This window comes from Hyunsoonleella flava, from assembly GCF_004310325.1.
Classification (GTDB): domain Bacteria; phylum Bacteroidota; class Bacteroidia; order Flavobacteriales; family Flavobacteriaceae; genus Jejuia; species Jejuia flava.
In genome coordinates this window covers 692,059-749,729 of record NZ_SIRT01000001.1, presented here as the reverse complement: position 1 = coordinate 749,729, position 57,671 = coordinate 692,059, and the positions used below count along the sequence as shown (strand labels likewise).

Sequence of the window (57,671 nt, the reverse complement as noted above, 5' to 3'; positions counted from 1 at the left end):
CTTTGCATAGTATTGCGAAGCATATCTTTTGCAATAGATTCTTGCGTTTTTTTAATTAAGTCACGATAGGTTACGCCAGTTTCAGACAGTCTTCTTGTTAGTGTTCGGTTGCTCATAGCCGTAAGGTCAGCAATATGATGAATACTAGGAATACCTGTCGGTAGCGCGTCTTTTATTAGGGATTCAACGTCGCGCACAAATTTTGAACCTGGAATTTTAATGCCCTTAGTTTTTTCATCCACTTGTTGTAGTAGATAACTATTAATACTGGCATCTGCTTTGGCTGTTCTTAAATTAAGGTCTTTTGTTTTATAGCTTATCGCATATTGAGGTTGGTTAAATAAGATGGAACAATTAAATGCTTTTTCAAAGCTAGATAAGTCATTTGGTGCACTATGCTTAAAACTGACTTGAGTTGGTAATATTTTCTGCTCAGACATAGCTTGTAATACAACAACGGTTGCAGACAAACTTGCCTCAGTTGATAGTTCCATACCTCTTCTATGTGCCTCCCTATTAAGAATAACATGTGAGATATCATCTTCTATTTGAATTTGCCATACAAAAGTGTTAGATAAAAGTTTGAAAAAACGTTCACTTCGCTCAAAAATTTCACCAACACGAGAACAGGTTCGCCAAGATAAGCCTAACACGCCATAATCTTCAATAATCATTTGCTGTCCAACACGAACACCAAATCCAGGACCTAATATGTCATCTAGTAATTCATGTGCGGTTAAAAACTCCTCAGCTGAAATAACCTCTAATTTTTTGGCTTCCTCTAAAGAAGTTGTCCAATTTGCAAAATCTTCTTGAACCATGCCTTCAGCTATGGCACAATTAAGCATTTTCACATATAGATTTGCAGAGAAGTATTTCATTTTTTTACAAGCGTATTATTTTAGATTCTCTGTTTCTTTTTAATTATTGCCAACGGTTGGGCTATGAGTAGTTGCGTGGTCTAGCAGTTAACTTTGCAGGTAAACACCTAGTTGGAAATTCCGCAGGAATTTTCAAAGTAGGCGAGTAGTAGCAATTACTTATAGCCATTGTTGTAGTGCGTTTTTAATTAATTATTCGTTTTAGTTTTTCAGTGTATTTTTCTGGTTCTATAAAATCAATGAAATGACCGTAAATAGGACTAATCCATTTTTTCTTTTGGTTACTCCAAATTACAATGATATTAAAGGTTTTATTGTAATCAACTTTTTCAATGTCATTCCAATAAATTTCTTCTTTCTGTCCAATCTCGTTATTAATAGTCATTGATTTATCTCCGATTATAATTCTATACTTGAAATAATGTAATGTTAGATAAAGTCCGATTAATGAAAATCCAATTAACATTCCAAGAACGCTCAAAAGTCCGCCATTTTCATATTCTTTAAGTACAAAAAATAGAACGTATATTAATAAGAGGGAAATTGCAAAGCAAAAAAGCCCAAAATATAGAATCAATTTTCCAGGTTTTAAATCCATTTATTTTAATCCAATTTCGTTAATATTTTGGTCAATCCTTTTCCACTTTATTCCTAAAAAGTTTCTTTCATCGTGCGTTTCAGCAAGTACAAAATAGAAATAGTCTGTCAAATAATAGATTTCAGCATTACGTTTGGCATAACCCAAAGCTCCAATGTCTTTCATTTGGAATTCAACTCTATGGTTTTTATAGTTTTCATTTATTAATTCAATAGTTTGAGTTTTCCAAGTTGCTGTATTTAACAGTATTTTCATCGGGTTCAAATATAGAATTCCGATTATAGTCAGGATAGGAATTCCTTTCCGTAAAATGGGTTCTTTCAAATTACGATTTGACTTAAATTCTAATATGAGTAAAGGAATTGGTAAAATCAAAAATCCGTAATAAATAATAGCTTTTAAAAATCCGATTTTCGTTTGAAACAAGTCGAAAATATCCAATAAAAACAGGAACAAAACTATGTAAAATGTTATTCGGATTATTTTAAGCATATCGTTTTTCTCAAATGCACTACAACGTGTTTGTGTATGATTTCGTTGCGTGTTTGAGCAGCTAAATTAGCAAATACACACCGAATAGAAAATCCGCGAGGATTTTCGTAAGTATGCGAGTACTAGCAATGAATTATACACGGTGTTAGCAGCTGCTTTTTAATCAAATTCAATTCGTTCTTTATTCTGTTCAGCCCAGTCAATAATCAATTCCTTTATTCTTGACTTGTCTTCTATATTTAATTCCGATTTGGTAGGCAAGTACCAATGGGTTTCGGCTTCAAACCATAGTCTTATTCCTCCAACTTCTAATTCCCATTCGAACTCTATTAGTTTCCCATTTTCTACAAAATAGATATATCCATTTCTTCCTTTATTCGAGAAATGAATTCCGTCTTTTGTCAGCAGTTTTTCAATTCCGTCTTTTTTTCTTCGTTCCGTTTTCCATTCTCCATTTAGTTTCTCTGAAATATGTACTTGAAAATTATTCTCACTTACTTTATAAGTTGTCCAACCAAAAGGCAATTTATAATCTAAACCTTTTAAAGTTTTTTTCGACTGCTTTTTACAATAAGAAGCTATTTTGTCCATTTCCATTATATTGGCAGATTTAGCTAATTCAGTCCAAAATTCTTCTGAAAAATAATGTTGAGTTTCGTTAGCTAATTCGACAAGACTTTCTAATGCAAGTCCTAATTCATTTTTTTCGTAAAATTCAATACTGTTTTGAAATTGTCTGTGGTTTTTATAGAATTCAGGAATGTAGTCAATCATTCGCTTTATTATCTCTTTAGGCGATGATTCTACTCGTTTTCTCTTTATGAAACTAAATATTCCCAATGTTCGGTTTAAGTTGCTGCTAACTTGTTTATATGCGGAACTTTATTCTTTATATACCTTCCATTTGGGCGGATATGCGGAATTTTTGGTTGTTTTTATCCCAAATTGTTCTTTTTGTAAAAATACTAAAAGTTATCAATTTAACCAATACTTTTCTTACTTATTTCGAAATATTCAAGATGTTTCTGAGTCCGCATTAGGGATAGTAGCGGCATCCTTTTCGCAAGCCTTGAATGACGGGTTTTTAAAGGGGCAGCGGCTTGTTCTAAAATTGATGTGATCCCGAAACAAGTTCGGAACGCTTTGCGAAAAGATATAGTGGATAGCCCGACCCGACCTTAGGAGGGTAACGCCCTAAAAATAATAGCCGTTACAGCCACTTTTTCCGTTTAAAATAGTAGAGTAGGGCGACAAATATAAGTACCATGACGGCCCAAACAGTATGGTAGCCGTATTTGTAGTGTAGCTCTGGCATGTTTTGGAAATTCATGCCGTAAACGCCTGCTATAAAGGTAAGCGGGATGAAGATAGAGGCCATTATAGTGAGTACCTTCATGACTTCGTTCATTTTGTTGCTAATGGAGGTCATGTACATGTCCATTAAACTCCATATCATTTCGCGGTAGATGTCTATGTTTTCTGAGACTTGTATTAGGTGGTCGTAAATATCCCGATAATAGGTGAGGGTTTTGCGCTGTATGAGTGCGGTTTCGTTTTTATCGATACGGTTAAGCATTTCGCGCAGTGGAAAGATGGCACGACGTACACGAAGTATCTCGCGTTTTAACTCTTGAATGTTTCGGCTGGCGTCCTCATTGACGTTGCCTGCAAATATTTCGGTTTCGAAATCTTCTATTTTATCGCCCAGGATTTCTATAACCCCAAAGTAATGGTCTACAATGGCATCAATGAGCGTGTAAAGTAGATAGTCTGACTGCATGTTGCGCACGCGACCTTTGGCATAACGAATGCGGTCTCTTACGGTATCAAACACATCGCCCTCGGCTTCTTGAAAGGACAGCACATAGTTTTTACCCAATACAAAACTCACCTGCTCTGAAACGATATTTTGGCTTTTATCATAATATAGCATTTTGAGTACGATAAACAGGTAGTTTTCGTATTCGTCAATTTTTGGGCGTTGGGCTATGTTTACGATATCTTCTAAAACTAAGGGATGTAGCTCGTAATGCTGCCCTAGTTTTTCAATTTCTGAAACGTAATTGAGTCCGTTAACGTTTATCCAGGTAACCGATGCTGTTTGTTTAAACTCAAAGCTTTCCTCTATGTTTTGGAGTTCTTTTTCCGTGCAGCTCTGTTTGGTATAATCAAAGGCTTCGAGTACTAATTTAGGTTTAGAGCGTTCGCCCGTATACACCACGCTTCCAGGAGCTTGTCCTAGTTTTTTCTTGGATCGATACACTCTTTTTCTGGGCATAGGCTTAATATTTAAACTGCATCTGCGCCATCATCACTATCAGCTTCAATAGCATCTTTTTCTACCAGTGTTACTGCTTTTTGTAGCATAAGGTTGTTTGGATAGGTAACCAAATCGCCATTTTCTAATCGTAAATGTAGCTGAAACGCCCTAATATCCTCAATAATGGCCGTGATAGGAAAATCTTTATCGTGTATTGAAATTTTATCGCCCACTTTATATGGGAAATTAAAGAACATGATGATGCCCGAAGTTACATTGCTTAAAATAGACCAGATGGCAAATAGTGCAATACCAATAATGGCAAATACTGAAGAGAATATGACTGCGATGTCTTCAAATTTGGCACCAAATACAAAGGCTTGGATTAAAATACCGATAATTAATAACGATACTAGCACGTATCTGCGCATCAACCTTATTCTTGCCTCATTAATACCACTTTTGCGTCCAATCTTTTTTATAAGGATGTTAGTGATGAGCGCAATAATGAAAAGAATTCCTATGACAAACCCGGTTTGTATAAGTTCTATGCTGTACGTTTCAAAAAACTCTGCAATCATTCTTAAAAGCCATTAAATATGCAGTAAATATACATTCAAAACTTTTAGATTTTAATTTAATTTGAGTGAATCTCTTAAAACCTCGTGTTTGTTCTGGTTTTTTTGCCAATATGGCGATGTTATGGTGTTGAGTTTGGTGGCCTTTGTTGTCATGGTTTGCGAGCCACTTTGAAACGTTTCTTCCCAACCTAAAATATCATATGGAAACATTGGATTGAATGTGATGATTAATGATCTGTTTAGATTATTGTATTTTAGGGTGTATGTATCCCCTGTTAAGGTCGCATCCGCTTGATATGGCTTAATATCAATATGTTTCATTCTAGTAAATTCCAATGATGGGATTACGGCAATATTTCCCGTTGGTAAGGATTTTGGATTGATGCGTAGCTGTGTCCATAATTCATTTTCCAAAATGGCTTTATCAAGTTTGAAGTTTTGGTCAGCTTCTCCTTCAAAATAGGAGTGGGACATAATTTCAAAATTATCCTTATTGTTTAACTGCGCGTATACATGTCCGCACCATTCTTGCATGGAACTTGACACTTTAATGGCATGTTGGTTGTTTCCCACAGGGTAAAACGTACTTTGCATGATGCTGTATGGATAAATGCCCGTATTGAAATTTTTAGTGGCATTTAGCTTTAAAACAGGAATATTTTTATCACTTTTATGATCTGCCTTCACCTGAATTTCGGGTAGAAAATCTTCAGTTACATAAATTAAAACTGCGGTGCCGTCTCGCATTTCGCCATAGCGTGCTTGTTCAAGTTTATAGGACGAAATTTCGGCTTTTCCGGCGTACCAATAGTCTTTAAACTGTTGGCTTAAAGGTTGTGCTGGTTTTGCGTTTTGGTTAGATGAATTAATTGCTAGCGTATCTTTTTTTGTGGATTCTTCCTTGCATCCAAAGCATGTTATTAATAATCCTAAAATAATAACAGTACATGAACTAATGGCTTTCATAGTATTATGTTTTTTATAAAATTACAAACTTACTTCAGGTCGGCAATGCTATTTAACGTTTTATGCACAAGATGAACGGGCAAGCCCATAACGTTAAAATAGGAGCCTTCAATTTTGGTGACACCAATTTGCCCAATCCAATCTTGAATACCGTAGGCGCCTGCTTTATCAAAAGGCTTATACGTTTTGATGTAGTAGTCTATTTCATCATCTAACAGTGCTTTAAAGGTAACCTTGGTGATGTTGTGCAAGGTTTTTTCATAATCTGTCATTGTGAAACATACCGAGGTGATTACTTCGTGCGTGGTGTCGCTTAATGATTTTAATATTGAAACTGCTTCATCGACATCTTCTGGTTTTCCCAATGCGGTGTTATCGTTCCAAACAATAGTATCGCTGGTAATTAAAATATCATTGGGTTGCAATTCGTCTTTAAACGGAAGTGCCTTTAATTGCGCCAGGTAATTGCTTATTTCAAAATGAGTTAGCCTTGGCGGATATTCTTCTTTAACGGGTTTTAGTCGGATTTCAAAATCTAAACCTAATTCCTTAAAAAAGGCTTGTCGCCTCGGGGATTGAGAGGCTAAAATGATATTGTATTCTTTTAGTTTTTCTTTGAGCACCAGTCTTAAATTGTAAACGCATATAAAAGTAGCGAAAGCATTCCAAATAGCATCACTAGCTTGTACATGTTTGATAGATGCTGAAAATGGTCTTTGGATTTAGCACCGAATAATTTTATGGAAATATAGATTAACGGTGCAATAATGCCTACTAAAAAGTAGATAAGCATTAGCTGTTGTTTGTACAAATTAGTTATTGTGTAGATGATTATAACTACTAGTGGGATACAATTGAGTGCAATTAGCACATTACGCGTACGTTCGCGCCCAATGGCTATGGGTAAGGTGTTGTGGCCTACTTTATGGTCGCCATCTACATCTTCAATATCTTTTGTAATTTCTCGTAGAAAATTAATCATAAAAGCAAATATGGCATAGTCTAAAACGATTCTAAAAAAAGTGATTTGAATTTCTCTGTTATATACTGTTATGGTTGGCGAGAGCTCAAACAGACCAACAATTAAAATACTTGCAGCAACTAAAATTGAAATTATAATATTCCCAACAAGTAATATGCCTTTAAGATACGACGCATAAATATAGAGTAGTGCAGAAATAAGAACAAAAATGGTAAAAAACGGACTTTTGCCTATGCGGTGTGAGAGGTAAAACCCAATGCCAACACCAATAATATTACAAATGATAAAAGCGTTATAGGCTGCCTGTTCTGATATGAATTTGCCAACAATAACTTTATTGGGTTTGTTGATAGCATCCGTGTTTTGATCGTAAATATCGTTTATGATGTTTCCTGCCGCAGCTATACTTGTGGTAGCTAAAATTAATAGAGTAATTCCAAGTCCGTCAAGTGCTGTGTTTACTCCAAAAGGCTCTAGAAGTGCATACTTAATTAAAAGTTGCACAAGGGCAATCATTAATAAATTCTTCCAGCGGATGAGGTTTAAGAAATTCAATATACAATCGGTGTGTTTCTATTATCAATGGTATTAAACAAATAAATCCTCAAAAGAAAAAATAAGATAATAATAACCACAACTGTTACAATAGACGCAATGACAATCTTGCACTTTTCAGCTTTTCTAATTTTACTTTTGATGAGCTCTTTGTCTTCTTTTGATAGTTTTTCATGTTTAAAATCTAGCTTGAAATGATAATGTGATGCCTTATGGAGCCTGTCTTTTGCTGTTGCAAACGGATTATCGTTTTTCTGATTGAAATTACTTTGTTTGTTGCCAAAACCTATGTAACAAAAACCAATACTGATACGTCTGCTTTTGCGCTTCATTCTAATTTATTAAACGAGAACTGAAAACTGAGACTGCAACTGCAAACTGGTATTAATCATACTTAGCGCTAAAATTCCCATTCCATTTCCCTTGGACTTTTAAAACCTGTTCGATAACGTCCCTTACCGCACCTTTACCGCCATTTTTGTGTGATACGTATTTTGATATGGCTTTAATTTCAGGCACTGCATCTTGTGGACAGCAGGGTAATCCAATACCTTTCATTACGGGATAATCGGGAATATCATCGCCCATGTACAGTACGTTTTCAGAAGTTAATTTTTTACGATTAAAATAATCATCCAACTGCTCAATTTTATTGTGAGCACCTAAATAAATATCGGTAATGCCTAAACCTGTTAAACGTTTTTCAACACCTTCATTGCTGCCACCAGAAATGATACAAACGTTATATCCTTGGTCAACAGCGGTTTTAAGGGCGTAGCCATCTTTTATGTTCATCGTGCGCAACATTTCGCCAGATGATGTAATATGTACCGTGCCATCGGTTAGAACGCCGTCAACATCAAAAATAAACGTGGTAATATGGTTTAAATATTCTTTATAACTTTTCTCTTCCATTATTTAGTTTTTTTTGGAGCGCGTTGCACGCGTTGAGGCAACATGGGTGTTTTGGATTGATCTGGTCATTAGTTTATAAATCTCCTGATGCTCTTCGTTTTTTAAAAGTTTTAAGTGATTTTTAATGGTTTTTAGGTCATTACGCCTCGCAGGACCAGTTTGTGCCATGTAAGGTGATAGATCTTGTATTTTGTTAGCAGTTTCTAAGATAAGTGGTTTTAGTAAATCGAACTCTGTTGCTTCAGATTCTGTAATTTCATGAGCAATACGATACATTTGATTTGTAAAATTATTTACAAAAACGGCTGCCAAATGCAAGATTTTGCGTTGGTCGCTATTCACTTTTTTCACAGGTCCACCCAATTTTAAGGCTAAAGACTTCAGGACATGATAATCTGTTTTTTCAAGGGTTTCGATACAAATTGGGATTTCAGAAAAATCCAAATCTGCCGTTTTGGTGAAAGATTGCAAAGGGTAGAATACACCACGTCTGTTTTTTTTATCTAAATCGTGGATGTTAATGCTGCCCGCTGTATGCACCACCAATCTGTTTTCAAAAGGTAATGCTGCTGAAATATCGGCAACAGCTTCGTCGCTCACTGAAATAATGTAAACATCAGCGATTTCCAGATTGCTTAAATCATCTGTAATACTAACATTATTTTTATATTTTGAAATGGAATTTAAACTTCTGTTAAACCATTGTTTTACAGTTATTTGATTGTTTTTATTGAAAGCTTTAAATAAATGCGTTCCAACATTGCCGGCACCAAGAAGCGTTACAGAAATCATGATGCTAAAATAAGCAAGAATTACGATTTAGGATTTAGGATTTACATTTTTTTAATCGCATTATATGATTTAAAAAATTTACTTTTGAGTAATGGCAAAAAAGGATATAGAAAATAGAGCGGATGTTTATCTTTTAGTGAGTTCATTCTATAACAAGATTAGAGAAGACGAAACTTTAGGCCCTTTTTTTAATGAAACTATTAAAGATTGGGATGAACATTTGGAATTACTTACGACGTTTTGGGAATCGAGCTTATTTTTAAAAACCCGCTATTCTGGAGATCCATTGGCAGCACACATTAAGGTTGACAAACAATTTAATCACTCTATTACCGAGATGCACTTTGGTATTTGGCTTAATTTATGGTTTGAAACTATTAACGAGCTGTTTGAAGGCGATTATGCTGAAAACGCCAAACGGCGGGCTAGAAAAATGGGAACGTTTATTTATTTGAAGATTTTTGAGGCTAGGGGTTAGTTGTTGTTTATAGCCCTTCAATATTGCTCGGTATAGTTTCTGCGAAGATTCATAGTAACTATAGGTAGCGTATGTTTTATTGATGCTTCAGTCGGCATCTTCAGAATGATAAAAACCGTTATACAATTGATTTTTCCATCTTATAATCATCCATTACAAAACCATTACCAATATCAATAATGATATCTCCTATGTTTTTAAACCCAACTTTTTCATAGGCTTTCATGGAATTAAGGTTGTTCTTGTTTACTGTTAAGCTAATGGTGTTGCAATCCATGTTTTTAGCTTTGGTTTCAATAAATGCTAGCGCCTGTTTACCAAAACCTTTTTCGCGATGGATTTTTAAGAGATATAATTTGCTTAAAAACAAACTTTTAGATTTCTTTTTGATGCATAGATAGCCGATATTGGATGCGTGGGTTTCCATCAAAAAATAGTGATAGCCATCTTTAATTTGTTGTTTGATAGCACCACGGGATTGAAATTTTTTCAGCATGTAGTCTACTTGTGCTTTTCCAATAATGGGAATGTAATGCTCGTGCCAAACGCTATTGGCTAGTATTTCAATGGTATTAAAGTGATGTTCTTCTATGGCTTCAGTAAACGATATCATATCACATATAAAAATATCATAAAGAAATGAAAAATAGCACCAGCGAGTACAAATATGTGCCAAATGACATGATTGTATGGTATTTTTTCAATCACATAAAAAATGATACCCACGGTATATGAAAGCCCTCCGGCAAATAGTAGCAGAATCCCGTTACTATGCATTACATCGGATAGGGTTGTAAAATCAAAAACTATCAACCAGCCCATAGCGAGATAGAGCAGGGTAGAGAATACTTCATATTTTCCAGTGAAAAACGTTTTTAAAATGACTCCGAATGCCGCAATTCCCCAAACAATGTAAAATAAAGTCCAGCCTAAGCTTTGTTCTAACATGATAAGCAATACGGGTGAGTACGTGCCAGCGATTAAAAGATAAATACTAATATGGTCTATCACTCTAAGAAACCGCTTCTTTCGCTCGTCTTTTGCGGCATGATAGAATGTAGAAGCGCTAAACAATATAATTATTGAAAATCCATAAATAATGATGCTTGTTAAACTGTAATCGGTTTTTCTTGTATCAAAAACAGCCAATAGTATCAGTGCTACAACACCAAAAATAGCACCAATGGCATGACTTGCTGTATTTAGTTTTTCCTCAAAAGCTGATTGTACACGCATTATTCAGGGGTCTCAGATTTGTTATAAACCCATTTATCGGTAAGTTCGTAGAAATCAATGTCCAACTTGGATTTCTGTCGTTCCAAGCGCCCACTCTGAAAATTGCGTTGCAAAATATCTTCAATCAGATAATCTTCCTTATCATTCCATGGGTCGTATTCCTTTTTCAATTTTATATCAAACACGTTGGCGGTTGTATTGTACCAAAAGGCACGCCAGCCATTGCGGAGTTCTTTCACCAAATCAAACGCAGTGCGTCCCGTTTGCCTGTGTATTAGCTTTACTAATATTTGTCCTTCGGTACGCGTTAGTTTCTTCAGCTCATCTGAAAACTCCCCTTCTATATATTTCTGCACCTTTTTGGTGTAGCGTTTCTTTTGTCGCTTTTTTGTAAGCTTCGCTAAATGTTTTGTTAGCGAGTCCAATCGTTCCGCGGCCATTTTGGCATATGGGTATACCTTAATGGTTTTTCGGCGTAAAATCAAATAGCGGATGCGGTCTTTTTTGCTGTCAAATTTTAATTTGTGAAGAAGCATTACTTCATCTAAATCTATGGCAGTTTTTGGTATGGAATCGCCTTCAACCACAATATAGGTCACCTCGGTAGAATCAGTTTCAACCTCACTTGTTTGGGCAGCCATTAGCACTGGAAATAGAAAGGTTATGTATTTTAAATAATTCATGATATTGTCCATGGAGCAATTATGGTTCCAAAATTAAGAATTTACATGCTCTTAAACATTCATTTAACATATATATTGCTATTTTAGTGCAAAATCTTAAACACATGGCGAAACAATCGATTTTAAACAAAAAATCATTAGAATTTCTAGAGAAATATTTAAATAATGCAGCTCCTACAGGTTATGAGTGGGACGGACAAAAACTTTGGATGGACTACCTGAAACCTTATGTTGATGAGTTTATAACCGATACTTACGGTACAGCAGTGGGAGTTATTAATCCAAAAGCAAAATATAAAGTAGTTATTGAAGGGCATGCTGATGAAATTTCGTGGTATGTAAATTATATTTCGGATAATGGCCTAATTTATGTTATTAGAAATGGTGGAAGCGACCACCAAATTGCACCTAGTAAAGTGGTTAACATCCATACCAAAAAGGGTATTGTAAAAGGCGTTTTTGGTTGGCCAGCAATACACACAAGAAATAAGTCTAAAGAAGAGCCGCCAAAACCAGATAATATTTTTATTGATTGCGGTTGTGCTAATAAAGAAGAAGTTGAAAAACTTGGTGTACATGTAGGTTGTGTGATTACCTACCCAGACGAATTTCATGTTTTAAATGGCGATAAATTTGTATGTCGCGCTATTGATAACCGCATGGGAGGTTTTATGATTGCCGAAGTGGCACGTCTTTTAAAAGAAAACAAAAAGGAATTGCCTTTTGGATTATACATTACCAATGCGGTACAGGAAGAAATAGGTTTGCGAGGAGCACAAATGATTACCGAAACTATTCAACCTAATGTTGCTATAGTTACCGATGTAACGCATGACACCACAACGCCAATGATAGAAAAGAAAAAAGAAGGGCATTTAGAAATAGGAAAAGGCCCTGTTGTGGCATACGCACCAGCAGTACAACAGAAACTACGTGATTTAATTATTGATACGGCAGAAGAAAAGGGCATACCATTTCAGCGTTCGGCATTATCACGGGCCACAGGAACAGATACCGATGCCTTTGCTTATAGTAATGGCGGTGTAGCTTCAGCATTGATTTCATTACCATTGCGTTACATGCATACCACGGTAGAAATGGTACATAAAAACGATGTAGAAAATGTAATTAGATTGATTTACGAATCGGTTTTAAAGATTAAGGAAGGTGAAAGTTTTAGCTACTTTGATTAACCTAAAAATTAAGTCAAATTAAAAAACATTTGTCTTGTTTTATAGTGAAGATGTTTTATATTTGCACCGCTTTTAAGCAAAAGATAGCATTTTGATTTAATTCAAAATTTGATGTTTATCTTTCCCATGAAAATGGGATCTTGTTTAAAATGTCAATGGTCGCGTAGCTCAGCTGGATAGAGCATCTGCCTTCTAAGCAGACGGTCACAGGTTCGAATCCTGTCGCGATCACGAATAAATTGTTCAAATAAAAAACGCCAAGTGTACTTGAGCGTTTTTTTGTTTGAACTATTTTCAGCACGGAGTGCTAAGGACATCCAATCCTGTCGCGATCACGAATAAATCAGCATAAGGTTGATAAAAAGCAAGCTCTTTATTTTGAGCTTGCTTTTTTATTTTGAATGCATAAGGAGTTTAGTTTAAGGTTCAATACGCAAAACTTCTAGGATATGAAATGTTGTTGCGGTTAAGATAAACCAAGATAAAGTCGAAAACAATGGAAGCTTAAAACGGTATGGTAAGCCCATTATTTCCGTTTACTTTGCTTATAATGCCTTGGTGATTTCCCCATAAAATTCTTGAAAATTCTAGAGAAATATAGAGGGTCATCAAAACCAACCTTATAACTAATTTCTTTGATGCTCATATCTGTATAATTCAAATATTCGCATGCTTTTTGTATTTTTTTGAGATTAAAAAAAACCATTATAGAATATCCTGTTTCCCTTTTAAACTTAGTGTGTAAGTATGATTTTGAATAGTTGAATTTATCAGCTATGTTAACTAATGTGAAATTATCTCCAAGATTAGAAAGTAAAAAATTCTTTATTTGATCTACCAGTGTATCCTTTTGGTCTGTTTCAGTTCTGGAATCAGAATCATGATAAACGAAAGAACTAATGAACCCCAAACTAAGTAGGTTCGCATATTCTATATGGTTCTCCAAATAATTTCTTTCAAATAAGTCGAATATCTTATTAAACAAGTCAATTTTATCAGTTGAAAATGGTAGATCTATGTAGTTAATATAGTTTGTGGCTTGGTAGCGTTTATAAAGTTCAGGAGCCATTGTACCATTAAAATGAAACCAATAGATACTCCAAGGGTCTATTTTATCTGCTCTATATTCGTGCTTAACATTTTTTGGAATTATAAAAAGCTGGTTAGGTGCTATTTCTGTGGTTGAATTATTTATAGTTATGTCACCTTTTCCTTTTATGCAATAAATAAACACAAATTCATTGGCGCCATTTTCCCTAAATCTATAATGGTTATGCGCCTCGGGGTAATATCCCAAATCGCTTATATAGAATTTTTCAGTAATAGGATTGCTCTTCACAATATCTATGATTGCCTCTGGAAAAGCAATTAGTTTTTGACCCAGAAAACCTTCACGAAGAAATTCACTATCCATTGTAATATGTTTTTAAAGACACCAAGCTAAATTTTTGAAAAACCATTTTATTTAGACGGTTATTAAGTATGTGGAATGCTCAATTTGAATAAGTCAGGAACATTACTCAAATAAATATCTTTTCTGCTTTCTTTTTTCTAAATATATAGTTTGATGTTCTATGTTTAAAAGCTAAATATTGAAAATCTTTATCCATGGTTCGCTTAATCCGACAATCAAAATATAATTCTTATGGTAATGAATAATATTTATAAAGTTACATTCTATATAATGCCTATTCCTATATAGGTAGTACGATTTTTTTTATCAAAGTTGTTGAAATCCATGAAATAATATATCCAATACCACAAGTATAATGAAAATATCATTAAGTTAAGTGTTTTTGTCCATGTTTATGATTTTTTTGTCTATCACTCTGACTATAATCTATTTTATATTTGTATAATGTCTATTGAAGAAATCATAAATTTTTTACACTCAGTTTAGTAAAAGTACTATTATCAACCTTAAATTTTGTTAATTCTGAACGTTTACAAAAAAATATTTGATAGTCTCTACAACTAAAAAACCAACTTAGAAATTATTAAAAATGTCTATATACAAGTATTAAAAAACGATAAACTAAATAGGAAATGATGAAAACAACTAAATTAAAATTGCTAGGAGGCTTGGGCCTAATTTTAGCACTAGTATTGATTGCTGGTTGCGATAACGACGACTCAGTCAGCGTAGATTCTACACCAGAATTCCAAACACTATTGCAAGAAGTATCTTCTCTGCCAGGGGAAGAATTTCTTTTTGAAGGAATAGTAACTGATCCTGCAGGAATCAAAACTGTAAACTTTAAGTATGATTCTTGGTTTTTGGATAAGACCATAGTTAAGGATTCTATGCCTGAAACTTACACAATATCGTATAAGTTTAAAGTGCCAGATGACGCCGAAGAATTTAGTACGCACGTTATACCTGTTACGATTACTAATGCAGGCGATGTTGCCAATACTAGGGATGTTGTGATTACTTTAGATAAAGATATTAGTGCGCCAACCATCACTATTAACAGTCCTGTAGACGGAGCTACCGTACTAATGGGGGCTGGTAATGAAATAGAAATGAACATTGATTTGGCAGATAGGGAATTGGCGGAATTAAAAATTGAAAGCGATATTTTAAATGAAACAATAGCGCTATCAGGTGCATCTTTTAATTACACCAATAGTTTGGATGTTACAAATCCAGGCAGTTATACTTTTAATATTACTGCAACTGATGTAACAGGAAATGAAGCTTCGGCTTCTGTATCTGTTAATGTTGTAACAGATTTACAGTTTGCAGCTATGTTTTTAACAGACGAAACAAATGATGCAGCTTTAAATCAAGATATTTTTGGAATACCTTTTACTACTGAAGGCAGTCAAGCTACGGGTGAAGACGGATATGTTTTTACAGGTAGATATTATTCATCTGCTGCAAATTCAGAGGTGAGGTTTGTTCCGCAAGCAGGATCTTTTCAGCCTTTTACTTTTGGAGCTGATCCAAACACAGCAGGAAAGCTATTGCTAGGGCAAGACGCTACTGTGAACCCTATAGTTCTTCCAGATGTGGGTTATTATGAAATCACCATGGATGTTAGAGACTTAAGTTATACAGTAACACCTTACACACCAATTGATGCTACCTTCGACCAAGTATATATATTAGGTAGAGGTATTTATATCAATGCTACAACATCAACATGTACTAATAACAATGATGGTAGTACACAGTGTTGGCATTTTAATTCTGGGAAACCATTTACTCAGGATGCAAATAATGATTATCTGTGGACTATAGATGTTACACTGCAAGATCAGCCGAACGACAATGGTGCTAATGGTTTTATCCTCAACGCAAACACTTCTGGCTGGGCGCCATTTTGGAGAACAAATCCAGACGAACGTTCTCAGACAATTCCTGGAGGTGGTTCAAATTATGTATTTGATGATAGTGCCTTAAACAAGGATTACACATTCATATTTGATACGCATCTCAACAGAATTATTGCTAAGGAAAGATAGTGGGTTTTCGTAATCAGACAGAAAAAACAACCAAACAAATTAAATAACAAATTAAATGAAACAACTAGTTTTAATTTTGATAAGTACGCTGTGCTTAAGTTTTACGGCAACCTCCCAAAACACAGTTTCTGGGACGATTATAGATGAGCAAGGACAGCCAATACCAGGTGTAAATATCCTTGAAAAAAACACGACCAATGGGTTTGTTTCCGATTTTGATGGAAATTACACGATGTCTGTTGCTGATAACGCCACTTTGGTATTTAGTTACATAGGCTATAAAACACAAGAAGTTCTTGTGAATAACCAAAGTGTTATAAATGTAACGATGGTAGTTGATAACGCGCAACTTGAAGAAGTTGTGGTTATTGGGTATGGTTCTGTAAAGCGAGACAAGATAGCAACTTCTATTTCAACTGTAAAAGGAGAAGAAATTTCTCAACAGGTAGCGAGTAACCCAGCAGAAGCGCTTCAGGGTAGAGCAGCGGGAGTACAGGTGTTGTCCTCAGGAGGTTCACCAGGTGCTTCTCCACAAATTGTTATTCGGGGTATAACCACATTCAATGGTACACAAGCCCCTCTAATCGTAATAGATAATATATTGCAACCAGATGGTACATCATTAAATGCCGTTAATGCGCAGGATATAGAAAGTATTCAAATTTTAAAGGATGCTGCAGCTTCTGCTATTTATGGTTCTAGGGCTTCTAATGGCGTAGTTTTAATCACTACCAAACGTGGTAAGTCTGGTAAGGCGACTGTTAACGTAGACTTAAATTATGGTGTCCAAAATTGGGACAAAATACAAGCAGCAGGTGCTCAGGAGTATATTGAAATAATTAATACACGTAGAGCAAATGATGGTACAGCACCGTTATTCAATCCTGATGATTTTGGCGCAGGTACAGACTGGTGGGATGAAGTAGTAGTAGATTATGCTCCAGTAACTAATGCTAATGTACGAGCTTCTGGTGGAAGTGACAATATTAAATATTCTGGAAGTCTTAGCTTTTTTGATCAACAATCAAATTATGATAAAGGTTGGTATCAGAGAGTAACAGGACGTTTTAACGTTGATTTCAAAATATCTGATAAGATAAGCGTAAGACAAGACCTTAGTCCTAGGGTAGAGCGTTGGGAAAATACTCCAGGTTTGTTGTTTAACGCATTGCGTATAGATCCATTAACCCCAGTTTTTATTCCACAAAGCGAGCGAGATGGACGTAATGAGTTTAGTATCTATGGGCTATCTCAAAATTTAGTGCCAAACCCCGTAGCTGCTATAGCTAGACAGTTTAACGAGAATGATTTCTTTGGTTTTTTCTCAAACACACAATTTGACTATAAGATTACACCTAGCTTTACTTTGAGCTCGCAAATTGGCTTGAACTATTCTTCATACACTTTTCAAAACTTTAATCCAGAGTATTTTATTGGTCCCAACAGACAAAGGGAGATTAATGATGTAAATAAGGGAGTGAATCAAAGTTTTGATTTTGTGATAAACAATACGCTTACTTGGGACAAAACAATATTGGATAAGCATTACTTTAATGTTCTAGTCGGTTTCCTTTACGATTCAGAAAATTTTAGTAACTTAAATGGTTTCAGAGATGGTGTGCCTAGTAATACTAACGAAAACTTAAGAGAGTTAAATGCTGCTAACGGAGAAACCGTTAGAGTTGGTGGTAACAGAGGTACAACAAACATATTATCTGGTGTGTTTAGAACTATATATAGTTTTGACGATAGATACTTTTTTAATGGATCCGTTCGTGTAGACCAATCGTCAAAATTTCCAAGGAAAGGTAGAACGGGTATTTTTTCTAGTGTTTCTTTTGCATGGGACGTAGACTCAGAAGAATTCTTTAATAGTGAGACAATTAACAACTTGCGTTTGAAAGTAGGTATTGGTGAAATAGGTAACGAAGGTGTTAATATTAACTCTCAATTCTTCAGTGTTGGTACTGATAATTTTGTTCTTGGCGGTCAAGCTGTGGTATCTAATTTCTTAAGTAGATTTGGTAATCCTGATTTGAGATGGGAAACATTGAGAGATAAAAACTTTGGATTAGAGATGGGCTTTTTTAACAATGCCTTAACGCTATCTGCGGAATATTATGAAAGGGTATCAGAAAATTTATTGTTCAGTGTGGAGCTTCCAAACTTTACGGGTGTACCTGGTGTAGTGGCTCAAAATGTAGGTAGCTTTGAATCTAAAGGTGTTGATTTGGCCATTGGCTATAATAAACAGTGGAACGAATTTAAGTTAGGTGTAAATTTCAATATTTCCACTAACGAAAGTAGGGCTACAGAATTGGCTCCAGGTAATGATGTACTCTTGGGTCAACGAAGACCTACCTTAGGAAATAGGTTTGTAAAAATTACAGAGCTAGGGCAAACTGTTGGTTTGTTTCAAGGTTATGAAACCGCTGGAATATTTCAAAATCAAACAGAATTAAATTCGCATACCTCTGAAGATGGTACTATTATACAACCTAATGCACAAATTGGAGATTTACGTTTTGTAGACCAAAATGGTGACGGGCAATTAGACGATGAAGACTTAGTAACTATAGGTAACCCTTTTCCAGATTTTTATGGTGGATTAGGTATCAACATGAATTATAAGAAGTTTGACTTATCGATGCAATGGTATGGTACATTCGGTAATGATATTTACAACGGTAATACTGAATATAATCGCGCAGGTACTCAAAACTTAAATGTTTTGGCAGGAACGATAAACGAAGTTTGGTCACCAACAAATACTGGTGCTAGATTTCCACGACTTACTGAGTTAGATCGAAATGGGAATTATCAAAACCCTTCAGATTTATTTATTGAAGACGGTTCCTACTTAAGACTACGGAATGTGCAATTAGGGTACAACTTTAATATTAAAGGTATGCAAAGGTGCAGGCTATATATTGCTGGTCAGAACCTAATTACTTTAACCGACTACTCAGGTTTCGATCCAGAGGTAGCTTCAGGAGGACTCATTAATGGTTACGGTGTTGATTTTGCGAGAAACCCCGTATCAAAAACATATTTACTAGGACTAAATTTAACATTATAAAATTATGAAAAAGATTGTATTATTTTTAATTATGGTTGCAGCCCTAAGTATGGTGAGCTGTAACAAAGAAGAAATTTTAGATCAACCACTGCGTGGTCAAGAAACCTTAGATGATTTCTTTTCTACTGCAGAAAACGCAGAACGATTCGTTAACGGTATTTACAGAAAGGTAAATGGTGAAAGCTGGTGGCAGGTTAATTTTCAACGACAAATTAATGAAATGGCGACTGATGATAATTGGGCAGGTAATACCCGTCAACCAAGACCGGACATTACTGGAATTTCTCAATATAATGTATTCGCTGGATCAAGATATTTTGTCCTGTTTTGGGAAAGCCATTATATTGGTATAACCCGCGCTAATATTTCATTAGATCGTATTCCTGGAGTAGATATTGATAAAGATAAAAAAGAACGCTTATTGGCAGAAGCCAAATTTTTAAGAGCATTTTTCTATTTTGATTTAGTTAGGAATTTTGGAGGTGTACCATTAGTTACTTCGTATAACGAAATTTTACAGCCCACAATTAACGATAAGGAGCGTTCTTCAGTAGAAGAAGTTTATGCTTTTATAGAACAAGATTTGGTGGAGGCCATAAATGATTTACCACTTAAAAGCGAGTATGCAGCTGCAGACTTGGGAAGAGTAACTAAAGGTGCTGCACGTTCTTTATTGGCTAAAGTGTACTTGTATCAAGAAAAGTGGCCCGAGGCACAGGCTATGGCAAAAGTGGTTATGGATTCTGGCGAGTATAGTCTAGAGCCAGACTTTGCAGATCTTTATAAAGTAGGTAATGCTCATGGTGTAGAATCTATATTTGCCATAGAATTTATAAACAACCCTACATTTAGTGAAGTAGGAGGACAATTCTCTATTACCAACGGTAGTCGTGGAGACCGTGGTTGGGGTTGGGGCTCACCAACAAGTGATTTAGAAAATGCATTTTTAAGTGAAGGAGATAATATTAGGTTACGGTCTACAATAATCAAACACGGCGAGCCTGTTTTTGGCGATCCAGATGTCACAGAATTTGATGGCAAACCAGATGAAAATAAATCAGGAAGAACAAATAGAAAATACTATACGCCTGTTGCAGACAGACCAGAGCCATATGCTAGAGGCCAAATTCCCGGACAGTATATGCATATAAGATTAGCAGATGTTATTTTGTTCCATGCAGAAGCAGCATATTTTAATGGAGATGAAACTTCGGCAAGAAATTCTTTAAAACTAGTTAGGGATAGGGTGCAGTTAGACACAAATATGTCTTTATCAGGTGCCGCTTTGAGAGACGCTATTTGGAAAGAAAGACGTTTAGAGTTGGCGTTAGAACAGCACAGACTTTATGATATTAGAAGACAAAAGATAAACGGCGTGCCAAGAATCGCTTCAATATTGGGACCTAACGGATCTTTCGTAAAATATAATACAGAAGAAAGTACGGATCCATTTGAAACAACAAACTTGCTTGAACCGCAGAATAGTGGAATTTTATTTGATCCTAATATTCACACCCTTTGGCCTATTCCGCCAGATGAGATTCAATTATCGAGAGGAAAAATAACGCAGAATCCTGGTTACTAATCTTTTAAGTTGTAAGTATGCTTAAGTTTTTTAAATACGTTTTATCTTTTTTGTGTATTGGTGTGTTGCTCGGGTGTAGTTCAGACAATGCAACAGATCCGAATGATCCTAAATTTGACACACCTGAGGAGGGTATAGCGTTAAACTTAAATAATACATTTCAAGTGATAGATCATTTTGGAGCTTCAGGTGGTTTTCAAGACCAGTGGGTCGGGAAATGGCCTGAAGCTACAAAAAACCAAGTAGCCAAATTATTTTTCAGTACAGAAACAGATGCTCAAGGAAACCCTCAGGGCATAGGTTTGTCTTTATGGAGAACTATAATTGGTGATGGTGCTGCAGATCAGGCAAATAGTGGTTTTTCTGCCTCTAATTGGTTTAGGGAAACGGAATGCTATTTAAGTCCTGATGGAACTTATGATTGGACAAAACAAGCTGGAGAGCAGTGGTTTATGCAAAAGGCTAAAGAGTATGGCGTAAACAAGTTTACGGCTTGGGCTACCGCACCTCCTTATTTTATGTCAAAAAATGGCTATGTGTTTAGCACGCCAGATGTTACAAGTTTTAATTGTGATCCAGACAAATATGATGATTATGCTAATTTTTTAGCTGATGTTGTTAAAAATTATGAAGATAAAGGGTTTAATATGGTAGCAGTCTGTCCTTTTAATGAAACCCAATATGAATGGAATGCAGAGGTTGGAAGCGCACAACAATCAGGAACAAGAGCAACAAATGGTGAAGTAGCAACAGTTACTAAAATAATAGATGGAGTGTTTACTCAAAAGGGGGTAAATGCCAAAATAATGATTCCTGAAGCTGCACAGTTAAAATATCTATTTGAAGGTTCTGGAAATACGGTAAATCAAGTTAGTACATTTTTTAGTCCGTCAAGTCCTAACTATATTGGTGACTTGCCAAACCTTTCTAGCAATATTGCAGGACATAGTTATTTTAGTAATGGCACTACTAATGAATCTTTGAGACAACGCAAATCATTAAAAACATCCATATCTAGTTTTGGTTTACAGTATTGGCAAACGGAATACAGTCTTTTAGGGACTGCTTATCAGCAAGGAAAAGATGTATCTACATTGCAAGAAATAGACTATGCTTTATGGATGAGCCGTATTATTCACACTGATTTAGTTTTTGGAGACGCAACAGGCTGGAGCTTTTGGACGGCGTTAAACAAATCAACATTTGGAGATCATCCGTTTCGTTTCAATCTTGTCCTGTATCAACCAAACTCTAATGGTCCTGCGCACACAGATGGTACTTATGAAGATAATAAATTGCTGTGGGCACTTGGTAATTTTAGCCGATTTGTAAGACCTGGAATGGTAAGGTTTGAGGTTATTGATCCAGATTATGGAGATACGTCATCTGTTGAAAATTTCATGATTTCTGGATATAAGAATACTTCCAATAATGAGGTGGTGATTATATGTATTAATAACACCGACTCTAATAGAGAGCTTTCATTCGAGAATTATGGTGATGGTTTTGAGGTTTTAAATGATTCTTTTGAAGCATACACCACTTCGGTAACAAGCAATCTAAAAAGATCAGTAGTGAATCACGATGCTATCGTTATACGAGGTAAATCTATTGTTACCCTAAGAGCAACACTAAAATAACTAGAAAAGAATAAGCAAAAATTTCAGTTAAGCAAGATAAGCTTGACAGAAATAGCTAGCCCTCAATTCTTAATAATAATTACCAATAAATTAAAAAAAATGTTAAAGACTAGTAAAATACTATCGTTGGTATTAATAGGATTTATGCTGGCATGTAGCACAAATAATGGAACAGATCCAGACGATCCGCAATTTGATGATACAGATGATGACGATGATCCAATAGAAAATATAAATGCCGATATTACTTTGTCTGTTGATGCAACCGACGCCGTAGATATTTATCCTGATATTTTTGGCGTTAATAATGATTGGCGTCAAATACCAGATAATACCTTTTCCAATTTTGCATCTACACTTGGTAATATTGGAACAACTGTGGTAAGATACCCAGGAGGTTGGGAATCTGAGTTTTATGCATGGACAAGCAACACAACACCAGGATGGAATAACACGCCATCTCAACCTGGAGCATCTGTAACAACTTTAAAAAGTAATGTGTCAAATTATAGTATTGTGCTACCAACCGCGGCAGCTATGAATACAACTGTAGGCTCTTCTCAATGGAACACAGCAATGGCTAATTTAAAAGCTAGAACCAAAGAAGCTATTACGGTTTCTAATGTAGGTAATGGTTTAGTTGAAATAGGCAATGAGTGGTGGCTACAATTTGCAGGTGGTGTTTCTAGAGCTCAAAAACTGGATAAGTATGTTCAGGTGGCAATGGATATAGCAGAATATATTGAGAGCGAGTTTCCAAATAGAACATTCAAATTATTGATTAATGGAGATTATACGCAGCCACAGGAATTTACAACAATGAAAAATAAATTCACTAAGGCATATAATGCTATTGATGGTGTGGCGCTACATACTTATACGGGGTATAGCACAACTACTCATAATATAGCTGATTTAGAAGCGCGTATTAAAGATTGTGCAAATAATTTTAATCCAAACAAGAACTTCAAATATTTATCAGAGTGGATGCCTTCCAGAGATTATAATGATAGGGCTTTGTATATGGAAGCCGCCAACATCATCCCAGATATTATACAAATATATGCAAGAGCAGGATCCCAGGCTGCGGCGTTTTGGCCTCCAATCAACACTTCTATACCTGGTTTAGGTTTAACTAGCTGGAATTACTCTAAAGTATTTCCTACGGGGCAGATTTTAGGAGACATGGCCGCTTCATACCGTGGAAAAGCTCTAAAGACAACATCTGATAAATTTCATTTAGCAGCAGCACTTCAGGATGCGAATACGATGGTTTTGTATATCACAGGCGGCAAGGAAAGCGGAAAGAAAGTGGCAGTTAAGGTAAATGGATTTAATATTAGTTCCATTCAAAAAGTAGAGCGGTTTGTACCATTTGATTATAATGATACAGCGAAAGCTGAACCTTACATCACACAGTCAACATCTGCTCAATTATCCACAAATAACGAAGTAGTTGTTGATGTTAATAAACAAGGTTTGTATCAGATTTATAAAATTATATTGAAAAGTAATTAGTATTGAACAGTGATTTTGTCCATATTTTAAATTTTACCATCTATTTTTATTATAGATAATAGTTTTAATTTTGAAATATAATAGCATGTAATACAATTGTTTATTCAAAATTTTATTTAGAAAATATAGGTAATAATGAAACTCATTTTAAATAATATTATGCATGTTTGTGTTTTTATTGCCTATGGATTCCTGTTAAGTTCTTGTACTAGTGATGAAGTATTAAAAATCAATATTGATAAGCACCAAGTATTTCAAACGATAGAAGGTTTTGGCGCTTCAGACGCATGGCGATGTCAGTTTGTTGGTAAAAATTGGCCTAATGAAAAGAAGGAACGTATTGCCGAACTATTATTTAGTAAAGATTTAGATTCTCAGGGAAATCCTAAAGGGATTGGGCTTTCTATATGGCGTTTTTACATTGGTGCTGGTACTGCAGAGCAAGGGATGGATTCAGATATAAAAAACGAATGGCGTAGAGCAGAATCTTTTATTGATGACAAAGGCTTTTATGATTGGAATAAACAAGAAGGTCAGCAATGGTTTCTAAAAAAAGCAAAGTCTTATGGGGTAGAAAGGTTTCTGGCTTTTTCTATCTCAGCACCTGTACAGTGGACAAAAAATGGAAAAGGCTACAATAGCGATTTAACAACTGGAGAGCTAAACCTTTTGGAAGATAAATATGATGATTATGCCAAATTTATGGTTGAAGTAATAAAACATTTTGATTCAGAAAATATATCCTTTGAGTATTTAAGTCCAATAAACGAGCCACAATGGGAATGGGAGAAAAAAACGCAAGAAGGTACGCCTGCAACCAATGATAATATCGCAAAATTAGCCTACTTGCTAAATACAGAATTTGAAAAAAGTGATTTGAATACTGAAATTGTTTTAGCAGAAGCGGCGGATTTGCGTTGGTTATATTCTTCATATAATAAACCTAAACGTGGTAATCAAATTGATTATTTCTTTGGTGAAAACAACGCAATTCAAAATCTAAAACATGTTAAAAATACAATTTCAGGTCATAGTTATTTTACAACATGGCCAGTCGATAGTTTGGTTCAAATTCGAAAGAAACTAAATAAAACATTAGAAACACATGATTTAGATTACTGGCAAAGTGAGTTTTGTATTCTTGAAAACACCGATGATATTGGTAGCGGAAATAAACGAGATTTAGGCATTGATACAGCGCTTTATGTAGCGAGAGTGATACATGCAGATTTAACGCTTGCAAATTCTACTTCTTGGCAATGGTGGACGGCATTGACAAATGCTGACTATAAAGATGGATTAATTTATTTAGATTCTGGTGAAACATCAGACCTATTTAATCTTGAAAAAATAAAATATGATGGTGATTTTCATGACTCAAAACTTCTGTGGGCTTTTGGAAACTATTCAAGGTTTATTAAACCCGATATGGTTCGAATTGATGCAAAAATAGAAGGAAGAGAAATGCCAATAGAAGAGGAGTATAAAGATATTATGTTATCGGCATATTTAGATGAAGCAACATCAGAACTAGCAATTGTTGCTATAAATTATGGATATAAAAACAAAACAATTAATATTTCAAATAGCAGATTAGAGCGTATGTATGTTACCTCTGCAAGCAAAAATTTAGAATTAGAAAAAATAAATAATAAAGAAATAACTCTGATGGCACGATCTGTTAATACGTTAATAGGTAGTTCTTCATAAAATATAAAATTTAATATGAATTTTTTAAGAGTCAAATTAGTTGAATTTGAGTTAGTTTTAGTTTATGGTCTTTGCTTTGCAGTCACTTTATTTAGTGGCTGCAAGGACAAAGGCGTTAAGAAAGAAACTGAAATTAAAAAACCAAACATCGTATTTATTTTGGCCGATGATCTTGGTGCACACGATTTGAGTTATGCTGGTAGTACCTATTATGAAACGCCCAATATTGACGCCATTGCCAAAGAAGGTGTGCAGTTTACACAAGGTTATGCGGCATGCCAAGTATGCAGTCCATCAAGGGCTAGCTTAATGACGGGGCAATACACAGCGCGTCATGGTATCACAGATTGGATCGGTGCCGCCACAGGAGAAAAGTGGGGTGATTATTATAATACTAAAGTGATGCCTCCAGAATATGAACATGCGCTTCCTGAAGAAAGTGTTACCATAGCCGAAGCGCTAAAGCAAAATGGCTATAAAACCTTTTTCGCAGGTAAGTGGCATTTGGGAGATGAGCCATATACTCCAGAGCGTAACGGATTCGATGTCAATATAGGTGGTTGGGAAGTAGGAGGCCCTAAAGGCGGCTATTACGCACCTTGGAGAAACCCAAAATTGGATTATAAATATGAAGGTGAGAATTTAACCAAGCGTTTGGCTCTAGAAACTGCCGATTTTATTTCAGAGAACAAAGACGAACCGTTTTTCGCATTTTTATCTTTTTATGCAGTACACGGACCAATAGAAACGACCGAAGCGAAATGGAAGAAATATAGAGATAAAGCCGAGGCACAAGGTATTCCAGAATCTGGTTTTGATATGGAAGCAAGATTGCCGATTAGAAATGTACAAGATAACCCAATCTACGCTGGCTTAGTGGAGTCTATGGATGATGCGGTAGGTATTGTTTTGGATAGGCTAAAAGAGCTTGGGTTGGATGAAAATACCATTGTCATGTTTACATCTGATAATGGCGGTGTGGCTAGCGGCGATGCATTTTCAACTACTAATGCACCATTAAGAGGTGGTAAAGGCTACCAATGGGAAGGTGGTATTCGAGAGCCTTATCTAATTAAAGCACCTATGTTAAAGAAGGCTTCTGAAACTATTGATTACCCCGTTTCAGGTATTGATTTTTATCCAACACTTTTAGATTTGGTCGGTGCTGAAAAAGATCCAAAACAAGTTATAGACGGTGTAAGTTTAGTGCCGCTTTTAAAAGGCGAATCTTTAGATACACGACCTTTATTTTGGCATTATCCGCACTACGGAAACCAAGGAGGAGACCCTGTAAGTATTATCAGAAAAGAGAATTATAAACTAATCCACTATTGGGAAGATGGGCATGATGAATTATATAATTTATCAACAGATCTTGGTGAAACTAACGATATTTCACAAGATAAACCAGAGATAGCTCAAAACTTAAGAAATGAGTTGGATGCTCATTTGAAGAGTCTTGATGCTAGCACTCCAGATGCTTACCCTAAATATGATGCTGCAAAGGCAAAGACTAAGATGGCACAACGTAAAGCCAATATGCTAAAGCGCTTGGAAAAACAGCGTAAAGACTTTTTAAGTAAAGATTTTGACCCGAATAATAATTGGTATGACAGTAGTTTGAATATAAAAGATTAATAAAAATAATAGTTCACAACAAACCAATTAACTAACCAAACAAACTAAACTATAATGGGAAACACAAAATTTAATTTTAAATACCTTCTTTTTTTAGCGCTAGTATCTGCTATGGGCGGGTTTTTGTTTGGGTATGACTGGGTAGTTATAGGTGGCGCAAAACCATTTTACGAACTCTTTTTTGATATTGCTTCAGAGCCAACGTTACAAGGTTGGGCAATGAGTAGTGCCTTAATAGGGTGTATTTTAGGAGCTGTAATTTCAGGAATTGTGGCCGATAAATTAGGGAGAAAATTGCCTTTAATTTTTTCTGCAGCCCTATTTACTATTTCAGCTTTCGGAACGGGCTATGTAGACAGTTTTACGCCTTTTATTATGTATCGCTTAATTGGTGGTTTAGGAATAGGAATGGCATCTACATTATCTCCAATGTATATTGCTGAAATTGCGCCTGCAAAATATCGCGGGCAATTTGTTGCTATCAATCAATTAACATTGGTTATCGGTATTTTAGCTGCACAAGTAGCCAATTTTTTCATTGCTGAAGCTATTCCCGATAGTAGCACACCTGAAATGATTTTAGGATCATGGAACGGACAGACAGGTTGGCGTTGGATGTTTTGGGCAGAACTTATTCCCGCCATACTATTTTTTATTTTAATGTTTATTGTGCCTAAAAGTCCTAGATTTTTAGTGAAAATAAATGAGGCAGAAACAGCTAAAAATGTGCTTGCTAAAATTGGTGGTAATGCCTATGCTGAAGAAGAGGTTAAGGGTATCAAATTAACACTTCAAGAAAGTACTACCGCAAAAATCAATTTTTCAGATTTTAAAAACCCAAAAATTAAACCTATTTTAATCATAGGTATAGTACTGGCTATATTCCAACAGTGGTGTGGTATCAATATAATTTTTAATTATGCTGAAGAAATATTTACTGCTGCAGGTTACAGCGTGGGCGATATGCTATTTAATATCGTAATTACGGGCAGTGTGAATTTAGTTTTTACCTTAATTGCTATGCGAACTGTAGATAGTTGGGGTCGCAGAAAATTAATGTTATTGGGCTCTATCGGCTTGGGTGTGGTGTATCTCATTTTGGGTGGCGCATACTATTTTCAATTTACTGGATGGCCAGTATTATTGCTGGTAATAACCGCTATTGCTATTTATGCCATGTCTTTAGCCCCAATTACCTGGGTAGTGTTGTCTGAAATATTTCCAAATAAAATAAGGGGTGTCGCTATGTCTATAGCTACGTTTTCACTCTGGATAGCATCATTTGTGCTCACATTTACTTTCCCAATTCTAAATGACGCTTTAGGCGCTTCAGGAACATTTTGGGTGTATAGTGCTATATGTATTGCCGGCTTCCTATTTATAAGAAGTAAGTTGCCAGAAACTAAAGGAAAGAGTTTGGAAGAAATTGAAATGGAATTTACAAAGGATAAATAATGCATTAGTGATGTTTTTAAATTCTAGGACATATAAAATTTTTGGAATTGCTTTTTTGTTGTATACCAATTTTAGTTGTGCACAGCTTAAAGGTGTTTCATCCCCAAAAAAAGAGATAACCATACATTACCTAGATTCTCTTAAAAAAGAATTAATGGTAAAGTGGCCAAATAACCGTACCATAAATTTGGTGTTCCATGGACATTCCGTTCCAACGGGCTACACTACACGAGGGGTTTTAGATAGATTGAATGCTTACCCTTACCGCACCTTAAAAAAGGTAAATGATTTTTACCCGTATTCTGTAGTAAATACAATTACAACATCAATTGGTGGTGAACAAGCTGAACAGGGCGCAATACGTTTTAAAGATGAAGTACTAAATCATAAACCAGATGTACTTTTTATTGATTACGGATTAAATGATAGAAGCATAGGCTTAGAACGTGCAAAAGTAGCTTGGGAACAAATGATACAGGAAGCGCTGGAATATGGTACGAAAGTAATTCTCTTAACACCAACACCAGATTTAAAAGAAGATATTACTTCGGACGAAACACCTTTGGCACAACATAGCGCACAAATTAGAGCATTGGCAAAAAAATACAATGTAGGATTAGTGGACAGTTATGCGATGTTTAAAGCATTGGCTGAAATTCAACCACTAAAAGGGTATATGTCGCAGAATAATCATATTAACCAAAAAGGACATCAGTTTGTAGCTGATGCCATTTTTGAATATTTCAAACTATAAGAATTTAAACGGAATGAAGTTTTATAAAGTCATACATATCTTAACTATTTGCCTGTGCTTACTTGCACTAACTGCTTGTAGAGATACTCAGCAAAAAGAAATGGATTTGGCTGGCGACTGGAACTTTAAAATAGATTCTTTAGATGTTGGAATTCAAGACAATTGGTTTAATATCAATTTAGATGATGTTGTAAAATTACCAGGCTCTATGGCTGAAAATGGTAAAGGAAACGATATTACCGTACATACAAATTGGACAGGTAATATGTGGAATGATAGTTTGTGGTATAAAGATCCAAAGATGAAAAAATACCGCCAAAAAGGAAATGTAAAAATCCCCTTTTGGTTACAACCTGTAAAGGATTACAAAGGTGCTGCTTGGTATCAAAAAACAATAGTTATTCCTGAAGATTGGAATAACCAAAACATCAATTTGCATTTAGAGCGCGTACATTGGGAATCTACAGTTTGGGTGGATGATAAAAAAGTAGGTATGCAAAACAGCTTAGCTACTTCGCATGATTACGATTTAGGCGCTGTACTAAGCCCAGGTGAACATACGATCTCTATCCGAGTGGATAATCGCATAAAAGATATTGATGTTGGTAAAGATGCACATAGTATTTCAGATAATACGCAAAGTAACTGGAATGGCATTGTTGGTGATATTAAACTTAGCGCAGCACCAAAAGTAGCTATCGGAAATGTAAAGTTATACCCCAATGTTTCAAACAAAACCGTAAAAGTGGTCCTTCAAATTGAAAACACTTCAGAAGGAAATATAACGGGACAATTAATGCTTCAAGCTAAAGAGAAATCAACAGACGGCGCTTTAATTGAAACATTAAAACAAGATATTCAAATTGATAAGAATAAAGAGATTGTTTTAGAATATCCTATGGGCGATAATCCAAAACTTTGGGACGAATTTGATCCCAATCTTTATGAAATGCAAATATCTTTAGAGTCTGACGCAGGAGTTGATACAAAAAATATCGATTTTGGAATGCGCGATTTTAAAGCTGATGGAACAATTTTTACTATAAATGAGCGTCCAATATATCTAAGAGGAACGCTAGAATGTGCCATTTTCCCTAAAACTGGATATCCACCAACGGATGTAGATTCTTGGAAACGCATATTCAAAATCATCAAAGCTCATGGTTTAAACCATATACGTTTTCATTCTTGGTGCCCGCCAAAGGCTGCATTTCAAGCTGCCGATGAAATGGGGGTGTATATCCAAGCCGAAGCATCTGCGTGGTTAGCTAATTTAGGCGATGGTAATCCGGTTGATAAATGGTTGTACAAAGAGGGTGAAGCTATTATTGATGCCTACGGTAATCATCCGTCATTTGTTTTAATGACGTACGGAAATGAACCTAGTGGAAAGCACCATAAAGACTATTTAACGAAGTATGTGAATCACTTTAAAAAACTAGATAACAGACGATTATATACAAGTGGAGCAGGATATCCTTATCTGGATAATATGGATTATTACAATCATAGAGGTCCTAGAATACAAGGTTGGAATGAAAACCTAAAAAGTATTATTAACGCCAAAGCACCCCAAACCGAATTTGATTGGAGCAAGTTTATTGATAAAACGCCAATGCCTTATGTAAGCCATGAAATGGGGCAATGGTGCGTGTATCCCAACTTCAAAGAAATGTCAAAATACACAGGTGTTTTAAAGCCAAAAAACTTCGAGATTTTTAAAGAAACCTTAGAAGAAAATGGTATGGGAGAATTGGCAGATGAGTTTCTTATGGCCTCTGGTAAGTTGCAAACGCTATGTTATAAAGCAGATATTGAAGCAGCTTTAAGAACAAAAGGAATGGCAGGATATCAATTACTAGATTTACATGATTTTCCCGGTCAGGGTACAGCCTTAGTAGGTGTTTTAGATGCATTTTGGGATGAAAAAGGCTATGTGTCTCCAGAAGAATTTAGAGCATTTAGTGGAAAAACAGTACCATTAGCACGTTTAAAACAACGCACATTTAAAAATACAGATACATTGTCTGCAACCATTGAAATTGCACACTTCGGAAAAAATGTATTAGAAAATGTTATACCTAAATGGAGTTTAACCAAACCAGACGGAAGTGTTTTTGATGAGGGCAATTTAAATGAAACAACGATTCCTATTGGTAATGGTATTCAACTTGGAAGTATAAAAAAGCCATTAAAATCAATAGATAAGCCTCAAAAACTGACTTTAAGGGTGATGGTTAACGATTTTAAAAACAGTTGGGATATTTGGGTGTATCCTGAAGAAAACCCTGCAATTAAAAGTAAAACTGATTATAGAGTCGCCAATAAGCTAGATGCTAAAACCATGTCTTATTTAAATAATGGTGGAACCGTATTATTGAATATTACCAAAGGCGATATTGCGCCTGAATACGGTGGAGACATTGGCATAGGCTTTTCAAGTATTTTCTGGAATACCTCATGGACCAAAGAGCAAAAACCACATACACTTGGTATTTTGTGTAACCCTGAACATACGGCATTAGCACATTTTCCAACGGAATATCATTCTAATTGGCAATGGTGGGATGCTATGAGCAATTCCAATGTGATCATTTTTGATGAAATGCCAGATTTAAACCCAATAGTTAGGGTGATTGACGATTGGTTTAAAAATAGAAAAACAGCTTTAATTTTTGAAGCTAAAGTTGGTAAAGGAAAACTATTGTTTTCTGGAATAGACCTGCACACTAATATAGATGAAAGATTAGAAGCGCAACAATTATTATATAGCCTTAAAAGTTATGCAGCTAGTGATGCTTTTAATCCGGAAACTACTATAGAAATAGACCAAATAAAGAAATTATTAAAGTATTAATGCACTAATAGTTAGTGTAGCATAAATCATTAGAATATGAAAACTGTAAAAGCCTGGGAAGAAAAAGTAATCATTCCTACTTATGAAGTTGGAACTCCTGAAAAATATCCTGTTTTTTTAGAGAAGCGTGTATATCAAGCTAGTAGTGGTGCTGTGTATCCGCATCCTGTGATAGAAAAAATTAGTGATACTAAAGTAGATAAAGAATGGAATGCCATATTTATTGAAAACGATTACATCAAATTGATGATTTTACCAGCTTTGGGTGGCAGAATTCAAAGAGCGTATGATAAAATTAGAAAGCGCGATTTTGTGTATTATAATCATGTAATTAAACCAGCGCTTGTAGGTTTAACAGGACCGTGGATTTCTGGAGGTATAGAATTTAACTGGCCACAACACCACAGACCAAGTACCTACGATCCAACGGATTTTTATATAGAAGAAAATGAAGATGGTAGTAAAACCGTTTGGGTAAGTGAGTTAGAGCGCATGTTCCGTACTAAAGGTATGGCTGGTTTTACATTGCATCCAGATAAAGCTTACATTGAAATTAAGGCACATTTATATAACAGAACGCCACATCCGCAAACCTTTTTATGGTGGGCAAATCCTGCGGTAGCTGTGAACGATCATTACCAGTCTGTTTTTCCACCAGATGTAAATGCAGTTTTTGATCATGGTAAACGTGATGTATCTGAGTTTCCAATTGCAAAAGGCGAATATTACAAGGTAGATTATTCACCAGGAACCGATATTTCCAGATATAAAAATATTCCTGTACCAACGAGTTATATGGCCATCACATCAAAATATGATTTTGTGGGTGGTTATGAAAATGATTCAAAGGGAGGGTTACTTCATGTTGCAGATCATAATGTATCACCTGGTAAAAAGCAATGGACTTGGGGTAACGGTGAATTTGGAAAAGCATGGGACAGAAATTTAACAGATTCAGACGGTCCATATATCGAGTTAATGTGTGGTGTTTATACCGATAATCAACCTGATTTCTCATGGATGCATCCATACGAAGAGAAGAGCTTTAAGCAATATTTTATGCCATATTATAATGTTGGCGTAGTTAAAAATGCCACTAAAGAAGCATTGGTAAACCTTGAAATGATTGATGGAAAAGCTCAAGTTAAAGTATATGTGACTTCTACTTACAATAATTGTGTAATTACGTTGAAGGCAGATGGAAAGGTGTTGCATAAAGAAGTATTAAACCTTTCTCCAAAAGATGGTTTTGAAAAACGTATCGATATTGGTTCAAACACTTTTGATGATTTACAAATTTCAGTAAACGATAGTTCAGGAAAAGTGCTAGTAGTTTGGGAGCCGGATAAAGATTTGTCTGATGAAATCCCAGAGCCTGCAAAAGCGGCAAAAGCACCTGAAGATATTGACACTATTGAAGGCTTGTATTTAAGAGGGTTGCACTTAGAGCAATATAGGCATGCTACATTTGTGGCAACCGATTATTACGAAGAAGCATTAAAACGTACGCCAAAGGATGTACGTTGCAATAACGCCATGGGGCTTTGGTACATGCGCAAAGGGCAGTTGGAAAAAGCCATTGGATATTTTGACACGGCTATTGAAACGCTTACTAGTCATAACCCTAATCCTTATGATGGTGAGCCCTACTTTAATAAAGGACTAGTTTTAAATTATTTAGGAAAAAAAGAGGAAGCATACGCTAGTTTCTTCAAAGCGTGTTGGAATGCACAATGGCAAGATGCAGGTTATTTCAACTTGGCGCAAATTGATTGCTTTAGAGGGGATTTAGAAAAAGCTTTGGATCTTGTGGATAGAGCATTAATTAAAAACTGGCACAACCATAAAGCGAGACACCTAAAAGTTATTCTATTAAGAAAAACCGGAAAAATTGAAGAAGCAAAGCAACTCATAGAAGATTCTTTAGCTATTGATAAATTCAATTTTGGAGTATTATTCGAGAAGTATATTTTATCTAATGCGCATGAGGATTTGGAAGCATTTAAGAGTATTCTTAGAAACTACGCCCATAACTACATAGAGTTTTCTTTAGATTACGCTATGGCTGGTCAGTTTGATGAAGCTATTTCATTATTAAAAGTACTTACCGATGCTAATGATAGTGTGTATCCAATGGTACATTACTTCATGGGCTGGTATTTCACTCAAAACGGAGATGATGCTAGTGCATTAGCGGCTTATAAAAAAGCATCGCAAATGCCCGACACATACTGTTTTCCAAATAAAATAGAAGAAGTTTTAGCATTACAAGCAGCTTGTAAAGCAAACCCAACCGATGCCAAAGCATATTACTATTTAGGAAATTTTTGGTACGCTAACCGACAGTATACAGAAGCGCAAGACTGTTGGGAAACTTCAGTTAAATTAGATGATGGTTTTGCTATTACGCACCGTAATTTGGCGTTGTTATATTACAACAAAACCAATCAAAAAAAGTTGGCACAACAACACTTAGAAAGAGCGTTTGAGTTGGATAATACAGATGCACGATTGTTGATGGAGTTAGACCAACTATATAAGAAAATTAATGTTTCAATTGATAAACGTTTAGCCTTATTAGAGCAATATATGGATTTGACGAACTCTAGGGATGATTTATACTTAGAGCGTATTGCTTTGTATAATTTGAAAGGCGATTTTGAAAAAGCAAAATCACTTATCGATAAGCGACAATTCCATCCTTGGGAAGGTGGCGAAGGTAAAGTACCTTTTCAATATTTAACGTGCTACACAGAACTTGCTAAGAAATATATCAACATAAAGAATTTTGATGAAGCTATTGATCTGTTGGTACAAGCGAAGACCTATCCACATAATTTAGGAGAAGGAAAGTTGCATGGCACTGTTGAAAATGATATTGATTATTGGTTAGGTTGTGCTTATGAAGGTTTAGGTAATGAGGAAAAAGCTAAAGCATATTTTGAATTAGCTTCTGAAGGATTAAGCGATCCTAGTCCTGCAATTTTTTATAACGACCAACAACCAGATAAGATATTTTATCAAGGTTTGGCTTTACAAAAACTAGGAAGAACAGAGGAAGCACACACAAGATTTGACAATTTGTTGAATTATGGTAAAGCTCACATGAATGATGAGGTTAAACTGGATTATTTTGCTATTTCCTTACCAGATTTATTGATTTGGGAAGAAGACTTGAATGTGATTAATAAAATTCACTGTAACTACATGATTGGTTTGGGGCAATTGGGCAAAGGAAATGATATAGAAGCATCAGATGCCTTACAGAATGTTTTAGATACAAATTTATCACATATTCCAGCTCGTATTCATCAGGCGCTTGTAGGTGTTAAATCGTGATATAAGTAAACCATGAATATACTAACTCCACTCAAAAGTGCTGTATTTGCTGTCCTGATTTGTATCGCTTTTAATGCGTGTGCACAAAGGGCAAACCCTAATATCGTTATCATATATGTTGATGATTTGGGGTATGGTGATATTGGTGTGAATGGCGCCATAGGAGTGGAAACACCACATATTGACAAACTGGCCAGTAATGGACTTAATTTTACCGATGCACATTGTTCAGCTTCAACATGTACACCATCACGATACTCACTATTAACAGGGAGTTATGCCTTTAGAAGAAAAGCACATATTCTTGAAGGTGATGCACCATTGATTATCGATCCAAATATGGGGACATTGCCAAAAATGCTTCAAAAAGCAGGCTATAACACAGGTATAGTTGGTAAATGGCATTTAGGCCTAGGAAATGGAAAAATAGATTGGAATAAAAAAATTCCTTTAGGTCCAGAGGAGGTAGGTTTTGATTATAGTTTTTTAATTCCCGCAACTGGTGATAGAGTACCTTGTGTATTTGTTGAAAATCAAGAAGTGGTAAATCTGGACCCTAACGACCCAATAACGGTAAGTTATGGTACACGAATAGAAGGTTATCCTTGGGGATTTCAGCATCCAGAATTGTTAAAACAACATACGGACCCCTACCATCAAGGTGCGGTAATAAATGGAATTAGCAGAATCGGCTATATGAAAGGTGGAAAAGAAGCACTCTGGGTAGATGAGGAAATTCCTTTTGTATTAAGTGATAAAGCCACAGCGTATATAGATGAAAACAAGGATAATCCGTTCTTCTTGTATTTTTCATTACACGATATTCACCAACCCAGAATTGCCAATATAAAATTTGTGGAGAGCAGTACCATGGGGCCACGTGGAGACGTGATAGCACAAATGGATTGGTGTGTGGGGCAAATTTCAAAAGCATTAGAAAAGCAAGGTTTGTTAGAAAATACCTTGATGATTTTCACGAGTGACAATGGTCCCATTTTAGATGATGGGTATTTAGATTATGCCAGAGAATTGGTAGGCGACCATAAACCTGGTGGTGTGTATAGAGGTAGTAAATACTCTGCTTACGAAGCTGGAACACGAATGCCTACAATTGTGCATTGGCCTAAAGAGGTTAAAGCAGGTACAAGTTCTGCTCTGTTGTCCCAGGTAGATTTGTATGCTTCTTTGGCATCATTAGTCAATCAAAAGATAGCCAAGGATGATGGTGTTGATAGCAAGAATTTTATAGATGCTTGGTTGGGAAAATCAAGTAAAGGACGTGAATTTCTTTTGGAAGAAGCATATACTTACGGCTTGCGAATGGGGAATTGGAAATACATTATGCCCAAAGATAAGCCCGTTCCTAATTGGATTGTTCAAAAATTTGTTGACCCAGGATTTCATCCAGAGCCACAGTTATTCAATTTAGATGAAGACCCTTCAGAATCTAAAAACATGGCAGATGAAAACCCAGAAGTTGTTGCGAAAATGGAAGCGGAATTAAAATCAATTCTTGAAAAATAAATACTTTGAAAAAGTTATTCTACATCGTATCCTTATTATCGATTTTATCTTGTAAAACTCAAGATAAACCAAATATATTATGGATAACTATTGAAGATACATCGCCGCAATTTATTGGTTGTTATGGTAACGAAAGTGCAAGTACTCCAGTTATTGATAAATTGGCGGATGAAGGCATACGTTTTACCAATGCATTCTCCACAGGAACCGTTTGTGCCGCAAGCAGGTCCACTATAATTACAGGTGTTAGAACGTTTAAAATGGGTACAGGGCATCAAAGGAGTCAGTATCCAATTCCAGATGATATCAAAGGCTTTCCTTATTATTTGAAGCAATTAGGGTATTACACTACTAACAATTCTAAAACGGACTATAATATTGCCAACGAAAAAGATTTTATAAAGGAGGCATGGGATGAAAGTTCAAACAAAGCTACTTGGAAGAATAGGGAAAAGGGGCAACCGTTTTTTTCGGTATTCAATTTTGCTGAATCCCATCAGTCGCGAACTATGTCGTGGACGTTTGAGCAGTATGAAAAGCATGTTTGGGATCATTTACCTGAGGAAGATAAAATTGCCGATGATGCTTTTGATATACCACCATTTTATAACGATACGCCAGAAATGCGCAAGCAATTTGCAAGGGTATATAATTCTATCAAACTAACGGATAACAGAATAGGCGAGTTATTGCAGAAGCTTGAAGATGACGGTCTAAAAGATGATACCATAATTTTCTTTTATGCAGATCATGGTGAGGGGATTCCAAGAGCTAAGACTACCGGCATCAATTTGGGATACCGTGTGCCATTTGTAGTTTGGTTTCCTGAGAAATTCAAACATTTGTCTCCTTGGAAGATTGGAAAGTCTACGGAAGACCTTATCAGTTTTGAAGATTTAGGGCCAACGATGATTAGTTTGTTGGGAGGTGAGGTTCCTGACTATATGAACGGCATCAATTTTTTCAGTGACAATTCAAAAGAAAATAATAAACGCCTTTTACTTTCAACCGATAGGGTAGATAATGGCCTAGATTTAGTAAGGAGTGTAACCGACGGACGGTTTTTGTATTCCAGAAACTTTATGCCGTTTGTCCCTGAAGCACGTTACATTCATTACCTTGAAATTGCCGATATCACAAAGCACATGCGTAAGGATTTAAATCATAATAAACTCAACGCATTCCAATCGCGCATTTTTGATGAGCGCCCTTATGAAGTATTGTATGATATTGAAAATGATATTTGGGAAGAACATAATTTAGCAGAGAATCCAAATTATAAATCTGTTTTAGAGGATATGAGACAATTTATGGATAGCACGCTTTTAGCCTCCAAAGATGTGCTATTTATGACAGAATATAGTATGGTAAACATCTCCGAAACACAAAAGGCTTATGCATATCGTTTGGATGATACCAAATATAATTTCAAGGAAATTTATAGAGTGGCATCACTATCAGGTAAAAAAGGAGCAGAGGTTACAAAAACTCAAATAGACTTGCTTAAAAGCAATGACGATATGGTTAGGTATTGGGCAAGTATTGGGTTAATGTCTCAGGATAAATCCCTATTGGAGCCTTATGAAAAAGAGTTAAACGAGGCACTTCAAGATGAATATCCTCCAGTGGCTATCACTATTTCGGCAATGTTGTATAAGAAATTCAAAAGCAAGAGCTCTATAGAGATTTTAGACAATTTTGCTAAAAGTGACAATTGGACTTTGGCTTTAATGTCCATTAACTATATGCTCTATTTTCAGGATAGGGCGCCCTTTGAACCCACAATTGAAGCATTGCTAAAAAACGAAAACCTCAATTGGCACGTAAAAAGCGCTTGCCTTGATTTTATGCAAAGTCAAGAACTTAGAAAAGCTATATAAAATTTAAATACTCAACTGATTAAACCAAATACGATGAGATTATTTCAAACAGTAATTATTGTTGTCGCACTAATATTAAGCGCATGCACCAATCCTAAAATTGAACACATTGATTTATCTGGAGCGTGGCAAGTAAAATTAGATTCCACAAACGTTGGAGCTGATAATAATTGGGCAGCTAATAAATTTGCAGGAACACCAATTAGTTTGCCAGCAACTTTAGATGATGCAGGTTTAGGAACTCCAAATACATTGGAACCCGCCATTAATAATTACGTGATGTCTAATTTAGCAAGAAAGCATCAATATATTGGAAAAGCTTGGTATCAAAAAGAGGTTGAAATTCCTAGTTCTTGGGAGCAACAAACCATCACTTTAAAGTTAGAACGGGTGTTGTGGGAATCGACAGTGTATTTAAATGGTGAAAAAATAGGATCTGCCAATAGTTTAATTGGTAAACATAGTTTTGAGTTGCCAAAAAATATTTCCTCAGGAAAACACTTACTAACTGTAGTTGTTGATAATTCCAACAAATTTCCAAATATTAATGTAGCAGGAAATCGCTATCCAGATAAGGTAAATCAGGATATGGCGCATGCATATACGAATCATACACAAATTAAATGGAATGGTATTCTAGGTGATATGTCACTTGAAGCTTCAGATTCAAACCAGCCAACAAACATTCAGGTGTATCCTAATAAAGATTTAAAAACACTAAAAGTTACTTTTGAACAACCAACAGCCGCAGAAGATAAGGTTGAGGTAGTAATTCAAAAATTAAATGGTGAAGAAGTTTACAATGTGCAACATGCTGTTTCGGCAGCATCAGATAACCTGTTTGAATTAAGCTTAGACAAACCAGACGGTCTTGAATTGTGGGATGAATTTAATCCGAATTTATACACTATCTCTGTTACTACCAATACAGGTAATGTAAGTACAGATTTTGGTTATAAAGTAGTTGGAAATAATAATGGCGACCTTACCTTAAACAACCAACGTATTTTTTTAAGAGGTAATTTAGAGTGTGTTATTTTTCCATTAACAGGGCATCCACCAATGGAAAAAGAAGAATGGGCAACCTTAATAAAACAAGCCAAGGCGTATGGTTTAAATCACCTGCGATTTCACTCTTGGTGCCCACCAAAAGCAGCATTTGAAGCAGCAGATGAAGCTGGGTTTTACTACCTCGTAGAATTACCACATTGGAGTTTAAAAGTTGGTGAAGATGAAAACACAACACAATTTTTAAGAGCTGAAGGTCAAAAAATACTCAAAGATTATGGCAATCACCCTTCGTTTCTTTTTATGGCTTTAGGTAATGAGCTTGAAGGTGATGAAAGCTTGTTAAACAGCATGGTTGCAGAATTAAAAGCAAAAGATGATAGACACATGTATATCACTACAGTTTATTCTTTTCAGCCACACAGGAGAAAATCAACAATGGGGAAAATACCACAACCACAGGACGATTTCTTTATTACGCAGTACACGGACAAAGGATGGGTTCGTGGACAAGGTATTTTTAATGATAAAGCACCTCATTTTAATGCAGATTACTCATCTACCAGCGAGCACATAACAAAGCCTTTAATATCACATGAAATCGGACAATATTCTGTATATCCAGATATGAGTGAAATCGAAAAATATACAGGTGTTTTAGAACCACTAAACTTAATCGCAGTAAGAAACGATTTAGAGAAAAAAGGATTACTCGATTTAGCACCAGATTTTACACATAATTCTGGAAAATTAGCAGCAATTCTTTATAAAGAAGAAATAGAGCGTGCTTTAAAAACGCCGAGTTTTGATGGGTTTCAATTATTACAATTACAAGATTTCCCCGGACAAGGTACGGCATTGGTAGGTTTGCTAAATGCATTTTGGGAATCTAAAGGTGTGATTTCAGCAGAAGAATTTAGTCAGTTTAATAGCGAGTTAGTCCCTCTTTTAAGGTTTGAAAAAGCGGTTTATGAAAACGGTGAAACATTTAAGGCCTTAATTGAGGTATCTAATTTCTTTAAGCCAATGGATAATAAAAATATGTCTTGGACTATTGCAGATGAAGCTGGTAATACTCTTGCGAATTCTAAAATACAGCAAGTAAATTTAGCCATTGGTAATAATACCAATTTAGGAGAAATCACCTTTGAAGTGAATACAGATACTGCTAAGAAATTGAAAGTTGAAGTGAGTTTAGACGGTACAAAATATAAAAACTCATGGAACATTTGGGTGTATCCTAAAAAAGTAGAGTTATCTAAAAAAGACATTATAGTAACATCATCTTATGCTGTTGCAGAACAAGCACTTAGCAAAGGTGGAAAGGTGTTACTAAATTCTGATTTTAAAACGTTAAAAGGTATTGAGGGGCGTTTTGTACCAGTATTTTGGAGTCCTGTTCATTTTCCTAATCAACCTGCAACAATGGGTGTTTTAGTTGATACGGAGCACCCAGCGTTTAATGATTTTCCAACAGATACGCATACTAATTGGCAGTGGTGGGATTTATGTATTAATTCAAAATCTGTTATTACGGACGATTTGGATGTTACGCCGATAGTTAGAGTTATTGATAATTTTGTAACCAATCATCATTTATCAAATATGTTTGAAGCTAAGGTAGGTAATGGTACATTGGTGTTTTCATCAATAGATTTAATATCTAATTTAGATAAAAGACCTGTAGCAAGACAATTACGTCATAGTGTATTGGAATACATGGCTAGTGATGCGTTTTCACCATCTAAAACAGTAACTATTCAAGATTTGAAAGAGATAAAACTGGATAAAAAACAAGGTAAGTTTTCTACTGAAGATATATATAACTAAAGGATGAACAAATATTTACGGTTATATGTCGGAATTGGTGTTCTCTTTTGTGTTTTAGTATGTAGTATTGGCTGTGAAAGTGCACCAAAAAAACGGCCTGTTTATCAAGCCTCTGTTTGGGAAAATCCAGAATGGGAAAATCCAGAAATTTTTCAAATTAATAGAGAGAATCCCAAAGCTACATTTTACAGTTTTCCTAGTATAACAGAAGCACTAGAAGATAAAAATTGGCAAGCATCAGATTTTTACAAATCATTAAATGGCACTTGGCAATTTTATTATACTGATAGTGTGCAAAGCAGACCAGAAGATTTCTATAAGAATGATTTCAGTCTAAAAGGTTGGGATACAATTACAGTCCCTTCCAACTGGGAATTACAGGGCTTTGGGTTGCCTATATACAGCAACATCAAATACGCTTTTCCTAAAAACCCACCTTATATTCCTCATCATATGAACAACGTGGGGAGTTACAAACGTAGTTTTAACTTACATAAAAATTGGGATGAAAAAGAGGTGTATCTACATTTTGCAGGAGTTAGTGGCGCTATGTATGTTTACATCAATGGCGAATTTGTAGGGTATAACGAGGGCAGTAAAACACCAGCAGAATTTAACATTACCGAGTTTATTACTTCTGGTGAAAATCAAATTGCTGTACAAGTGTTACGTTGGTCTGATGCTAGCTATATTGAAGACCAGGATTTTTGGAGAATAAGTGGTATAGAGCGAGACGTGTATTTACGTGCCGAAAACCCTGCATCAATTAAAGATATTAAATTAAATGGTGACTTAAGCAATAACTACACCCAAGGTGAATTCTCGCTAACTGTAGATTTGAAAAACACCTCTAAATCCGACGGTAATAAACGTATTCATGTTGAATTGTTGAATGGGGATACTCAGGTTTTTTCAAAGGATAAAGCGTTAAAAATCCATTCTGGAGAGGAAAAATCTATTGCATTTCAAACAAGTATTCCAAACGTAAAACCATGGACAGCAGAAACACCAAACCTTTATACTGTCTTAATAGCTTTAAAAGATGAAAACGGAAAGGTAGAACAAGCTACAACGCTAAAAACAGGGTTTAGAAATATTACGATAAAGAACAGTCAGTTCTTGGTTAACGGTAAACCAATTCTTTTAAAGGGTGTGAATTTACACGACCATGATGAAAGCAAGGGGCACGTTGTTGACGAAGCATTAACGCTGAAGGATTTAACTATAATGAAGCAGAATAACATCAATGCCATTCGTTGTAGTCATTATCCAAAAAACACTTTTTTCTATGGTTTATGTGATCAATATGGCTTTTATGTGATTGATGAAGCTAACATTGAAACCCATGGTATGGGAACAACAAACCAAGGATTAGATAAAAAGCCAGAGCTTAAAAAAGTACATCCAGCCTACCGCGAAGATTGGAAGCAAGCCCATTTAGATAGAACGATGCGCATGTTTGAACGCGATAAAAACCATCCATCAATCGTCACATGGTCTTTAGGGAACGAAGCAGGAAATGGTGATAACTTTTTTGCAACTTACGATTGGCTAAAAGCAAACGACTCCACACGACCAACACAGTACGAAGGCGCTACCAAATATGAGAATACAGATATTCAAGCACCGATGTACGACCGTATTCCTCAGTTAATCAAATATGCAGAAAACAACCCAAAACGACCACTCATTTTATGCGAGTATTCTCATGCCATGGGAAATAGTCTCGGAAATTTTAAGGATTATTGGCATGTGATTCGAAAATACGATGTATTGCAAGGTGGTTTTATTTGGGATTGGGTAGATCAAGGCTTAGTAGCAGAAACTGAAGATGGCCGAAAATATTGGGGCTATGGTGGTGATTTTAGTGCTGGACACTTGCATCATGATGCTAACTTTTGCTTAAATGGTATTGTAAACCCTGATAGGACGGCACATCCTGGGTTGGAAGAACTTAAAAAGGTATATCAAAATATTCATTTTTCTGAGGCTGATTTTAAATCTGGTGAAGTGAAAATTACTAATGAGTATTTTTTTACTAATTTGAATCATTTTAAAATAGATTGGGAGCTATTTAAAGCAGGTAAAAAAGTAGCATCTGGTAGTTTAGGAGTTTTAGATATAACCCCTGAAACCTCAAAAAAAGTGAAGTTAGATTTACCTGAACTTGATTATAGCGAAAATGAATATGCACTTAATTTTTCAGCTGTAACACATAAGAAATTACCATTACTATCAAAAGGATTTCCTTTAGCTAAGGCACAGTTTATTTCGGGTAAATATTCCCCTAAATTCAAAGAAAATAGTAAAGAAATTATATCAGTTTCAGCAACTGAAAATGACATTGTCTTCAAATCTAAGGCAGTTACAGCTAGTTTTAATAAGGACTCTGGTGAGCTATCCAGTTTAGATTACGGAAACGGAAATATCATTTTAAAAGGAATCACGCCTAATTTTTGGAGAGCAACAACGGATAATGATTTTGGTTTTAACATGCCAAAACATTTCGGTATTTGGAAAAAAGCTACTGAGAATAGTGCGTTGGTTTCTATGGTTTTGAAAGATGAAAAGTCAACTTATGATATAGCATCAATAAAAGAAATAAACAAAAAAGGAAATTCAATTCAACTCTTAGCAAGCTATAAATTACCGGATTATATCGCAACACTACAAATAGCATATCAAATTGATGCGTCAGGGCAAATCACAGTAAAAACTCAATTATTGGACGTTAAAAAGGACTTGCCAAATATGCCTCGCTTTGGAACAAATTTCATTGTTAATAAAGATCTGGATAACGTCAATTGGTATGGTAGAGGCCCTCTAGAAAACTATCAAGATAGAAAAACATCGCAGTTTGTTGGCAATTACAAAGCTTCGGTTTCAGAACTGTATTATCCATACATAAGACCGCAAGAAAACGGATACAGAACCGATATTCGTTGGGTAACATTTACTGATGCTAAAGGACAAGGCATCAAAATAACAGGCCCTAAGTTTTTAAGTTTTAGTGCACACCATCAATACAATTCAGATTTTGATGCAGGTGACACAAAACAACAACGACACACCATAGATATTGTAGAAAGAGACTTAGTCAATATTAATATTGACAATGCACAAATGGGTGTTGGGGGAGATACAAGTTGGTGGACAAGACCTTTGGAGCAATACCAAATTAAGGCGCAAAACCAATCGTTTTCTTATCGTATAATTCCAATTCAATAGCTATAATTCTTATAGATGAGTCGCTTCTCCTTAATATGTATTTTGATGTTAGTTTTTGTTTCTGCATGCAAAACAAAAACAGAAGTTTCAAAAAGCGAACCACCAAACGTTATCATTATTTTAATAGATGATGCTGGTTATGTAGATTTTGGTTTTATGGGAAGCAAAGATTTACAAACACCAAATATTGATGCTTTAGCTAAAAGCGGAGTTGTGTTTACCGATGCACATGTAAGTGCTACAGTTTGCGCACCGTCAAGAGCAGGATTAATCACGGGAAAATACCAACAGCGTTTTGGTTTTGAAGCTAACGGTACAGGAGGAATTGGTTTGAGTGATGATGTAGTTACCATAGCCGATGTCTTTAAAAATAATGGCTACAATACCTATGCTTTGGGAAAATGGCATTTGGGAGAGGACGCTTCAGACCATCCCAACCAACGAGGGTTTGACGAATTCTATGGGTTTTTAGCGGGAAGTCGTTCTTATTTTCCATTAGAAAATCCTTCAAAAGAAAAAATGCTACAGCATAATGGGAAACGTGTTGTCTTTGATGGGTATATGACAGATGTTTTAGGAAATCAATCCGTCACATTTATAGAAGCTTCAAAAGATAAACCGTTTTTTATGTATCTGTCATACAATGCGGTACACACGCCAATGCATGCGAAAGAGCAAGATTTAGAAACCTTTAAAAACCATCCACGTAAAGAATTAGCAGGTATGACGTGGTGTTTGGATGAAAATATTGGTAAACTTTTGAAAACACTTGAAAATACAGGTAAGCGGGATAATACGTTAATCTACTTTTTAAGTGATAATGGAGGCGCTCATAACAATCAATCTTCCACTGGGCCATTAAAAGGCTGGAAGGGCAATAAATTTGAAGGCGGACACCGTGTGCCGTTTCTAGTGAGTTGGCCAAAAATGATTGAAGGCGATAACACTTTTGATGGCTTAACATCTTCCTTGGATATTTTTACAACGTCTTTAAGTGCTGCTGAAATTGAAAAACCAGAAACTTTAGAATTAGATGGTGAAGACTTATTGCCTTATTTAAAAGGAGAAAATCGGGGCAATCCACATGAGACCTTATTTTGGAGAAAATTAGAAGAGTCAGCTGCTAGAATGGGCGATTTAAAACAGGTTCATCTTAATAATTATGGTACTGTGCTATATAATTTAAGTGAAGATTTAGGCGAAACCAATGATCTTTCAGAAACAAATGGAGAAGCATTAGAAACACTTCAGTCACAATACACTAATTGGGAAACACAACTAGTAGCGCCATTATGGGATGAAAGTAAACCTTGGATGGATGTCACCTATCATATTCATAAACAGCTTATGCAAAATAAAGCACCAGAATACAAAGACATTTGGAGTGCTGCCTTTAAAAACCGAAAGCAAGACTAAACACGCTTCCTAACAAAGGAAGGAATGTGTCCTTTTACTTTTTTGTATTGCCTATTAAAGTTTGATAAATTGTTAAATCCAGATAATTCAGCTATTTCAATAATAGGTAAATCTACCTGTTGTTCTAAGAGCCTTGTGGCGTGCTCAACTCGTATTTCATTTAAAAAGGTAACGTACGTTTTGTTAGTTCGTTTTTTAAAATATTTACAAAATGCATTTTTGGTCATATTCGCCTCATTTGCAATAGTTTCTAATGAAATGTCTTTTTGATAGTTAGTCATCGTGTATTCAAAAACATGACGCATACGATTACCCTCGTTATCAGAATAGGTTTTTTCATAGATAAACGTGGAAAGTGTTTCAGATTTAGCAGTAGCAATGCGTTTTAAAATTTCTAAAAGCAAAATAAATCGTTCTAATTTAGAGGCTTTTTTTAGTTTTTTAAAGCATTCAATAATGTCACTTTTATTACTTTTTACAACCAACCCTTTTGTAGATTTCACGAAAAAACGGTTAAGTTCTTTAAATTCACTCAATTCAAAAAACGTATCACCAAAAGAAGATTCAGTAAAAAATAAACTCAACATTTTAGATTCAGTTGCACCGTGTTTATCACTTTTAAAAGCGTGTGGTAAATTACTGCCAATAATAAAAATATCATTTTCTACATAACTAGAAATATGATCACCTACCAGTAGAGTTCCGTTTCCTTTTTCTATAAAACTAATCTGAATTTCATTATGTTGATGCAACTTATCATAAAAAACAGCTTCAATATCTTCTTGATAAATTAATGCGCTATTTTCTGGCTTTGGTATTTTAAAAGGGTGTACTTTCATTAATACAAAAATACTCAAAATATAAGCGTAATTTAAATAAATGGATAATATAATATTAAAAAAGAATAATTTAGTAGTATTGTTGATGGTAATATTTATATAGTTTTATAACTATTAAAAAGAATAAATAAATGAAATCCAATTGGGATGGTGTCATGCCTGCAGTGTTTACATGGTTGAAAGAGTCAAAATCTGGTGCTCTTGAAATTGACTTTGATACAACACAAAAACAGGCCGCAGGTATTTTAAAAACTAAAGGAAAGGGCGGAAGCAGAATGAGCGGACTTGTAGGTTCTGGTACCCTTGGTGAGAATAGCTATTTGAGTAACACACAGCGCCTTTCTTTACTCAAATCCCTTTCTGAGGTTGCTAAAGAATACAATGTTCCGTTAATCAGCGGAGCTTCAGCAGAAACTAAGGAAGAACTTGCCAAAATCATTGAAGGGCTTGCCACAGTGGGAGTTGATACCGTCATGGTTATGCCGCCAAAAACTAAGGAGGTTCCTTCTGAAAAAGAAATGTATGACTATTATGCGCTTTCGGAAGCAACTGCAACAGAAATGGGTATAACAGTGATGCCTTATAATAATCCTGACGCAGCTGGTTATCATTCGCTTTCAACTGATCTTCTTTTAAGACTTTCTGAGCTTCCTAAAGTAACAGCGCTTAAAATATCGACTATAGATGTTTCAATTATTGAAACGCTGATGTTAGAGAACAAAGATTTAAAAGTTTTGGCAGGAGTAGATACAGTCACTGTTCATGCAGGACTTGCTGGAGCATGTGGTGGGATTACAGGTGTAGGTTGTATCTTCCCAAAAGCAAGTGTTACCATGCAAGAGTATGTTTCAAATGGGGAATGGGCTAAAGCAAACAAAATTTCTCAGGCTTTAAATTCCATATCGTATCTGGATGCTCAACCACTGCTTTTGGAATATCTTAAACTTGCTATGGGAATTCATCATAATGATGTTGCTGGAGGGCTGCGAACCTATGGTAAGCAATTAACCAAGCAGCAAATTGATGATGTACATGCGAGATATATTCTAGCAAAAGAAAGACTTGAAGTCCTGGACTTAGTAACTTGATGCTTTCAAATATTTAAAAATAAGAAAGCTTCGTTTTTACAAAAGGTAAAATGAATACTTTATAACACGTTTCTCATAATTCTAGAAATGGTTGTGAGAAAAAGTTTTTATTTTAAGGTGTTGATGGCAAAAACACCTAGTATCAAAAAAGTAGGTTACAAACGAGTAAATTAAAAAAAACATTAAAAAATAAGTAACGATGACAACTGGAAAAAACTATATCGGGCAAACGCTTAAAGCCGCAGGAAATAGTACTTATAAAACTGTAAACCCTAAACTAAATATTGAGAATCCAACATCGTTTTTTGATGCTACGGAAGCTGAAGTAAATGAGGCTGTAAACTTAGCTTGGGATGCTTTTAAAGTATACAGAAAAGTATCAGGAGAAAAACGTGCTGCTTTTTTAAACGCTATAGCCGATGAAATTTTAGCATTAGATCAAGAATTGATTGATATGTATACGATGGAATCTGGCTTACCTGAAGGAAGAGCTAATGGAGAGCGTGGTAGAACCATTTTTCAGTTGCGTTCTTTTGCAGAGTTAATTCAGAACGAAGATTGGCGCGATAATGTTTTTGATGCAGCGCAACCAGACAGAGAACCCTTACCCAAAGCAGATTTAAGAAAAACATCTATTCCCTTAGGGCCTGTAGTGGTGTTAGGAGCTAGTAATTTTCCTTTGGCATTCTCAACAGCTGGAGGTGATACGGCAAGTGCTTTAGCAGCAGGTTGTCCTGTAATAGTCAAGTCGCATCCTATGCATTCGGGTACAGGTGAGTTGGTAGCGAGCGCAGTTATTAAAGCAGCAAAAGATACTGGTATGCCAAACGGTGTATTTTCAAATTTAAATGGTAATGGTGTTGACGTTGGAACAGCTTTAGTAAAACATCCAAAAGTTAAAGCAGTTGGCTTTACGGGAAGTGTTGGAGGTGGTAGGGCTTTATTCAATCTGGCGGCACAACGCGATGAACCCATTCCAGTTTTCGCCGAAATGGGAAGTATAAACCCTGTAATTATTACACCTAAGGCTATTGAAAATAGATCCGAAGCTTTAGCATCACAGTATGCGGGTTCGATTACTTTAGGTACAGGTCAGTTTTGTACAAATCCTGGATTACTTTTAACGATTGATGGTGATAAAACACAAGATTTTATAAATGATTTAGCGGATAAAACTGTAGCTATTGAAGCGCAATGCATGTTGCATCCAAAAATTAAAGCAGGTTATGTATCTCATGGAGAAACGGTGTCTTCTCAAAGTGGCGCAGAGACTGTTGCTAAAATTGAAGATGAAGTTGCACCAAATTACGCACCATCTCAAATTGTAAGTGTTTCAGGAAAAGACTTTTTAGAAAATCCAAAAATGCAACAAGAAGTATTTGGACCATTTTCATTGGTAGTAAAAGCAAAAGATGAATCAGAATTAATCGATATCATCAACGGTTTGGAAGGTCAGCTAACAGGAACCATTATTGCAGAAGAAAATGAATATGCGCAACTTCATGACATTGTAGATGCACTTGAGGATAGAGTAGGGCGCCTAATTTTTAACGGTGTGCCAACAGGTGTTGAAGTATGTCCATCCATGCAACATGGTGGACCATATCCCGCATCAACAGATTCTAGGTTTACAGCTGTTGGAACAAACTCTATTAAACGTTGGGTGCGTCCAGTAAGTTACCAGTCTTTTCCAAAGGAATTATTGCCAAAAGCTATAAAATGATGCGCTAAATTTTAATAAAAATGGCAAGAAACACTTTTGTTTGTATAGATGGGCATACCTGCGGAAATCCAGTTCGTGTTATAAAACACGGCGGACCTGAATTGATAGGTGCCAACATGAGTGAAAAACGCCAGCATTTTTTGAAGGAATTCGATTGGATTCGTAAAGGCTTAATGTTTGAACCTCGTGGGCATGATATGATGAGTGGCAGTATTTTATACCCACCGCATAACCCCGAAAACGATTTTGCAATTTTATTTATTGAAACTTCTGGATGTTTACCCATGTGTGGCCATGGCACTATTGGTACTATAACTATTGCTATTGAAGAAGGCTTGATACAGCCCAAAACACCTGGGAAAATTAGAATGGAAGCACCAGCAGGTTTAGTGGAAATTGAATATCAAAAAACTGGTGATAAAGTAGATTGGGTACGACTGACCAATGTAAAAAGCTATTTAGCAGGCGCAGGTTTAACCATAGAATGTCCAGAGCTAGGTGAGTTAATATTTGATGTGGCCTACGGTGGTAATTTTTATGCTATTATCGACCCGCAAAAAAACTTCTCAGGTGTTCAGGATTTCTCAGCAAGTAAACTGATTCAATATTCACAAGTATTAAGGCAAGCTATTAATCAAAAATATCCTGATCGATTTATTCATCCAGAAGATGATACGATTCGAAATGTGTCTCATTTATTATGGACAGGCACACCATTGGATCCAAAATCCTCTGGCCGAAACGCTGTATTCTATGGCGATAAAGCTATTGATAGAAGTCCTTGTGGTACAGGAACATCTGCAAGAATGGCACAACTTTATGCCAAAGGAAAATTAAAGATTGGAGAAAAATTTATTCATGAGAGTTTTATAGGAAGTAAATTTATTGGGCGTGTAACTGCAGAAACTTCTATCTCGGGTAAACCAGCGATTATTCCAAGTATTCAAGGTTGGGCAAAAATTTATGGGTATAACACCATAATTATTGATGATGAAGACGATCCCTATGCACATGGTTTTCAAGTAATTTAATTTTGGTATGAGTAAGCATGTAATCATTATTGGTGGTGGAATTATTGGGTTGTGTTCCGCTTATTATCTTCAAAAAGAAGGTCATCAGGTTACTGTTGTTGATAAATCCAATATGGATTCAGGAGCATCTTATGTAAATGCAGGTTACATCACGCCTAGTCATTTCATTGCTTTAGCTGCTCCGGGAATGTTATCAAAAGGTGTTAAATGGATGTTCAATCCTAAGAGTCCACTTTACATAAAACCAAGATTCGATGTGGATTTTATGAAATGGGCTTGGGCTTTTAAAAAATCGGCTATAGCTTCAAAAGTAGAACAATCAATTAAACCTTTACTAGATATTAATTTGTTAAGTAGAGATTTATATGAGGATTTAAAAAAGTCCAAAGACTTCAACTTTCATTATGAAAAAAAAGGACTTTTAATGTGCTACAAAACCGATAAGGTAGGCGAAGAAGAGTGGGAAGTTGGTAAACGTGGTATAGAAGAGGGATTGAAGGTTGAGCATTTATCAGCCGAAGCAGTTTCAAAATTAGAACCTGATGTAGACTTAAATATTAGAGGCGCTGTTTACTATCATTCTGATGCACATATGACACCAAATAATTTCATGCAAGATATGCTATTGTTTTTAAAAAAAAATGGCGTATCAATTTTAAAAAACGAAACTGTTGTTGATGTTACGATGACTAGTCAAACCATTTCAAAAGTTATAACAGACAAACAACAATTAGAGTGTGATGAAGTCGTTTTAGCAGCAGGCAGTTGGAGTCCACAACTTAATAATAAATTGGGTTTAAAGCTATTGCTCCAAGCGGGAAAAGGGTATAGTATTAACGTAAAAAGTAATACTAAAATTACTATCCCTTCAATTTTATGTGAAGCAAAAGTTGCAGTTACACCAATGGATGGGTTTACACGTTTTGCAGGGACTATGGAATTAGCAGGCGTAAATCATAAAATAAATCCTGTACGTGTAAATGCTATAGCAGATGCGAGCACCTCGTATTATAATAATATCAATATCACTTCCAAAGAAAAATTAGAAGCTAAATGTGGTTTGCGTCCATGTAGCCCTGACGGATTGCCCTATATTGGAAGATCTTCAAAATGTAAAAACCTTACTATCGCAACAGGTCATGCTATGATGGGATGGAGTTTAGGGCCAGCGACTGGGAAACTGGTTTCAGACTTTATCTCAGAAAAGAAAACAACGCTCGATGTTACTGCTTTTCATCCCGATAGAGAGTATTAACTTCGAAAAAGTCATATTTCTGTTTCATTAATATATTCTAGGTAAATCAGACATACATAAAATTGAGTGATTTTGTATATGTTATGTGTGGCTCTTAATTTATTTTTTTTATTTAAAATGTAATTAATCGCTGGTAAACACCTTCAAGAAGATGTAAAACTAAAATTCAGACTGTTATCATTGATTATTCAAACAAAAGCACTAGTGGTTTCAAACTGTATAGCCTAAGACAGGTTTTGCTTTAATAAAGTAGTTTTGTCTATGTTTAGGGCAGTATCTTTTATGTTTTTAAGGTGTTTATAGTTTAGTTTTATATTCCAAATTAAACTTAAGACATTATGAAAAAGAAAACTACCCAAAGGCTGTTGTTCTTCGGTCTATTTCTTGTGGTATCTTTATATATACTCAAAGTTAATTTTAAGCAAAATTCGGAAGTTTTAGAATATGATTATGGTGCAGACCATGAGCATTATGAAGAAGAAACTCCAGAAGAAATAGCTTATGAAATGGCTATGGATGCACTAGCTTTACCAAAGTCGTTTAATTTTCAGAATTTAAAGGGTGATGCTTTAGAAGCATACAACACTTGGTTTATAAATGCAGAAAAAGCAGGTTTTCAATTTAGTACTACAGAGGAATTAGAAACTTATTTTAAAACGGCTAAACAAAATATGACCATGCCGCCTCCAGAAAAGTACTTCTATGCAAATAGTACCCTTTCAGGAACATGGGATCAGAAGTATCTTAATATGTCATCTACAACTGCCCCAGGATATAGTGAAGGTGGTTTTAGGACCGATGGTTCTTTATACGATCCTGTTAATGAGGAAATGTACATTGTATCTTTCGCTGGGCATATCTACAAAATTGATGAAAGTGCATCTGTAAAATGGTCACTTAGAAACCATACCAAAAGTTTTGAAGGTGATAAATTTAATGGCGTAAATCTGCCCGACGGGTCTTTTAGATTGCTTAATCAAAAAAGCAATGGCAGTATGGAGTTTTCGGATGATGAAGGCAGAACATGGATCGATGCCAATGGCGCTTTTTTTGAAGGTAGTGCAAATTACACCACGGTAGTAACGAAGCAAAATACATCAAAACGCATAGTAGCACATGGTGCTAGACGAAATACGGCTGATGGTAACGCCTGGTACGACTATGTTTATATTTCCACAGATTATGGATTAAATTATACTACTTCTGCACTTAGTTTTAAAAGCAACACTTTTGATGTTGAAATACTAAAACCTCACGGCAGCAGAGATGTATATCTCTTTGCAAGGCGTGCGAGTGATTCTAAACTATATGTATATAGAATGGGAGAAAACGATACTGATTTCTCTTTAATTCATGAGCCTACGACTACTGTTGGAGCGCTTGATTCTGTTCTAGGGACTACGGTATCTGGAACTACGCATTTTTATATCAGTTACGGTAATACTACAATCTTTTATTCAGGTGATGAAGGTGCTACTTGGACACAGAGTGTTACTTCAAGTGACACAGGAAGAAATATTGCAGAAGTGCATCCAACACAACCTAATATTGTCTTTAAGGGGTTTGTTGAATTATGGATTTCAACAGACTATGGAGTTACTTGGACAAGAAATCAGCACGTTTTGAGCAATAATGATATCTATGTTTGGGATTTACAACATTTCAAAACCTATGACAAAGAAGATGGTACATTTTTCACCATATCGGGATACGATTTTGGAACTTATTATTCTACATCGCCAGAAGATTGGAATTCTTGGGTAAGTGTGAGTAGAGGTAACCCGACAACAATGTGTTATGATGCTGAAACAAGTGAGAAATACAATATTGTTTATACAGGAAATCAGGACAGAGGCTCCCAAAGCTTTTCAGGTGATAATGACTATGATAAAACCATACCTATACCCGCAGCGAGAGAGGCAAATACGGATGTTTTGAGAGTAACGATAGCCAATGGGGGTGAATCTGCTTGGTATTGGTATTATTTCGGCACTATAGGTAGAAGTGATGTTACCGATGGAGGTAATTTTAGCACAGTAACCCGAACAGATTTTTATGGGAATTGGGCAGCTACTAGTTTAGTTCCATCTCCCATTGATAGTGAAGATGCCGTTTATATCCCATGGGGAAATGCATTGCAAAAAATTATTTACAATGGAAGTGATGTGGTTAGAGAAATTCACCCATTTCAGTTTAGTGGACCTATTTCTAGTTTTGGCTATTCAAAATTAAACACAAATAGATGGTATGTTGGGTTAAAGTCTGGTCAATTGATGTATTCAACAGATGGAGGTAGCTCATTTACTGCTTCAAGTGTTTCAGGTGGATCTTGGCCTCAACAAGATGATTCACATAGAAAACGAAGACAGGTTATAGCTACCAGCCCAATAGATGAAGCCACGGTGTACTATGCTGGGAAAGGAAATAACTTTTTAATATCCGTAGATGGCGGGCAAACATTTACAAGTCATAACAGTGGATTGACTGTGGAACGCATTACGGAGCTAGACGCCTCCCCAAATGGACAATATGTTTTTGCTTCTTGCGAATTCGATGGTGCTTGGGTGTATTCAGTACAGCAAGACCAATGGTTTAAAATGGAAGGATTAGATGTTCCAGACGCAGTAGGTTATACAGATGTACAATTTATTGAATCTGAAAATGCAGTAAGATTTGCCACTTATGGTAGTGGGGTTTTAGATTTTGTTTTAGATCAGGATTTTTCTGAGATTTATGTGGCTCCCGATAATTTTACCATTGAAACCATTGATGAAACTTGTCAAGGTAAGAACGGACAAATAAAGATTGATACAAAATTCAGGCATAATTATAATGTAACTATTGGAGGCACTGAATATACGTTTAACGAGCTTTTAAATCTTCCAAATTTAGATCCAGGTACTTATGATGTATGTATAGGAATTACAAATACAACATATCAATACTGTGTTAGTCTTAAAATTGAAGCTTCAGACCTGTTGACTGGAAAATTTGTTTCTGGAAAACAAGGTGCTGTGGCCGTTGAAATCGAAACAGGTACTGCACCTTATAAAGTGTTTGTAAACAATAAACAAGTTCTAGAAACTTATGATACATCGTTTAACATTGTTGCAAATGATGGTGATGTAATTAATATTGAATCTAAAGCAACTTGCGAAGGAAAATTAACTAAGGTTTTGGATGCATCAGGAAGTTTAAAAGCGTTTCCAAATCCTGTCGTAGATCGGTTTGAATTGCATATCCCTGAAACCACAAAAACCAATGTAAATTTAGAACTTTACTCCATATCTTCAGGTCTGGTGGCCAAAAAGCAATATCCTGTTGTAGGAGGTAAGGTAAATGTGGAGATGGAGGCATATCCATCGGGTATTTACTTTATACGAGTATCAGATTCTAAAACCCCGAAAACTCTAAAAATTGTGAAGCAATAAAAGAAAAAGTCATGAAAAAAGTCTTATATATATTAGCTCTGGTTGCCTATATTAGTACATCTTGTTCATCTGGTGGTGGCGATGATCCAGGTGGTGGAGAAGTTTCGGATAGTAAACCGACGTCACCAGTTTTGGTTTTCCCATCTCAAAACCAATTATGCACCACAAATGTTTTAAATTTTGAATGGCAGGCATCGTCAAACGAAGACGGTAGCTCAGTCATCTATATTTTAGAAATAGCAAAGGATAATCAGTTTACTAATAAAGTTGTTGACGAAGTGCTAACATCGTTATCAAAAATTATCACCCTAGAAAAGGGGTTTGCGTATTACTGGAGGGTTAAGGCCAGAAGTACAAAAAATGTTGAAAGCGACTATTCCCCGACAGCACAGTTTTACACTGAAGAGGTTCCGGGTAGCAATCACCTACCTTTCGCTCCAGATTTAATTGCACCTTTTTTAGGTCAGATTTTAGATGGCGGAACCGCTACAATTAATTTAGAATGGTCTGCTTCTGATGTGGATAATGATCCTATTACTTTTGATATATATTTTGGAAAGGATAAGGATGCACTTAGTTTAGTGGCTGAAAATACTACTGAAACCACTTTTGGAGCAAACTTGGATACAGCAGATACTACTTACTATTGGAAGGTGGTAGTAAAAGATGATAAAGGAGGCACTGTTACTGGACCTATATGGCATTTTAAGCTTTAATATGTATAATTCCTACTTAAAAATAATAACTATAAAAATGAAAAAAATCACTAGAGTATTATATTTTGGATTTTTATGCTTTGCGATTTTTATAAGCACGTCTTGTTCTTCCGATGAAAAAACAGACCCAAATGACGAACAATTTGATGACGGCGATGATGGAACTAATACTGTTTCTAAACCTTTATTGAATTCTGTAAATACAAGTAATTGGATACTAATGTTCGAAGATAACTTTGATAAGTTTGAACCCACAAAATGGACAAAGAATAATTCTGCTAGAAGTAGGGCAGCTAGACCTGGCATAGGCATTAACCAGTGGTTTTGGAAGCCTGAAAATGTAAGTTATAGGGATGGAAATTTGATACTTAAGAGTAAAAAAGTAGCTAATGATGTGTTGCATTGCGGTGGTGTTTTTACCAATAACTTGTTTGAATTCAAATATGGATACATCGAAGCTAAGATAGATATTGCAGAAACACTTTTCGGTACACATACCGCACTGTGGCTGCAGGGAGATAACATGGGGAATATTGATGGCACGGGAAATGACGGTGCGGAAATTGATGTGTTTGAATCTGCTTGGATTGGTGATTTTACTAAAAGCGTAGTGCATATTGATGGTTACGGTGCTTCACATAAGGCAAACACTAGGCAATATGATACTCCAGGAATACATTCTGGATATCATATTTATGGATTGTTGTGGAATGAAGATATGCTAGAGGTATATTATGATGGTAAATTCAAAACAAGATATCAAGGTATTTGGGTACCTCATGTAGAGGAGTTTTTGTGGATATCAACAGGAGCAAGTTTTGGTGGTGCTGCAAATTCTAATTTTTCATCTAGAAGTATAGGTGATTATACTGAAGCCAAAGTTGACTACATTAGGGTTTGGCGCATGGATTAATTCTTTATACTAAATAAAAAATCGCATCATATTAATAAAAAGAACTATCTGAATATTTAGATAGCTTTTTACATGTTTAGGATTATTGATTTAATGTAGTACTTCATATATTGCTGTTTAGGAGAAGGTTA

The 57,671-nt window shown here is 35.6% G+C and carries 42 protein-coding genes and 1 tRNA gene (1 of these 43 running past the window's edge); 26 read left to right on the top strand and 17 right to left on the bottom strand.

Features of this window, described 5'->3' with window-relative positions; genetic code table 11:
* From EYD45_RS03115 to EYD45_RS03060, 12 genes are all read right to left on the bottom strand, one after another.
* Positions 1–881 carry the 5' portion of an AraC family transcriptional regulator gene (locus tag EYD45_RS03115; protein ID WP_130962874.1) on the bottom strand. The gene continues 109 nt to the left of window position 1, outside the view, so only the first 881 of its 990 coding nucleotides appear in the window; the start codon lies at positions 879–881; its stop codon lies off the left edge, out of view.
* Between the two features lie 184 nt (positions 882–1,065).
* Positions 1,066–1,479 (bottom strand): hypothetical protein, encoded by a 414-nt coding sequence (locus EYD45_RS03110; RefSeq protein ID WP_130962873.1) that lies wholly within the window; start codon positions 1,477–1,479, stop codon positions 1,066–1,068.
* The gene (locus EYD45_RS03105; RefSeq protein ID WP_130962872.1) at positions 1,480–1,734 is read right to left on the bottom strand and encodes a hypothetical protein; all 255 of its coding nucleotides are present in this window, start codon (positions 1,732–1,734) and stop codon (positions 1,480–1,482) included.
* 396 nt (positions 1,735–2,130) lie between these two features.
* Positions 2,131–2,745, bottom strand: a complete 615-nt coding sequence (locus EYD45_RS03100; protein WP_130962871.1) for a hypothetical protein — start codon at positions 2,743–2,745, stop codon at positions 2,131–2,133.
* A gap of 436 nt (positions 2,746–3,181) precedes the next feature.
* Complete coding sequence (gene corA / locus EYD45_RS03095) at positions 3,182–4,249, bottom strand: magnesium/cobalt transporter CorA (protein ID WP_130962870.1); 1,068 nt, start codon at positions 4,247–4,249, stop codon at positions 3,182–3,184.
* Between the two features lie 11 nt (positions 4,250–4,260).
* Positions 4,261–4,812, bottom strand: a complete 552-nt coding sequence (locus EYD45_RS03090) for a mechanosensitive ion channel family protein (RefSeq protein WP_130962869.1) — start codon at positions 4,810–4,812, stop codon at positions 4,261–4,263.
* A gap of 51 nt (positions 4,813–4,863) precedes the next feature.
* Positions 4,864–5,778: a septum formation inhibitor Maf gene (locus tag EYD45_RS03085; RefSeq protein ID WP_130962868.1), complete on the bottom strand. Its 915-nt coding sequence runs from the start codon at positions 5,776–5,778 to the stop codon at positions 4,864–4,866.
* A gap of 29 nt (positions 5,779–5,807) precedes the next feature.
* Positions 5,808–6,401: a Maf-like protein gene (locus EYD45_RS03080; RefSeq protein WP_130962867.1), complete on the bottom strand. Its 594-nt coding sequence runs from the start codon at positions 6,399–6,401 to the stop codon at positions 5,808–5,810.
* A 5-nt stretch (positions 6,402–6,406) separates the two neighbouring features.
* Positions 6,407–7,315, bottom strand: coding sequence for a geranylgeranylglycerol-phosphate geranylgeranyltransferase (locus tag EYD45_RS03075; RefSeq protein ID WP_130962866.1), 909 nt, complete (start codon positions 7,313–7,315; stop codon positions 6,407–6,409).
* Positions 7,312–7,647, bottom strand: a complete 336-nt coding sequence (locus EYD45_RS03070) for a hypothetical protein (protein ID WP_130962865.1) — start codon at positions 7,645–7,647, stop codon at positions 7,312–7,314. Before EYD45_RS03070 ends, EYD45_RS03075 begins: the two co-directional genes overlap by 4 nt.
* Before the next feature lie 52 nt (positions 7,648–7,699).
* Positions 7,700–8,230 (bottom strand): KdsC family phosphatase, encoded by a 531-nt coding sequence (locus tag EYD45_RS03065; RefSeq protein WP_130962864.1) that lies wholly within the window; start codon positions 8,228–8,230, stop codon positions 7,700–7,702.
* A gap of 3 nt (positions 8,231–8,233) precedes the next feature.
* Complete coding sequence (locus EYD45_RS03060) at positions 8,234–9,022, bottom strand: Rossmann-like and DUF2520 domain-containing protein (protein WP_130962863.1); 789 nt, start codon at positions 9,020–9,022, stop codon at positions 8,234–8,236.
* A 91-nt stretch (positions 9,023–9,113) separates the two neighbouring features.
* Between EYD45_RS03060 and EYD45_RS03055 the strand changes: the two genes are divergently transcribed.
* Complete coding sequence (locus EYD45_RS03055) at positions 9,114–9,500, top strand: group III truncated hemoglobin (RefSeq protein WP_130962862.1); 387 nt, start codon at positions 9,114–9,116, stop codon at positions 9,498–9,500.
* Positions 9,501–9,618: 118 nt separating this feature from the next.
* Here EYD45_RS03055 and EYD45_RS03050 read toward each other — a convergent pair whose 3' ends face one another.
* From EYD45_RS03050 to EYD45_RS03040, 3 genes are read right to left on the bottom strand one after another with little or no spacing between them, the layout of a single operon-like run.
* Complete coding sequence (locus tag EYD45_RS03050) at positions 9,619–10,113, bottom strand: GNAT family N-acetyltransferase (protein WP_130962861.1); 495 nt, start codon at positions 10,111–10,113, stop codon at positions 9,619–9,621.
* Positions 10,110–10,736: a PAQR family membrane homeostasis protein TrhA gene (gene trhA, locus EYD45_RS03045; protein ID WP_130962860.1), complete on the bottom strand. Its 627-nt coding sequence runs from the start codon at positions 10,734–10,736 to the stop codon at positions 10,110–10,112. The genes EYD45_RS03050 and trhA overlap by 4 nt, the downstream gene beginning before the upstream one ends.
* The gene (locus tag EYD45_RS03040; RefSeq protein WP_394343475.1) at positions 10,736–11,431 is read right to left on the bottom strand and encodes a DUF4294 domain-containing protein; all 696 of its coding nucleotides are present in this window, start codon (positions 11,429–11,431) and stop codon (positions 10,736–10,738) included. Before EYD45_RS03040 ends, trhA begins: the two co-directional genes overlap by 1 nt.
* A 92-nt stretch (positions 11,432–11,523) precedes the next feature.
* Between EYD45_RS03040 and EYD45_RS03035 the strand changes: the two genes are divergently transcribed.
* The gene (locus EYD45_RS03035) at positions 11,524–12,612 is read left to right on the top strand and encodes a M42 family metallopeptidase (protein ID WP_130962859.1); all 1,089 of its coding nucleotides are present in this window, start codon (positions 11,524–11,526) and stop codon (positions 12,610–12,612) included.
* A gap of 157 nt (positions 12,613–12,769) precedes the next feature.
* Positions 12,770–12,843: transfer RNA gene (locus tag EYD45_RS03030), tRNA-Arg, on the top strand.
* 295 nt (positions 12,844–13,138) lie between these two features.
* Here EYD45_RS03030 and EYD45_RS03025 read toward each other — a convergent pair.
* Positions 13,139–14,026 (bottom strand): AraC family transcriptional regulator, encoded by an 888-nt coding sequence (locus EYD45_RS03025; RefSeq protein ID WP_130962858.1) that lies wholly within the window; start codon positions 14,024–14,026, stop codon positions 13,139–13,141.
* Positions 14,027–14,658: 632 nt separating this feature from the next.
* Here EYD45_RS03025 and EYD45_RS03020 point away from each other — a divergent pair.
* From EYD45_RS03020 to EYD45_RS02945, 16 genes are all read left to right on the top strand, one after another.
* Entirely contained in the window at positions 14,659–16,083 is a 1,425-nt protein-coding gene (locus EYD45_RS03020) for a hypothetical protein (protein ID WP_130962857.1), read from the top strand.
* 55 nt (positions 16,084–16,138) lie between these two features.
* Positions 16,139–19,162, top strand: a complete 3,024-nt coding sequence (locus tag EYD45_RS03015; protein ID WP_130962856.1) for a SusC/RagA family TonB-linked outer membrane protein — start codon at positions 16,139–16,141, stop codon at positions 19,160–19,162.
* Positions 19,163–19,166: 4 nt separating this feature from the next.
* The gene (locus tag EYD45_RS03010) at positions 19,167–20,747 is read left to right on the top strand and encodes a RagB/SusD family nutrient uptake outer membrane protein (RefSeq protein ID WP_130962855.1); all 1,581 of its coding nucleotides are present in this window, start codon (positions 19,167–19,169) and stop codon (positions 20,745–20,747) included.
* A 17-nt stretch (positions 20,748–20,764) separates the two neighbouring features.
* Positions 20,765–22,387: a glycoside hydrolase gene (locus EYD45_RS03005; protein ID WP_130962854.1), complete on the top strand. Its 1,623-nt coding sequence runs from the start codon at positions 20,765–20,767 to the stop codon at positions 22,385–22,387.
* Positions 22,388–22,486: 99 nt separating this feature from the next.
* Positions 22,487–23,905: a hypothetical protein gene (locus tag EYD45_RS03000; RefSeq protein ID WP_130962853.1), complete on the top strand. Its 1,419-nt coding sequence runs from the start codon at positions 22,487–22,489 to the stop codon at positions 23,903–23,905.
* Between the two features lie 135 nt (positions 23,906–24,040).
* Positions 24,041–25,615 carry a glycoside hydrolase gene (locus EYD45_RS02995; protein ID WP_130962852.1) on the top strand — a complete coding sequence of 525 codons (1,575 nt, stop codon included), beginning with the start codon at positions 24,041–24,043 and terminating at the stop codon, positions 25,613–25,615.
* Positions 25,616–25,630: 15 nt separating this feature from the next.
* Positions 25,631–27,253 (top strand): sulfatase, encoded by a 1,623-nt coding sequence (locus tag EYD45_RS02990; RefSeq protein ID WP_130962851.1) that lies wholly within the window; start codon positions 25,631–25,633, stop codon positions 27,251–27,253.
* A gap of 54 nt (positions 27,254–27,307) precedes the next feature.
* On the top strand, positions 27,308–28,708 hold the full coding sequence (locus EYD45_RS02985) for a sugar porter family MFS transporter (RefSeq protein ID WP_130962850.1): 1,401 nt from the start codon (positions 27,308–27,310) through the stop codon (positions 28,706–28,708).
* 154 nt (positions 28,709–28,862) lie between these two features.
* Complete coding sequence (locus EYD45_RS02980; RefSeq protein WP_207303283.1) at positions 28,863–29,462, top strand: SGNH/GDSL hydrolase family protein; 600 nt, start codon at positions 28,863–28,865, stop codon at positions 29,460–29,462.
* Between the two features lie 13 nt (positions 29,463–29,475).
* Positions 29,476–32,319 carry a glycoside hydrolase family 2 protein gene (locus EYD45_RS02975; protein ID WP_130962849.1) on the top strand — a complete coding sequence of 948 codons (2,844 nt, stop codon included), beginning with the start codon at positions 29,476–29,478 and terminating at the stop codon, positions 32,317–32,319.
* Between the two features lie 36 nt (positions 32,320–32,355).
* Positions 32,356–35,658, top strand: a complete 3,303-nt coding sequence (locus EYD45_RS02970) for a DUF5107 domain-containing protein (protein ID WP_130962848.1) — start codon at positions 32,356–32,358, stop codon at positions 35,656–35,658.
* A 12-nt stretch (positions 35,659–35,670) separates the two neighbouring features.
* Positions 35,671–37,182: a sulfatase family protein gene (locus EYD45_RS02965; RefSeq protein ID WP_130962847.1), complete on the top strand. Its 1,512-nt coding sequence runs from the start codon at positions 35,671–35,673 to the stop codon at positions 37,180–37,182.
* Positions 37,183–37,187: 5 nt separating this feature from the next.
* On the top strand, positions 37,188–39,062 hold the full coding sequence (locus EYD45_RS02960; protein ID WP_207303282.1) for a sulfatase family protein: 1,875 nt from the start codon (positions 37,188–37,190) through the stop codon (positions 39,060–39,062).
* A 33-nt stretch (positions 39,063–39,095) separates the two neighbouring features.
* On the top strand, positions 39,096–41,900 hold the full coding sequence (locus EYD45_RS02955; protein WP_130962846.1) for a sugar-binding domain-containing protein: 2,805 nt from the start codon (positions 39,096–39,098) through the stop codon (positions 41,898–41,900).
* 3 nt (positions 41,901–41,903) lie between these two features.
* On the top strand, positions 41,904–45,128 hold the full coding sequence (locus EYD45_RS02950; protein ID WP_130962845.1) for a glycoside hydrolase family 2 TIM barrel-domain containing protein: 3,225 nt from the start codon (positions 41,904–41,906) through the stop codon (positions 45,126–45,128).
* A gap of 45 nt (positions 45,129–45,173) precedes the next feature.
* Positions 45,174–46,544 carry a sulfatase-like hydrolase/transferase gene (locus EYD45_RS02945; RefSeq protein ID WP_207303281.1) on the top strand — a complete coding sequence of 457 codons (1,371 nt, stop codon included), beginning with the start codon at positions 45,174–45,176 and terminating at the stop codon, positions 46,542–46,544.
* Here EYD45_RS02945 and EYD45_RS02940 read toward each other — a convergent pair.
* Positions 46,541–47,401, bottom strand: a complete 861-nt coding sequence (locus tag EYD45_RS02940) for an AraC family transcriptional regulator (protein ID WP_317127922.1) — start codon at positions 47,399–47,401, stop codon at positions 46,541–46,543. The genes EYD45_RS02945 and EYD45_RS02940 overlap by 4 nt on opposite strands.
* 113 nt (positions 47,402–47,514) lie before the next feature.
* On the opposite strand from EYD45_RS02940, the gene EYD45_RS02935 reads away from it, so the two are divergent.
* The 7 genes from EYD45_RS02935 to EYD45_RS02905 all read left to right on the top strand — a co-directional run bounded on the left by EYD45_RS02935 (position 47,515) and on the right by EYD45_RS02905 (position 57,540).
* Positions 47,515–48,471, top strand: a complete 957-nt coding sequence (locus EYD45_RS02935; protein WP_130962842.1) for a dihydrodipicolinate synthase family protein — start codon at positions 47,515–47,517, stop codon at positions 48,469–48,471.
* A 199-nt stretch (positions 48,472–48,670) separates the two neighbouring features.
* Complete coding sequence (locus EYD45_RS02930) at positions 48,671–50,194, top strand: aldehyde dehydrogenase (NADP(+)) (protein ID WP_130962841.1); 1,524 nt, start codon at positions 48,671–48,673, stop codon at positions 50,192–50,194.
* Positions 50,195–50,214: 20 nt separating this feature from the next.
* Positions 50,215–51,225, top strand: a complete 1,011-nt coding sequence (locus EYD45_RS02925; protein WP_130962840.1) for a 4-hydroxyproline epimerase — start codon at positions 50,215–50,217, stop codon at positions 51,223–51,225.
* 7 nt (positions 51,226–51,232) lie between these two features.
* A complete protein-coding gene (locus EYD45_RS02920) occupies positions 51,233–52,480 on the top strand; it encodes an NAD(P)/FAD-dependent oxidoreductase (RefSeq protein WP_130962839.1) in 1,248 nt (415 codons plus the stop codon).
* 338 nt (positions 52,481–52,818) lie between these two features.
* Entirely contained in the window at positions 52,819–55,911 is a 3,093-nt protein-coding gene (locus EYD45_RS02915) for a T9SS type A sorting domain-containing protein (RefSeq protein WP_130962838.1), read from the top strand.
* Between the two features lie 11 nt (positions 55,912–55,922).
* The gene (locus tag EYD45_RS02910) at positions 55,923–56,627 is read left to right on the top strand and encodes a fibronectin type III domain-containing protein (protein WP_130962837.1); all 705 of its coding nucleotides are present in this window, start codon (positions 55,923–55,925) and stop codon (positions 56,625–56,627) included.
* A 37-nt stretch (positions 56,628–56,664) separates the two neighbouring features.
* Positions 56,665–57,540, top strand: a complete 876-nt coding sequence (locus tag EYD45_RS02905; protein WP_165453875.1) for a glycoside hydrolase family 16 protein — start codon at positions 56,665–56,667, stop codon at positions 57,538–57,540.
* Positions 57,541–57,671: the final 131 nt, after the last annotated feature.

What these genes read in the sequence shown, in the direction of transcription:
- EYD45_RS02965 (WP_130962847.1), top strand. Translation starts at nt 35,671, where the DNA reads ATGAATATACTAACTCCACTCAAAAGTGCTGTATTTGCTGTCCTGATT.
- EYD45_RS03090 (WP_130962869.1), bottom strand. Translation starts at nt 4,812, where the DNA reads ATGATTGCAGAGTTTTTTGAAACGTACAGCATAGAACTTATACAAACC.
- trhA (WP_130962860.1), bottom strand. Translation starts at nt 10,736, where the DNA reads ATGCGTGTACAATCAGCTTTTGAGGAAAAACTAAATACAGCAAGTCAT.
- EYD45_RS02950 (WP_130962845.1), top strand. Translation starts at nt 41,904, where the DNA reads ATGAACAAATATTTACGGTTATATGTCGGAATTGGTGTTCTCTTTTGT.
- EYD45_RS02910 (WP_130962837.1), top strand. Translation starts at nt 55,923, where the DNA reads ATGAAAAAAGTCTTATATATATTAGCTCTGGTTGCCTATATTAGTACA.
- EYD45_RS02920 (WP_130962839.1), top strand. Translation starts at nt 51,233, where the DNA reads ATGAGTAAGCATGTAATCATTATTGGTGGTGGAATTATTGGGTTGTGT.
- EYD45_RS02980 (WP_207303283.1), top strand. Translation starts at nt 28,863, where the DNA reads ATGGTAAAGTGGCCAAATAACCGTACCATAAATTTGGTGTTCCATGGA.
- EYD45_RS02970 (WP_130962848.1), top strand. Translation starts at nt 32,356, where the DNA reads ATGAAAACTGTAAAAGCCTGGGAAGAAAAAGTAATCATTCCTACTTAT.
- EYD45_RS02945 (WP_207303281.1), top strand. Translation starts at nt 45,174, where the DNA reads ATGTTAGTTTTTGTTTCTGCATGCAAAACAAAAACAGAAGTTTCAAAA.
- EYD45_RS03005 (WP_130962854.1), top strand. Translation starts at nt 20,765, where the DNA reads ATGCTTAAGTTTTTTAAATACGTTTTATCTTTTTTGTGTATTGGTGTG.
- EYD45_RS03100 (WP_130962871.1), bottom strand. Translation starts at nt 2,745, where the DNA reads ATGATTGACTACATTCCTGAATTCTATAAAAACCACAGACAATTTCAA.
- EYD45_RS02995 (WP_130962852.1), top strand. Translation starts at nt 24,041, where the DNA reads ATGAAACTCATTTTAAATAATATTATGCATGTTTGTGTTTTTATTGCC.
- EYD45_RS03055 (WP_130962862.1), top strand. Translation starts at nt 9,114, where the DNA reads ATGGCAAAAAAGGATATAGAAAATAGAGCGGATGTTTATCTTTTAGTG.
- EYD45_RS02935 (WP_130962842.1), top strand. Translation starts at nt 47,515, where the DNA reads ATGAAATCCAATTGGGATGGTGTCATGCCTGCAGTGTTTACATGGTTG.
- EYD45_RS03105 (WP_130962872.1), bottom strand. Translation starts at nt 1,734, where the DNA reads ATGAAAATACTGTTAAATACAGCAACTTGGAAAACTCAAACTATTGAA.
- EYD45_RS02905 (WP_165453875.1), top strand. Translation starts at nt 56,665, where the DNA reads ATGAAAAAAATCACTAGAGTATTATATTTTGGATTTTTATGCTTTGCG.
- EYD45_RS02915 (WP_130962838.1), top strand. Translation starts at nt 52,819, where the DNA reads ATGAAAAAGAAAACTACCCAAAGGCTGTTGTTCTTCGGTCTATTTCTT.
- EYD45_RS03020 (WP_130962857.1), top strand. Translation starts at nt 14,659, where the DNA reads ATGATGAAAACAACTAAATTAAAATTGCTAGGAGGCTTGGGCCTAATT.
- EYD45_RS03050 (WP_130962861.1), bottom strand. Translation starts at nt 10,113, where the DNA reads ATGATATCGTTTACTGAAGCCATAGAAGAACATCACTTTAATACCATT.
- EYD45_RS03060 (WP_130962863.1), bottom strand. Translation starts at nt 9,022, where the DNA reads ATGATTTCTGTAACGCTTCTTGGTGCCGGCAATGTTGGAACGCATTTA.
- EYD45_RS03000 (WP_130962853.1), top strand. Translation starts at nt 22,487, where the DNA reads ATGTTAAAGACTAGTAAAATACTATCGTTGGTATTAATAGGATTTATG.
- EYD45_RS02975 (WP_130962849.1), top strand. Translation starts at nt 29,476, where the DNA reads ATGAAGTTTTATAAAGTCATACATATCTTAACTATTTGCCTGTGCTTA.
- EYD45_RS02930 (WP_130962841.1), top strand. Translation starts at nt 48,671, where the DNA reads ATGACAACTGGAAAAAACTATATCGGGCAAACGCTTAAAGCCGCAGGA.
- EYD45_RS02925 (WP_130962840.1), top strand. Translation starts at nt 50,215, where the DNA reads ATGGCAAGAAACACTTTTGTTTGTATAGATGGGCATACCTGCGGAAAT.
- EYD45_RS03040 (WP_394343475.1), bottom strand. Translation starts at nt 11,431, where the DNA reads ATGGACAATATCATGAATTATTTAAAATACATAACCTTTCTATTTCCA.
- EYD45_RS03035 (WP_130962859.1), top strand. Translation starts at nt 11,524, where the DNA reads ATGGCGAAACAATCGATTTTAAACAAAAAATCATTAGAATTTCTAGAG.
- EYD45_RS03010 (WP_130962855.1), top strand. Translation starts at nt 19,167, where the DNA reads ATGAAAAAGATTGTATTATTTTTAATTATGGTTGCAGCCCTAAGTATG.
- EYD45_RS03070 (WP_130962865.1), bottom strand. Translation starts at nt 7,647, where the DNA reads ATGAAGCGCAAAAGCAGACGTATCAGTATTGGTTTTTGTTACATAGGT.
- EYD45_RS03025 (WP_130962858.1), bottom strand. Translation starts at nt 14,026, where the DNA reads ATGGATAGTGAATTTCTTCGTGAAGGTTTTCTGGGTCAAAAACTAATT.
- EYD45_RS02990 (WP_130962851.1), top strand. Translation starts at nt 25,631, where the DNA reads ATGAATTTTTTAAGAGTCAAATTAGTTGAATTTGAGTTAGTTTTAGTT.
- EYD45_RS03065 (WP_130962864.1), bottom strand. Translation starts at nt 8,230, where the DNA reads ATGGAAGAGAAAAGTTATAAAGAATATTTAAACCATATTACCACGTTT.
- EYD45_RS03015 (WP_130962856.1), top strand. Translation starts at nt 16,139, where the DNA reads ATGAAACAACTAGTTTTAATTTTGATAAGTACGCTGTGCTTAAGTTTT.
- EYD45_RS03110 (WP_130962873.1), bottom strand. Translation starts at nt 1,479, where the DNA reads ATGGATTTAAAACCTGGAAAATTGATTCTATATTTTGGGCTTTTTTGC.
- EYD45_RS02955 (WP_130962846.1), top strand. Translation starts at nt 39,096, where the DNA reads ATGAGATTATTTCAAACAGTAATTATTGTTGTCGCACTAATATTAAGC.
- EYD45_RS03085 (WP_130962868.1), bottom strand. Translation starts at nt 5,778, where the DNA reads ATGAAAGCCATTAGTTCATGTACTGTTATTATTTTAGGATTATTAATA.
- EYD45_RS02985 (WP_130962850.1), top strand. Translation starts at nt 27,308, where the DNA reads ATGGGAAACACAAAATTTAATTTTAAATACCTTCTTTTTTTAGCGCTA.
- corA (WP_130962870.1), bottom strand. Translation starts at nt 4,249, where the DNA reads ATGCCCAGAAAAAGAGTGTATCGATCCAAGAAAAAACTAGGACAAGCT.